At 42.9% G+C, this 42,071-nt stretch carries 37 protein-coding genes; 23 read left to right on the top strand and 14 right to left on the bottom strand.

Annotation, left to right across the window (positions count from 1 at the left end; translation table 11 throughout):
* Positions 1-108: 108 nt before the first annotated feature.
* Positions 109-1,026 (bottom strand): AraC family transcriptional regulator, encoded by a 918-nt coding sequence (locus GT508_RS11695; protein ID WP_055283915.1) that lies wholly within the window; start codon positions 1,024-1,026, stop codon positions 109-111.
* A gap of 230 nt (positions 1,027-1,256) precedes the next feature.
* Here GT508_RS11695 and GT508_RS11690 point away from each other — a divergent pair, with 230 nt between their 5' ends.
* From GT508_RS11690 to GT508_RS11675, 4 genes are all read left to right on the top strand, one after another.
* Positions 1,257-2,564 carry an ABC transporter substrate-binding protein gene (locus GT508_RS11690; protein WP_130096846.1) on the top strand — a complete coding sequence of 436 codons (1,308 nt, stop codon included), beginning with the start codon at positions 1,257-1,259 and terminating at the stop codon, positions 2,562-2,564.
* A gap of 96 nt (positions 2,565-2,660) precedes the next feature.
* On the top strand, positions 2,661-3,566 hold the full coding sequence (locus GT508_RS11685; RefSeq protein ID WP_161144297.1) for a carbohydrate ABC transporter permease: 906 nt from the start codon (positions 2,661-2,663) through the stop codon (positions 3,564-3,566).
* 15 nt (positions 3,567-3,581) lie between these two features.
* Entirely contained in the window at positions 3,582-4,460 is an 879-nt protein-coding gene (locus tag GT508_RS11680) for a carbohydrate ABC transporter permease (protein ID WP_022414982.1), read from the top strand.
* A gap of 60 nt (positions 4,461-4,520) precedes the next feature.
* A complete protein-coding gene (locus GT508_RS11675; RefSeq protein ID WP_330576926.1) occupies positions 4,521-6,506 on the top strand; it encodes a DUF5107 domain-containing protein in 1,986 nt (661 codons plus the stop codon).
* 20 nt (positions 6,507-6,526) lie between these two features.
* Here the strand turns inward: GT508_RS11675 and GT508_RS11670 are convergent, their stop codons facing one another.
* Complete coding sequence (locus GT508_RS11670) at positions 6,527-7,444, bottom strand: helix-turn-helix domain-containing protein (RefSeq protein WP_118310076.1); 918 nt, start codon at positions 7,442-7,444, stop codon at positions 6,527-6,529.
* 198 nt (positions 7,445-7,642) lie between these two features.
* On the opposite strand from GT508_RS11670, the gene GT508_RS11665 reads away from it, so the two are divergent.
* Complete coding sequence (locus tag GT508_RS11665; RefSeq protein WP_161144296.1) at positions 7,643-9,028, top strand: aminopeptidase; 1,386 nt, start codon at positions 7,643-7,645, stop codon at positions 9,026-9,028.
* 90 nt (positions 9,029-9,118) lie between these two features.
* Here GT508_RS11665 and GT508_RS14710 read toward each other — a convergent pair whose 3' ends face one another.
* On the bottom strand, positions 9,119-9,706 hold the full coding sequence (locus GT508_RS14710; protein ID WP_243018868.1) for a helix-turn-helix transcriptional regulator: 588 nt from the start codon (positions 9,704-9,706) through the stop codon (positions 9,119-9,121).
* Here GT508_RS14710 and GT508_RS14705 point away from each other — a divergent pair.
* From GT508_RS14705 to GT508_RS11635, 6 genes are all read left to right on the top strand, one after another.
* The gene (locus GT508_RS14705; protein ID WP_243144116.1) at positions 9,705-9,848 is read left to right on the top strand and encodes a hypothetical protein; all 144 of its coding nucleotides are present in this window, start codon (positions 9,705-9,707) and stop codon (positions 9,846-9,848) included. The two genes, GT508_RS14710 and GT508_RS14705, sit on opposite strands and share 2 nt — an antisense overlap.
* 349 nt (positions 9,849-10,197) lie before the next feature.
* Positions 10,198-12,087 carry a DUF5696 domain-containing protein gene (locus GT508_RS11655; protein ID WP_118310077.1) on the top strand — a complete coding sequence of 630 codons (1,890 nt, stop codon included), beginning with the start codon at positions 10,198-10,200 and terminating at the stop codon, positions 12,085-12,087.
* Between the two features lie 38 nt (positions 12,088-12,125).
* Positions 12,126-13,430: a Gfo/Idh/MocA family protein gene (locus GT508_RS11650; RefSeq protein ID WP_118310090.1), complete on the top strand. Its 1,305-nt coding sequence runs from the start codon at positions 12,126-12,128 to the stop codon at positions 13,428-13,430.
* 96 nt (positions 13,431-13,526) lie between these two features.
* A complete protein-coding gene (locus GT508_RS11645; protein WP_118310078.1) occupies positions 13,527-14,810 on the top strand; it encodes an ABC transporter substrate-binding protein in 1,284 nt (427 codons plus the stop codon).
* 23 nt (positions 14,811-14,833) lie between these two features.
* Positions 14,834-15,760, top strand: coding sequence for a carbohydrate ABC transporter permease (locus GT508_RS11640; protein WP_161144295.1), 927 nt, complete (start codon positions 14,834-14,836; stop codon positions 15,758-15,760).
* A gap of 18 nt (positions 15,761-15,778) precedes the next feature.
* The gene (locus GT508_RS11635) at positions 15,779-16,603 is read left to right on the top strand and encodes a carbohydrate ABC transporter permease (protein WP_118225245.1); all 825 of its coding nucleotides are present in this window, start codon (positions 15,779-15,781) and stop codon (positions 16,601-16,603) included.
* A 109-nt stretch (positions 16,604-16,712) separates the two neighbouring features.
* Here GT508_RS11635 and GT508_RS11630 read toward each other — a convergent pair whose 3' ends face one another.
* Positions 16,713-17,357: a YesL family protein gene (locus GT508_RS11630; RefSeq protein ID WP_118225244.1), complete on the bottom strand. Its 645-nt coding sequence runs from the start codon at positions 17,355-17,357 to the stop codon at positions 16,713-16,715.
* A 156-nt stretch (positions 17,358-17,513) separates the two neighbouring features.
* Here GT508_RS11630 and GT508_RS11625 point away from each other — a divergent pair, with 156 nt between their 5' ends.
* From GT508_RS11625 to dnaB, 7 genes are all read left to right on the top strand, one after another.
* A complete protein-coding gene (locus GT508_RS11625; RefSeq protein ID WP_138375999.1) occupies positions 17,514-18,068 on the top strand; it encodes a hypothetical protein in 555 nt (184 codons plus the stop codon).
* 87 nt (positions 18,069-18,155) lie between these two features.
* Entirely contained in the window at positions 18,156-19,082 is a 927-nt protein-coding gene (locus tag GT508_RS11620) for a nucleotidyltransferase family protein (protein WP_117598372.1), read from the top strand.
* The gene (locus GT508_RS11615; RefSeq protein ID WP_138376001.1) at positions 19,083-20,201 is read left to right on the top strand and encodes a phosphotransferase enzyme family protein; all 1,119 of its coding nucleotides are present in this window, start codon (positions 19,083-19,085) and stop codon (positions 20,199-20,201) included.
* Between the two features lie 11 nt (positions 20,202-20,212).
* Positions 20,213-21,235, top strand: coding sequence for a UDP-glucose 4-epimerase GalE (galE, locus tag GT508_RS11610; RefSeq protein WP_138376002.1), 1,023 nt, complete (start codon positions 20,213-20,215; stop codon positions 21,233-21,235).
* A 191-nt stretch (positions 21,236-21,426) separates the two neighbouring features.
* A complete protein-coding gene (locus GT508_RS11605) occupies positions 21,427-23,490 on the top strand; it encodes a DHH family phosphoesterase (RefSeq protein ID WP_173791770.1) in 2,064 nt (687 codons plus the stop codon).
* Positions 23,490-23,939 (top strand): 50S ribosomal protein L9, encoded by a 450-nt coding sequence (rplI, locus tag GT508_RS11600; protein WP_028088561.1) that lies wholly within the window; start codon positions 23,490-23,492, stop codon positions 23,937-23,939. Before GT508_RS11605 ends, rplI begins: the two co-directional genes overlap by 1 nt.
* A 13-nt stretch (positions 23,940-23,952) precedes the next feature.
* Positions 23,953-25,302, top strand: coding sequence for a replicative DNA helicase (dnaB, locus tag GT508_RS11595; RefSeq protein WP_161144294.1), 1,350 nt, complete (start codon positions 23,953-23,955; stop codon positions 25,300-25,302).
* On the opposite strand, the gene GT508_RS11590 is transcribed toward dnaB, so the two are convergent.
* A complete protein-coding gene (locus tag GT508_RS11590; protein WP_028088559.1) occupies positions 25,276-25,650 on the bottom strand; it encodes a hypothetical protein in 375 nt (124 codons plus the stop codon). The two genes, dnaB and GT508_RS11590, sit on opposite strands and share 27 nt — an antisense overlap.
* Positions 25,651-25,858: 208 nt before the next feature.
* Positions 25,859-26,029: a DUF362 domain-containing protein gene (locus tag GT508_RS11585; RefSeq protein WP_028088558.1), complete on the bottom strand. Its 171-nt coding sequence runs from the start codon at positions 26,027-26,029 to the stop codon at positions 25,859-25,861.
* A gap of 376 nt (positions 26,030-26,405) precedes the next feature.
* Here GT508_RS11585 and GT508_RS11580 point away from each other — a divergent pair, with 376 nt between their 5' ends.
* The gene (locus GT508_RS11580) at positions 26,406-27,626 is read left to right on the top strand and encodes a substrate-binding domain-containing protein (RefSeq protein ID WP_243144115.1); all 1,221 of its coding nucleotides are present in this window, start codon (positions 26,406-26,408) and stop codon (positions 27,624-27,626) included.
* A gap of 76 nt (positions 27,627-27,702) precedes the next feature.
* Here the strand turns inward: GT508_RS11580 and GT508_RS11575 are convergent, their stop codons facing one another.
* From GT508_RS11575 to GT508_RS11565, 3 genes are read right to left on the bottom strand one after another with little or no spacing between them, the layout of a single operon-like run.
* Positions 27,703-29,115, bottom strand: a complete 1,413-nt coding sequence (locus GT508_RS11575; RefSeq protein ID WP_161144292.1) for a sensor histidine kinase — start codon at positions 29,113-29,115, stop codon at positions 27,703-27,705.
* 15 nt (positions 29,116-29,130) lie between these two features.
* Positions 29,131-29,832 (bottom strand): response regulator transcription factor, encoded by a 702-nt coding sequence (locus GT508_RS11570; RefSeq protein WP_028088555.1) that lies wholly within the window; start codon positions 29,830-29,832, stop codon positions 29,131-29,133.
* Positions 29,833-29,871: 39 nt separating this feature from the next.
* On the bottom strand, positions 29,872-32,250 hold the full coding sequence (locus GT508_RS11565; RefSeq protein ID WP_161144291.1) for an endonuclease MutS2: 2,379 nt from the start codon (positions 32,248-32,250) through the stop codon (positions 29,872-29,874).
* Between the two features lie 157 nt (positions 32,251-32,407).
* Between GT508_RS11565 and GT508_RS11560 the strand changes: the two genes are divergently transcribed.
* From GT508_RS11560 to GT508_RS11545, 4 genes are all read left to right on the top strand, one after another.
* Positions 32,408-33,697, top strand: a complete 1,290-nt coding sequence (locus GT508_RS11560) for a S1C family serine protease (protein ID WP_243144114.1) — start codon at positions 32,408-32,410, stop codon at positions 33,695-33,697.
* Positions 33,698-33,770: 73 nt separating this feature from the next.
* Positions 33,771-34,712, top strand: coding sequence for a 3'-5' exoribonuclease YhaM family protein (locus GT508_RS11555; RefSeq protein WP_161144290.1), 942 nt, complete (start codon positions 33,771-33,773; stop codon positions 34,710-34,712).
* Positions 34,713-34,714: 2 nt separating this feature from the next.
* Entirely contained in the window at positions 34,715-36,394 is a 1,680-nt protein-coding gene (rlmD, locus tag GT508_RS11550) for a 23S rRNA (uracil(1939)-C(5))-methyltransferase RlmD (protein WP_192934817.1), read from the top strand.
* A 10-nt stretch (positions 36,395-36,404) separates the two neighbouring features.
* The gene (locus GT508_RS11545) at positions 36,405-36,650 is read left to right on the top strand and encodes a DUF6061 family protein (protein ID WP_015538088.1); all 246 of its coding nucleotides are present in this window, start codon (positions 36,405-36,407) and stop codon (positions 36,648-36,650) included.
* Positions 36,651-36,732: 82 nt separating this feature from the next.
* Here the strand turns inward: GT508_RS11545 and GT508_RS11540 are convergent, their stop codons facing one another.
* The 5 genes from GT508_RS11540 to GT508_RS11520 form a co-directional block, all read right to left on the bottom strand.
* Complete coding sequence (locus tag GT508_RS11540; protein ID WP_055149786.1) at positions 36,733-38,955, bottom strand: FtsX-like permease family protein; 2,223 nt, start codon at positions 38,953-38,955, stop codon at positions 36,733-36,735.
* Positions 38,945-39,712: an ABC transporter ATP-binding protein gene (locus tag GT508_RS11535; RefSeq protein ID WP_015538086.1), complete on the bottom strand. Its 768-nt coding sequence runs from the start codon at positions 39,710-39,712 to the stop codon at positions 38,945-38,947. The genes GT508_RS11540 and GT508_RS11535 overlap by 11 nt, the downstream gene beginning before the upstream one ends.
* 101 nt (positions 39,713-39,813) lie before the next feature.
* Entirely contained in the window at positions 39,814-40,827 is a 1,014-nt protein-coding gene (locus GT508_RS11530; protein ID WP_015538085.1) for a sensor histidine kinase, read from the bottom strand.
* Entirely contained in the window at positions 40,824-41,495 is a 672-nt protein-coding gene (locus GT508_RS11525) for a response regulator transcription factor (protein WP_015538084.1), read from the bottom strand. Before GT508_RS11525 ends, GT508_RS11530 begins: the two co-directional genes overlap by 4 nt.
* A gap of 26 nt (positions 41,496-41,521) precedes the next feature.
* Positions 41,522-42,071 (bottom strand): sigma-70 family RNA polymerase sigma factor (locus GT508_RS11520; protein WP_161144288.1); only part of this gene is annotated, 550 nt, incomplete at its 5' end.

The raw sequence follows: 42,071 nt of genomic DNA, 5'->3' as shown, positions 1-42,071 counted from the left end.
GAATTGACCCGCCGATGGAACCTGAGCAGGAACGCCTTTCCAAGCTTTATTCCGGTTCGGGTATCCACAGCCTTCCTAAATTAAATCCCAATTAAATCCCAAGAAAAATTATTTGAATTCCCCCTCCGCCATAGCCTTAATCGAAGATGCATACTCCGAAGGAGTCATTCCGGACACTTTTTTGAATTGTCTGGAAAAATAATGGATGGAGGTATACCCAAGGTGTTCTGCAACCTGAGTAAAATTTAATTGCTTGGTACGTATTAATTCTTTTGCAGCATTGATCTTCAGCATTGAAAAATATTCAATGATTCCGAGATCACAATGTTCTTTGAAAATCTTTTGGAGCTGTGAACGTCCGATCAGATTGTCTTTGCAGATCTGGTCAATGGTAACATGTGTGTTCAGATGGCTTTCCAGATAGTCCGTAACACGATTGAAAACTTCGGCATCGCTTTTACTTTTTGTAGCTTTGGGGGCATCTACTTTTGAAAGTTTTTTCTGAAGAACGACCGGATTGGAATAGCGGCGGATCAGGTGGATCAGAAAATGTTCCAGATAGAGTCTGATCATCTGCTGAGATCCAAATGTATTGGAATCCTTTAAAGGCATATTCTGTAGATAAGGATCATCCAGTCTGCAGTCAAAACAGCGTCTGGCTTCTATTATAATGTCGGCAAGCAGATTACGCTCTGTCTCATCAATCCGCAAGATCCTGTCATTGAAAAAGTACATGGCATCATCATGGCATTCAAAAGAAATAACAACCAGGTTGGGCGCAATATTGCCGGTCGCTTTAACATTATGAAATTCATTGGGCTTGTGAAAAACGAGATCTCCTTTTTTTAATATCGTATGCGTTTTTCCTCTGGTTACATCAACTTCGCCTTTGTCGACACAGACAAACTCCCAGAAGTTGTGAGATTCTCCTTCAAAGCTGAAATCACTCATATATTCAAAATAATGAATACTGAAGATTCGTCCTAAAGTGATAGAATTATGTAAATCCACTCCATAGTATGCCATGCTTATTCTCCTTTGCGTGTATGTTTTACAATATGTTTTGTAAATAAAAGCAAGTCTGTGAAAATAATACTTTGTAAAATCTATACAATATGATACAATAAATTTGTTCAAAAATCAAATAACTAATGCAGATAGTGCAAATTTAGAGTTCTATAAGATAAAGATTTTTGTGCAAGTTTGTATTAGAATAGATTTAACAACAAACGATACGAAATAGGAGGAAACGTGTTATGAAAAAGAAAATTGTGAGCGCACTTCTGTGCGTGGCAATGGCAGCTTCACTGGTTGTAGGATGCGGAAGCAAATCAGGTTCAGACAGTGGAAGCAGCAAAGGTGGGGACAAACTTGTATACTGGGCTATGTGGAGTGAGGATGAACCACAGGCAAAGGTTATCAAGGAAGCTATCAGTAAGTATGAAAAAGATACTGGTGTTAAGGTTGATGTACAGTTCAAGGGACGTACCGGACAGAGAGAGGGACTGGAGCCGGCTTTGAGCGCAAAACAGCAGATTGATTTGTTTGATGAAGATGTTAACCGTGTAAACGGAAGTTGGGGAAAATACTTATTAGATCTGGAAGATATGGCTAAGGATTATGAATCTGAGCACGGTAACGAGACATTGTTCAAGATTGCACGTAATGCATATGGTCAGACACATGATGGAGATGATACATTACACAGCATTCCATATCAGCCATCTATCTTTGGTTTCTTCTACAATAAGACATTATTTACAAAAGCAGGAATCGAATCCGTACCAACTACATGGGAAGAATTAGATGCAGCTTGTGCAAAATTAAAAGAAGCAGGAATTACACCAATTACAGCAGATGATGCTTATCTGACATCATTCATTGGATATCATCTTGCAAGATATATCGGACAGGATGGAGTAAAAGCTCTGGTAACAGGAGAAGAATATAATGGCGAATCTGTAACATGGGATGATGAAAAAGTTAAAGCAGCAGCAGAAAGTTTTGCTGATTTCGCTAAGAAAGGTTATTTCTCAAAAAATATCGCAACAAACAAATATCCGGCAGGACAGAATCAGGAATTTGCTCCTGGTGATGCAGCAATCGTTATCTGCGGATCATGGCTTCCAAATGAAGCAAAAGATTCTGTAGCAGAGGATCTTGAATGGGGTTACTTCAATTATCCATCAGTTCCAGACGGAAAAGATGATAATACAGCTAACAACATTGCAAACCAGGTACTTGCAATTAACAAGGATTCTAAGATGGCAGACGAAGCATTCCAGCTTATCGAGTACATTACAACAGGTGAGTACGATAAGAAGATGACAGAAGACGCTCTTTGTATCCCAACTGACAAAGCCAATTCAGATGCATGGCCGACAGAACTCGCAGGAGTAAAAGAAGCGTTCGATGCAACAACAACTTTCTATGACTGGGCAGCAGGCGTAGAAAGCAACAATGATATCACACCTGTGCTTCAGGAAAACACACAGAAACTTGCTTCAGGCAAACTGGACGCAGCAGGATTCATCAAAGCAATGAAAGACGCAGCAGGAAAGTAAAATCAGACAGTAAAGAAAAGAGACTAGATAGTGATCAATATGGTGGCAGGGCGGTTACTACGCGGCCACCATATTTTAGTAAAAGGAGGCATATACGTGAAGAAGAATAAAAAAATGATCGTTGGGTTTCTTGCCCCGGCAGTAATCATCTTCCTCATAGTATTCCTGTATCCGATTATCAGAACCATTATGATGAGTATGTATAAGATCGAGTCAGTAACGGATACAATGGAATGGTGGACATTTGTTGGATTGGGCAACTACCAGAAGTTGTTTACGACAGCGATCTTTAAAACAGCAATGATGAACATTTTGAAAATCTGGGCACTGGGTGGAATCATCGTATTATCGGTGTCCCTGTTATTCGGAGTAATCCTGACAAGTGGAATACACGGGAAGAAATTCTTCCGTGCAATCATCTATCTTCCGAATATCGTAAGTGCGGTAGCGCTTGCAACCATGTGGCTGCAGTATGTATACAGTTCTAAATTCGGACTTTTAAAGGGTGTTTTGGATTCGCTTGGATTACATAAACTTGCGAAAACTCCATGGCTGGATTCCGATCACAAGTTTTGGGCATTGCTTTTTGCATACTGCTTCGGAATGATAGGATATCATATGTTGATCTGGATGAGTGGAATCGAAAGAATCAGCCCGGATCTTTTTGAGGCGGCAACAATTGACGGTGCGAATAAACCGCAGCAGTTCCGCTATATGACAGTGCCTCTTTTAAAAGGTGTATTTAAAACAAATATTACAATGTGGACAGTAAGTACAGCAGCATTCTTTGTATGGTCGCAATTATTCTCAACGGTTACGGCAGATAAGGCAACAATCGTACCGGTACAGTATATGTATATGCATACATTTGGCGCAGGTAATGCGGTGACAGAGAGAAATGCAGGATATGGAGCTGCAATCGGTATTATTCTGTGCGTATGTGTAGTGATCGTATTCTCAATCTGTAACAAATTGATCAAAGATGATGACCTTGAATTTTAGAAAGGAGGAGCAGTTATGGAAAAAGAAAAAAAAGTAAGACAGAAAATTAACTGGAAAAAAGAAATGAAACTGGCTCCTGGATATATCGTGATCATCTTGTGGGTTATCTTTACATTTATGCTGCTTGGATGGATTCTTGCAGCGAGTCTTTCAACAACAACTGACATTTTCGCAGGAAAAGCATTAAAGTTCCCTACAGGACTGCATTTTGAAAATTATATACAGGCATGGGGATCTGGTGGTGTGGCAACGTTCTTTATGAACTCAATGTTATATTCCCTGATATCATGTTTCCTGCTGATCCTGATCTGTGCGCCGGCAGCATATGTACTGGCGAGATTCACATTTTTGGGAAATAAAATCATTCAGACAAGTTTTGTATCGGCAATGGGAATTCCGATTACCATGATTGTGCTTCCGCTGTTTAGTATCGTTGCCAATCTTGGAATCTTGAACAGTGTATTTGCTAGCAAAGTAACATTGATCTTTCTGTATATTGGAATCAACATTCCATATACAACAATTTTTCTGCTGACATTCTTCTCGAACCTGTCTCGAACATATGAAGAGGCTGCTGCAATTGATGGCTGTCCTCCAACGAAGACATTCTGGAAGATTATGTTCCCGATGGCTCAGTCGGGAATCGTCACAGTTACGATTTTCAATTTTATCAATATCTGGAATGAATATTTCCTGTCATTGATCTTTGCAAACAACGATACATTACGGCCGGTAGCGGTTGGACTGTACGGAATGCTCCAGTCTATGCAGTATACAGGCAACTGGGCAGGAATGTTTGCAGCAGTTGTTATTGTATTCCTGCCGACCTTTATTCTGTATCTCTTCTTATCAGAGAAGATTATAGGTGGAGTAACGGGAGGAATCAAGGGATAGAGAGAACCTTGTAGTAGAAAGGTGGTGAAGCTGTTATACCATGTAAGGAGGTAGTCATGGTTGACAGCTTCATTTTTATATGAAGCGAAGAAAGGAAAAATTATGTCAGAATTAAGATTTGAATGGAAAAATATGCTTGCAGCAGATTTGGGAGAAGAGTCATGTGTACCAGATCTTCTTGGAGAACGGATTCTGCAGAATTCGTTAAAGTTCTATTTGGATGAAACAGATGAAATTTATGAAGGATATGGGAAAGTAGCGGATTCTTATCCATATCGTCAGAGAAATAATTACAAAAGGCAATTGAAAGAAAAGCAAATTCGTACGGCAGTATTGGAAAATAATCAGCTCAAGGCAGTATTTCTTCCAGATTATGGTGGAAGATTATGGGAACTTTGGGATAAAAATGAAAACAGGAATCTGCTTTATACGAATGACGTATTACAGTTCAGTAACCTGGCGGTACGAAATGCCTGGTTTTCGGGAGGCGTGGAATGGAATCTTGGCATTATAGGACATCAGCCGTATACGACAGAACCATTATATGTTGCAGAGACACATACCGATGAAGGAGAACCGGTACTGAGAATGTATGAGTATGAAAGAATCAGAGGGGTAACATGGCAGATGGATTTTTGGCTGGATGATGATTGCTCATATTTGAAATGTAGAATGAGAATAGTGAATGAAAGTACGGAAGTGATTCCGATGTATTGGTGGAGCAATATGGCGGTTCCGGAGTATGAACAGGGACATATAACAGTTCCTGCATCAGAAGCATATGCAGGAACAGGTGTTGAATGTCGTAAAGTATCTTTGCCAGAAGTGGATGGTGTGGATGTTTCGGATTATCAGAAAATTCCACGGAGTATTGATTATTTCTTTAATATCCCGGAAAACGAGCCGAAATATATTGTAAATGTAGATAAAAACGGAAAAGGGCTTTTACAGTTTTCGACAGGAAGACTGAAAGGAAGAAAACTGTTTTCATGGGGAAGTAATGCAGCATCTGATCACTGGCAGGAGTTTTTGACAAAAGATGCAGGGCGCTATGTAGAAATCCAGGCGGGACTTGGAAAGACACAGTATGGATGTATTCCGATGGCACCACACACTGCGTGGGAATGGATGGAATGTTACGGACCGGCATATTCAGAAGAACTGACTGCAGAGATATATGATAAATCATTTGAAGAAAGAAAAAGATACATAACAGACTATCTGCAAAAAACTCAGCTGATCGGGAAACTGGAAGAAGAATTGAAGAAAACAAAAAAGATGGCATTAACAGAGGCAGAACTGATTACTCCGGGAAGTGGTTATGGTGCATTTCGCAAAGAGTACGAAAGAACGGGTCATTTGAAATTTGTAAAGAAAACGGAAAGTATGGAAAAGTGGGAACATTTTTTTGAGACAGGAGAGCTTCATTGTCCGAACCCAGATACAGAACCGGATGCATTCTGGAATGGAGAAGAATTTCTGGCTTATCTGAAAAAGACGACGCTGAAACCACTAGCACCGAATTATGAAAACTGGTATGCATATTATCATCTTGGAATTCTTGAATTCCGAAAAGGAAATGATAAAATTGCAAAAGAAATGTATGAGACATCGTTGAAACTTCGGGAGAACGCATGGGCACTGCATGGACTGGCATGTTTAAGTATTCATGAAGGAAATAAAAATCTTGCGGCATTGTATGCACAAAGAGGAATGGAACTTAAGAGACACTGTCTGTCATATCAGAAAGAAGGACTTAAAATTCTGAGTCAATGCGAAGCATATAGAGCAATTTTACAGCAGTATGCTGTTATGGATGAAGATATGAAATCCATCGGGCGGGTGCAATATTATTATGCACTGGGGCTTGTGAAGACAGGAAGGCTTGAAGAAGCGGATAAATTGCTGAACAGTGAAGAAGGAATTGTGGTTGATGATGTAAGAGAAGGAGAAGACAGTATCCAGGATCTCTGGGAGATCCTGAATCATGAATTGTATGGAGGAAAGCAGATACTTCCTTTCCGCTATGAATTTCATGCAAATTAAATAACAGTCATAGAAGACGATTAGTTTGTGTTTCCTTCTGCTATTGCTTTGACAGAAGAAGCGTATTCAGAAGGTGTCATTCCGACAATTTTTTTGAATTGCCTGGAAAAATAATGAATAGAGGTGTAACCAAGATGTGCAGAAATCTGTGTAAAATTCATGTGATTGGTTCGGATCAGTTCTTTGGCAACTTCGATTTTCAATATTGAAAAATATTCGATAATACCCCGATTGCATTGTTCCTTGAATAATTTCTGTAATTGGGAACGACCAATTAGATTGTCTTTGCAAATCAAGTCAATAGTTACATGTGATGTTATGTGCCGGTTGAGATAATCAATGATTTTATTGAATGTTTCAGTATCATTATTTGTTTTTGTAGCTTTCGGAAGCTTTGCTTCTGAAAGCTTTTTGTGTTGCAGGAAAGATTGAGAGTAACATCGGATTAAATGAATCAAAAAATGTTCCAAATATAATCGAATCATTTGTTGTGAACCAAAAATGTTTGTGTCTTTTAAAGGCATATTTTGAAGATAAGGATCGTCTAGACGACAGTTAAAACAACGTTTTGCTTCGATGATAATATTGGCGAGCAATGTTTGTGCAGTTTCATCAATTTTCATACGACGATTGTTGAAAAAATTCATTGCCTTGTCATTGCACTCAAAAGATATAACAATAAGATTGGGTGCAATCGTGCCTGTTGCCCGGACACTGTGAAATTCATTGGGTTTATGAAAGAAAAGTTCCCCTTTGTGTAGTACTGTATAAGATTTATTGTGAGTTATACCGGCTTCGCCTTTATCAATATATACAAATTCCCAAAAATTATGAGCTTCACCAGAGAATTTAAAGTTATTCATATATTCAAAATAATGAATACTGAATATCTTTCCGACAGTAATAGAATTATGTAACTTAACACCAGAATATTCCATGATAGAGTGCCCCCTTTTTTATCCCACATCATACAGCACAGAAAAATAAAAAGCAAAGGGAATATGGTTAAAAAGAGAATTTTTTATAGAATATTGGACGATTCTACAATTTCAATGGATAAAAGTATAATACAATTTTAAAAGACATGGTTTATAATACAGTTTAAATAAAAGGAGAAAGAGGTGAGATCAGAAGTTATGAAACGTAAAAATTTATGGCAGACATATAGCGAGGCACAGCTGGAGAAGTTGGAAAAAACCAATGCGTTATATCGTGTATGTCTAGATGAAGGAAAAACAGAACGGGAGTGCGTACAGAAGACCATTGAACTTGCCAGAGCTCAGGGATACGAAGATATGAAACAGCTAATCAAGGCAGGAAAGAAGATTCGCACCGGAGATAAAGTATATATGGATTATATGGGGAAAGCCATTGTACTTTTTCATGCAGGAACTGCGCCGGTTGAAGAGGGGATGAATATTCTTGGGGCACATATTGATTCACCGAGAATTGATGTCAAACAGAACCCGTTATACGAGAATGAAGGACTGGCTTTTCTGGATACGCATTATTACGGTGGCGTTAAAAAATACCAGTGGCTTTCGATTCCGCTTGCGCTTCATGGTGTAGTGATTAAGAAAAATGGGGAAAAAGTAGAGATCTGTGTGGGGGAAAAAGAGACAGACCCGGTGCTTGTGATCAATGATCTTCTTCCGCATCTGGGAGCAAAGCAGAGAGAAAAGCTGGCAAAAGATTTCATCGATGGGGAACAGATGGATCTTTTGATCGGCAACCGTCCGGAGGACGGAGAAGAGGATGCGGTGACACGGAGAATCAGGAATCTTCTGAAAGAAAAATATGATATCGAAGAGGAAGATTTCCTCTCGGCAGAATTAGAGATTGTGCCGGCAGGAAGAGCCAGAGAGTGTGGACTGGATAACAGTATGATTCTGGCATATGGACAGGATGACAGAGTGTGTGCATTCACTTCGTTGTTTGCAATACTGGAAGCAGAAGAGGTTACGAGAACTGCCTGCTGTCTGTTGGTTGACAAGGAAGAGATTGGAAGTACGGGTGCGAGTGGTATGACATCCAGGTTTTTCGAAAATGCAGTTGCGGAATACATTCTTTTGAATGAAGGGATTGAATATAATGACATTGTTCTCAGAAGGACGCTGGCAAATTCCAAGATGCTCTCATCTGATGTAAGTGCGGGATTTGATCCGATGTATGAGGATGTATATGAGAAAAAGAATGCGGCCTTTCTTGCATGTGGACCGGTATTTAACAAGTATACAGGTTCGGGAGGAAAGAGCGGTTCCAATGATGCCAATCCGGAATACGTGGCTCAGTTAAGAAAGATCATGGAAGATGCAAAGGTGCATTTCCAGACAGCAGAACTTGGTCGTGTTGATGTAGGCGGCGGAGGAACGATCGCTTATCTGATGAGTGTGTACGGCATGGAAGTTATCGATAGCGGTGTGGCAGTCCTTGGAATGCATGCACCGTGGGAGACGACGAGCAAGGCAGACATATATGAAGCAGTAAGATGCTATGAAGCATTTTTAAAGGCAGAGTTTTAGACAACAGACTGAAAATAAAAATGAAATAATAAAAAATGGCACAATGGGGTGTGATGAATAAGCCTTGTTGCGCCATTTTTTTATGAGTGATTATAGATCGCGGTTTCGCTCTCCTGCCTCGTAGACAGCATCGGTAATTCCTTTTATGGAAGATGCATAAGCGGAAGGTGACATGCCGGTTGCAAGACGGAACTGCTTGGAAAAATATGGCAGTGAGCTGTAAGAAAGAAAATAAGCAATCTCGGTAAGGTTCATAGAACCGTCACGGATAATGTCCTTGGCACGCTGAATCTTCATTTGGTTGAAATAGTCGATCACACCACAGTTTAGTTGTTCGTGAAACAGTAACTGAACGGCAGAACGGGACATAGAGAATTCATTGCAGATGTCTTTTACCGTCAGCTTTTCGCAGATGTGATATTCGAGGTATTTCAGAATTTCGCTGAGGCGTTCCTGCCCTGCAGATTCTTTCTCGGGAGAAGACTTATGCTGTATAGAGGCGCCGCTCTCTTCCTGATGTTCACGGATCAGGGTGATCAGAAACATCTCAAGATAAAGGAGAATCATCTGCTGGGAGCCAAAAGGTGCATGTTCCTTTAACTGTACCTGTTCGACCGAAGGAATGTGCATAGGCGTTGCAAGCGTATGCCGGCCTTCCGTGATGATTCTGGAGATCATGGCCCGTTCTTCCATACTGAGTGTAAAGCTTTTATTTACGAAGAAAGACATGGCCTGCGAACTGGAAGTGAAAGACATGACGACCAGATTGGGTGAATCTTTCCCGATGGACTTAATGGCATGGAATTCATTTGGCTGGTGAAAGATAATGTCACCGGTATAAAGAGTTGTCCAGGTATCATCGGCACGGACTGCAACGGTTCCTTTGTCGACATAAAGAAATTACCAGAAATTATGCGACTCGCCTTTGAATTCGAAATTTTTCATATATTCAAAATAGTGCAGTGTGATGATCGCATCAATGTCGATGGAATGCTGCAATGTGGTTTTTACATAAGTCATAAGCGTCCCTCCTAGCTTATATTATAACAACTTGTGGATGATATGACAATAAGCATGGACAATATGTCAAGCAATCTTGTGCAGAATACAATATAATGAACGAAAAGGAATAAGAAAATTAGCGAATTTGCCAATGAAAGGTGGTTCATATGTTGGAGGTAAAGACTAACACAATACAACTTAGAATGGATGATAATAATCTAAAGTTTTCGTTCGGGAAAGGGGATACCGAATGGAACTGGACAAGTGAGTACCGTCCGAAAATGGAATGCAAAGAAGGAACCGTTTATTTTGACGAAGCACTGGAAATCCATCACGAACTGGTACAGAACGGAATCGGAAAGGGAATCCGTAGTTCATTTGCCGGATTTGAGATAGAAGGAAAAAAAGTTCCATATGCATTTGAAACTTATGCATGGATTGAAGAATGTACAGAAGACATTTTCTTTGAATGGATTCCGATTTGTGAGGAAGGGCTTGCGGTGGAAAAATTGTTCTGGCCGGGAGAACTGGAATTGGAAGAAAAGAGAAAAGACTGGTATACGCTCCTGAATATGCAGCAGGGGGTGATGATTCCGAATGACTGGGAGACAGAACTAAAGGATATCCCGTTTGATGGATTCTTTGAGACAGCCGGAGGATATATGCCTTGGTTCGCACAGTTTAAAGGTGGAAATGGATACATTGCGATCTGTACTACACCATGGAATGCAGGATATCAGGCGGAGCATCCTCAGAACGGACCATACACACATGTCAGTGTGAGATTTGAGCCAAGTCTCGGAAGGATGGATTACAGAAGAATTGTACGATATACATTGATCGAAGATGGTGACTATAACGATGCATGTAAGATCTACCGGCAATATGTAAAAGAACAGGGCAATTTATGTACGCTGAATGAAAAGGCAGCAAGAGTTCCTTCGGTTAATGATCTGATCGGATGCAGTTTTATACATAAAGGGATTAAGACATTTGTCCAGCCGGAATCAGACTTTTTTGATCCGGAAAATCCGGAAAAGAATAATAACCTGACATCATTTGCGGTCAGAACCAGAGAAATGAAAGAACTTCACGAACTGGGAGCCGGTAAACTATATCTTCATCTGGATGGATGGGCAGAACCTGGATACGATAATAATCACCCGGATTATACACCGGCTTGTGAAGAAGCAGGTGGATGGAAGGCAATGAAAGAATTGTCGGATACTATGAAAGAACAGGGGGATCTGTTCGGGATCCATGATCAGTACCGTGATTATTACTTTTCGGCAGAAAGTTTTGACGAAGACTATGCCTGCAGACTGCCGGACGGAACAATTCCGACACATAAGAGATGGGCAGGCGGGCAGCAGTCATATCTGTGTGCAACACAGGCTCCACATTATGTACAACGTAATTTTAGTGAACTGGAAAAGAACCGGATTCATCTGGACGGAGCATATTTGGATGTGTTCACCTGTAACGAAGGAGATGAGTGCAATAATCCGAGACATCGTATGACAAGAAGGGAATGTTACGACTACCGGGCAAGATGTTTTGATTATCTGATGTCAAAAGGAATCCTTCCAAGTTCGGAGGAAGTCAGTGACTGGAGCGCAAGAAGCCTGGTGTTCTGTCATTACGCACCATATGATTTTATGCTTCGCAAACCGGGAAGTCCGAAACACGGAATACCGGTACCACTGTTCAATCTGGTATATCATGACTGCCTGATCGAACCATGGATGATGGAAAAGATAGATGATACCGAAGATTACATGCTGTATGCTTTACTGAATGGAGGTGCACCATATCTGATCCGTGATGGAGCATATCCGGATTTTGACGGTTCCTTTGAAGGAAATGTTAAGATGCATATCATGGAGGACATCAAGAGATGTAAAGTGGTGACGGAACTTCACAAAAAGGTTGCAAAATGCGAGATGGTAAGCCATGAAATGGTGGATGGCAATCCGGAGATCCAAAGAACGATGTTTTCGGATGGCACAAAGGTAACCGTTGATTTCGGGAAACAGATTTATAGCATTGAAATGTAAGACACACTAATACAAATAAAGGAAGGCGGATGAAAAAAATGAGCAGACAGATGACGGTTGCAATTGCAGGCCTCGGAAGCAGAGGAAGAGATACTTATGCAAAAGCTGCAAAAATATATCCGGATAAGATGAAAATCGTAGCCATTGCAGATATTGATCCGGAAAAAGTAAAACTGACGGCAGAAGAATATGACGTCCCGATGTCACACTGTTATGAAAGTGCCGAAGACATGTTAAAGGAGGAAAAACTTGCGGATGCGATGATCATAGCAACACAGGACAGACAACATGTGGGTCAGGCTATAAAAGCTTTAAAGAAAGGGTATCATCTGCTTCTTGAAAAACCAATTTCACCGGATCTGGGTGAATGCAGAAAAATATCCGAAGTGGCAAAAGAATGTAAAAGAGAAGTGGTTGTCTGTCATGTTCTAAGATATACACCAATCTATCAGAAGGTGAAAGAAATCCTGGATGCAGGAACGATAGGTGATGTGATCTCGATCATGGCGATTGAAAATGTCGGATGGTTTCATCAGGCACATAGCTTTGTCAGAGGAAACTGGGCGAATTCAGATGAGACAAGCCCGATGATCTTACAGAAGTGCTGCCACGATATGGATTTATATCTGTGGCTGGCGGAAAAGACCTGCAGATCATTAACATCCTATGGCGATCTGAATTATTTCACACCGGAACATGCACCGGAAGGATGTACAGGCAGATGTCTGGAAGGCTGTAAGGCAAAAGAAAAATGCATCTTTGATGCAGAAAAGATATACCTGGAACATGAAAGAATCGGTTACCGCCAAGGTAACAGAGGGTGGCCGTTAGATGTGCTTGTTCCATCCGGACCAACAGAAGAAAAGCTGATAGAAGCACTGAAGACAGGTCCATATGGAAAATGTGTATTCCATTGTAACAATAATGTAGTGGATCATCAGGTGGTTAATCTGAATATGACAGATGGAACAACGATGAGCTTTACCATGTGTGGTTTTACAGCGGAGACTTCCAGATATGCGAAGTTTATGGGAACCAGAGGTGAAGTGATCGTAGATATGCAGCCGGATGAAAAGGAAAGCAAAATCGTAATCGAGTATTTCGATCCGGGAAGGACGAAAGAAATTATCAATGTTGCAGAACTGTCAGAAGATTTTTCGGGACACGGCGGTGGAGATAACCGGATGGTGGAAGAATTTTTGGATATTATAAGTGGAGAGAAATCGGAAAGTACATATATTACTTCGCTAGACAGATCGTTGCAAAGCCATTATTGTGCACTGGCGGCGGAATACTCCAGATTGCATGACGGAAAGCCGGTAGATATTGAAACATTTCGATAGAAAGAAAACTGATATATGTGTTCAATGCCGGGAGTGGCGGAGAACTTCATATAAAACGTAACCAAAAGATAAAGAAAAAGAGAAGGAGTGAACATTATGAAAAAGAACATGAGAAAAGTAGCAGCTCTGGGACTTTGTGTAGCCCTGGGTGCAACGATGCTGACAGCATGTGGCGGAAGTAAAGGCAAAAGTGCTTCCGGAGGAAAGACAGAATTAAATTTTGGTATCTGGGATGAGAATCAGAGACCGGCTATGGAGAAAATGGTAAAGGCATATGAAAAAGAAAATTCAGATGTCAAGATCAATATCCAGTTAACACCATATAAAGGTGGGGAATATTGGACAAAACTTGAAGCTGCAGCAAGTGGCGGAAAAGCTCCGGATGTATTCTGGCTGAACGTTCTTCATCTGGACTCATATGTAGAGGGAGGAATCCTGGATGATCTGACAGATAAGATCAAAGACTCAGATATCAAGGATAGCTATTCTGAGACACTGGTTAATAACTATGTCCGTGATAAGAAGAACTATGCTGTGCCGAAAGATTTTGATACCAATGCATTGTGGTATAATAAAGAAATCTTTGACAAGTGCGGAGTTCCATACCCTACAGATGATATGAGTTATGATGACCTGGTTGCAACTGCTAAGGCATTAAAAGACAGCGGAAAACTTGGAGACGGTGTATATCCGTTTGCCTGCCCGGTTGATTTCCAGACATGGTATTATCAGACCGTCTATGCAAATGGCGGATATATCTTAAGTGATGATAAGAAGTCTACAGGATATGATGATCCTAAGACACAGGAAGGTATTCAGTGCTGGATCGATATGTACAATGAAGGATTATCTCCAAGTGCATCAGCTCTTTCAGAGACAACAGCAGATGCGATGTTCGAGGGTGGACAGCTTGCAATGAACTTTGCCGGATCATACATGGTTCCAGAGTATGCAAGCAATGACGCAATCAAAGATAAGGTTGATTGCGTAGAGATTCCGACATTCAACGGAAAAGAAGACAACTGCATCAACGGACTTGGATATGCAGTGTTTGAAGGAAGCAAGAACAAAGAAGCAGCAGAAGATTTCGCTATCTGGCTTGGAAGTAAAGAAGCTCAGGAAATCCAGGGAAAAACAGGTGTTGTAATCTCTGCAAGAACAGATGCACAGAAATGCTTTGCAGAAGCTAATTCACAGTACAATCTTGCAGCTTACACCAATCACGCTGATGAAGCATATCCGCTTCCGGTATGTGCGAAAGCAGCAGAACTGTATGATCTGGAAGCAACAGAACTTCAGAAAGCATATAATGGAGAGAAATCACTTTCAGATGTCTGCAAGGGTCTGACAAAACAGGCAGATAAGTTACTTCAGGAATAATAGTAAGAAACAGGTGAAAAGATATGGCTGAAGGTAAATCAAAAACAGGCGTAGTGAAAAAACGGGCGAGTAAGAGAGAGAAGAAGGATTGGATTGCGGCGTATATATTTATTGCGCCGGTTACCCTCGGCCTTCTGGTATTCTATATCTGGCCATTTATCCAGAATATCTGGTTTAGTTTTAACGAAGTAAGTAAATTTAATGTCGCAACTTTTTGCGGTCTGGCAAATTACCAGAAATTATTTCATGATGGCGAAGTATTGAAAACATTCGGAAATACATTGAAGTACGTTGTGGTTACGGTTCCGGTTGGATTGTTCTTATCAATACTGATCGCAGCTCTTCTGAACTCCAAGATTAAAGGTACCTCTATCTACCGTACATTGTATTTCTTACCATCCGTAACCATGGCAGCAGCTGTTGCCATGGTATGGAAATGGATCTACAACGAGAAAATGGGTATCTTAAACAGTGCGATCCGTGCACTGGGTGGAAAAGGTATCGGCTGGCTGACAGATCCGAAAATTGCATTATATAGTGTTATGATCGTAGGTCTCTGGATGTCGGTCGGATATAACATGATCATCCTGCTTGCAGGTATGCAGGGAATTTCAAAATCTTATTACGAAGCAGCACAGATTGACGGAGCAGGACCAATTCAGTTATTTTTTAAGGTAACGATTCCTCTTCTGACACCAACGATCTTCTTCGTGATGATCACATCCATCATCAGTGGATTCCAGGTATTCGATGTCATTTATATGATGATCGGAAAAACGAATCCGGCATATGCAAATACGCAGACGGTTGTTATGTTATTCTACCGTCAGGCATTTGATTATGGATACAAAGGCTATGCAGCAGCAATTTCAATTCTGATCTTTGCAATAATCATGCTGGTAACAGTGATCCAGATGATCGGTCAGAAAAAATGGGTAAATTATGATTAAGAGAGGAGGAGAAGAAAAATGAAGAGTAAAAATTCAAGAAAAATAATTGTACATATCTTACTTCTCCTTGGAATTACGATCACGGTATTTCCGTTTGTGTGGATGATCCTGACTTCTTTTAAGACAGTCGGAGAGGCCATGCAGATACCGCCGACCATTTTCCCGAAGAAGTTTCTGACAGATGCGTATTCATCTATCGTAACAGCACTTCCGTTTGGAAGAGTATATTTGAACACAATTATATCAACTGTGGTAACAACTGTTGTACAGGTGCTGTTCTGCTCTATGGCAGCTTATGCATTTGCAAGAATCGAATTCCCGTTTAAGAATGCGATCTTTGTACTGGTGTTATCTGTACTTATGGTACCGGGTCAGATATTCCTGATCCCGCAGTACCGGATTGTTCAGAGTCTTGGACTTCTGGACACGATACCGGCATTGTTCCTGCCAAACTTATTCAGTGCATTTGGAACATTTCTTCTGAGACAGTTCTTTATGTCATTGCCGAAGGAACTGGAAGAAGCGGCGTTGCTGGACGGTTGTAACCGTTTCCAGATCTTTGGAAGGATCATGCTTCCACTTACAAAAGCAGGTATCGTATCGCTGGTAATCTTTACAGCGAAATTTGCATGGAATGATTTCATGTGGCCATTGATCGTTAATACGTCTATGGATAAGATGACACTTGGTCCTGCTCTTTCGACATTACAGGGACAGTATACAACCAAGTATCCAATGCAGATGGCAGGAGCCGTAATGGCGGTTATCCCGATCATTGTATTGTTCTTCATCTTCCAGAAACAGTTTATTGAAGGTGTGGCACAGTCAGGAATCAAGGGCTAGAATATGAATAGTTATAAGAGGATGAGATAGCAGGTCTTGTCCTCTTTTTATATGAAATAGAGACCATCCGTTATGTCAATAACAGGATAGTCTCTTATAGTTTTTACAATTATTCTATATTGTCCGGGGATTCCGGCTCATATTTTTTGAATATCCGGTCAAACAGAATACTGTAGATAAATGCTACTACAGAGAATCCGCAGATCCCGCTGATCACAACGACCAGAGCGAATGTCTTAACAGAGCAGGCGCATAAGTACAGGATCAGTCCGGCAATCACCAACATTACCAGTGTATACGGCAGGTGTCCGAATGTCATAAAAACTGCATTTTTTAACGCCTGTGTTGTACTGCACACAAAATGTGAGATGATCGGAAAGACATATAAGAATACAGATAATGCAACGAGACATACACACCAGAGGAGCATGCGTATCACTGCAAACAGTGTTGTATTCTGTGAATTGATGATGTAAAAATCCATTCCAAGAAAGATAAAGACCAGAATGGAAAATATCCATATCAGTGTACCTTGTTTAAAATTCTGACGGAATGATTTCCAGAAATTCTGCCAGATGTAGGGGTCCTCACCACGAACCATCTTCAGTGTCACATAGGAAAGTGCGCTGGTGGATGCACCGATGGTGATGATCGGAACACAACTGAAGATAAAGATCAGGTTCAGTAGGATCAAATCAAATATTTTTGCGATGAACTCCATAATAGGGTTATCAGGATTAAAAAAACGACTCATAATAATTATCCCTCGTATAAAAATAAATAATAATAAAAATCTCTAACTATTGTAACATATTATATATAGGATGTGAAAGATATGTTATAATTTTACATATGACGTCAAACAGGCAGATCATTTCTAAGTCGTCATTGAAAAAAGGAGGAAATATATTTGGACAAAAATTTTGGTTCAATGCCGTTGGGAAAAAAGGTAGAATATCTGTGGATGTACTATAAGATATGGCTGGTCATACTTGCAGTGGTAATCGGTGTTATCTACCTTGGCTGTACGATGTACAAGGGCAGACATACGACAGTTCTTCTGAATGTAGCGGTCACAGGGGGCGATTCGCAGAAGGCAGAAGAATTGAACAAAGATTTCTGTAAATACGCAGGCATTGACGAAAAGGACGGGATCATCCGGATACAGGCGAATATTCCGGAAGATGGAGGGAGCCTGTCCTCAAAGACAGCGCTGACAACGCTGGTAGGCGCAGATGCAGTGGATGTACTGATCTGTAGAGAAGATGTATATCAAGAGTACAAAAAACAGGATGGTTTTCAAGAAACCATTGATTTTCCGGAAGATAATATGCTTAAAAAGAAGAAGATTATTTCTTATGATGATGCGCATGCGGCTATTATGGTGAATGCACAGAATAAGAAAATGGCAGAAAAATTCATCAGTTATCTGGAACAATTAAACCACATAAATAATGCAAATTAAGAAAATAATAGGATAAAGATTTCTGGAAATAGTTATACTACAATGAATCTAGAAACGAAAGATCCTAAAGACATGGAGGTAATTATAATGAATAAACCAGTATTAGTGATCATGGCAGCAGGAATGGGAAGCAGATACGGAGGTCTGAAGCAGTTAGATCCTGTAGACAATGACGGACATATTATCATGGATTTTTCCATGTATGATGCAAAGAGAGCCGGCTTTGAGAAGGTCGTATTCATAATCAAACACGAGATCGAAGAAGAGTTCAAAGAGCATGTGGGAAAACGTATGGAAAAATACATGGACGTAGCATATGCTTATCAGAATATCGACAACATTCCGGAAGGCTATGAAGTACCGGAAGGACGTGTAAAACCTTGGGGAACAGCACATGCTGTATACAGCTGTATGGATGAGATTGACGGACCGTTCGCAGTGATCAATGCAGATGACTATTATGGAGTAGAAGCATTCAAGCTCATCTATGATTATCTGTCTACACATGCAGATGATGATAAGTACAGATATACAATGGTCGGATATCATCTTGCCAATACGGTAACGGACAACGGATATGTATCCAGAGGTGTATGTGAGACGAATGAGAACGGAGAGCTGGTATCCGTAACAGAACGTACCAGAATTGAAAAGTACAACGGCGGCGTTGCATACACAGAAGACGACGGTAATACATGGGTACAGGTACCGGATGATACAACGGTATCTATGAACATGTGGGGATTTACAAAGAGCATCTTAGAAGAGATCAAAGCTGGATTCCCGGCATTTCTTGACAAAGGACTGCAGGAGAATCCTATGAAATGCGAGTATTTCCTGCCAACTGTAGTAAGTAATCTTCTTGCGGAAGACAAAGCAACAGTATCGGTACTGAAATCCGCAGATAAATGGTATGGAGTAACTTATAAAGAAGATAAACCGGTTGTGGTTGCAGCCATTCAGAGAATGAAAGACGAAGGACTGTACCCGCAGCATCTTTGGGAGGGAAAATAAATGAATCCTGTAACACGGGAACAAAGAGATGAAGCGATTGCACATTTTAAATATGAAGGAACATTAGTAAAGGACTGTCCATACGGAAGCGGACACATCAATGATACATTTCTTCTGATATTCGAGATTGCCGAGATGGGAAGAATCAAAGTCATTCTTCAGAGAATGAATTCTACGGCATTTCCAAAACCGGTAGAAGTCATGGAGAATATCACAGGAGTAACGTCATTTCTGAAAAAGAAGATTATAGAAAATGGCGGAGATCCGGAACGTGAGACATTGAATGTGATCCCGGCGGTTGATGGGAAACCATATTACATAGATTCTACGGGAAATTACTGGAGATCTTATAAATTTATTACCGATGCAAGTACCTATGATCTGGTAGAGAAGCCGGAGCAGTTTTATGAAAGTGCGGTGGCATTCGGGAATTTCCAGAGTCTGCTGTCTGACTATCCGGCGGAGACACTGCATGAGACGATAGAAAAGTTCCATGATACGAGAAACCGGTTTGCGCTGTTTAAGAAATCAGTGGAAGAAGATGTTATGGGAAGAGCAGCTTCTGTAGAGAAAGAGATCCGGTTCGTTCTCGAAAGAGAAGAGATTGCTAATTGTTTTGCAGAAATGCTGGACAGGCATGAGCTTCCACTTCGTGTTACACACAATGATACAAAATTGAATAATGTTATGCTGGACGATAAGACCGGGAAAGGAATCTGTGTGATCGATCTGGACACAGTTATGCCGGGGCTTGCGATGAATGATTTCGGGGATTCCATCCGTTTCGGTGCAAGTACGGCACTGGAAGATGAGACAGACCTTACGAAAGTATCCTGCAGTATGGAATTATTTGAATTGTATACGAAAGGATTTTTAAAAGGATGTGACGGAAAGCTGACAGCTAAGGAGATCGAGCTGATGCCGATGGGCGCAAAGACGATGACATTTGAATGTGGTATGCGTTTCCTTACGGATTATCTGCAGGGAGATAAATATTTCAGGATACACAGAGAAGGTCATAATCTTGACAGATGCCGTACCCAGTTCAAGCTTGTTGAAGATATGGAACAAAAGTGGTATACTATGAACGAAATCGTGAAAAAGTATAGTAACAACTAGGAGGTACTATTGTGGCCAAGAAAATATTAATTACCGGAGGAGCCGGTTATATCGGAAGTCATACGGCACTGGAACTTCTGAATGAAGGATATGAAGTGGTTGTATATGACAATCTTTGTAATTCATCTAAAGAATCTTTAAAAAGGGTAGAAGAGCTTACCGGAAAGATGATTACATTTTATGAAGGGGATGTAATGGATGAAGCTGCATTGAAGGCAATGCTGGAAAAAGAAGGCGTAGATGCGGTTATCCATTGTGCAGCACTGAAAGCAGTCGGAGAATCCGTACAGAAGCCATTAGAGTACTACCGTAATAATATAACAGGAACTCTGACACTGATGGATGTTATGAAACAGACCGGTGTTAAGAATATTGTATTCAGTTCTTCTGCAACTGTATACGGAAGTCCGGAAGAGATGCCGATCACAGAGGAGTGTCCGAAGGGACAGTGCACGAATCCTTATGGATGGACAAAGTCTATGATGGAACAGATCATGACAGATGTACAGAAGGCAAATCCGGATATGAATGTCATCCTGCTTCGTTATTTCAACCCGGTCGGAGCGCATGAAAGCGGACGTATCGGAGAAGACCCAAAGGGAATTCCGAATAATCTGATGCCATACATTTCGCAGGTGGCAGTAGGAAAACTTGAAAAACTGGGTGTGTTCGGGGACGATTATGATACACCGGATGGAACAGGAGTCCGTGATTACATTCATGTAGTGGACCTTGCAAAAGGACATGTGAAAGCAATTGATTATATCTTCAGCAATCCTGGACTTGACGTGATCAATCTTGGAACAGGTGTGGGATATTCCGTGCTTGATATGGTAAAAGCATTTGGAAAAGCATGCGGTAAGGAGATTCCTTACGAGATCAAGCCGAGAAGAGCAGGAGATATCGCAATGTGTTATGCAGATCCTGCAAAAGCAGCGAAAGTTCTTGGATGGAAAGCAGAAAAAGGTCTGGACGAGATGTGCGCAGACACATGGAGATGGCAGTCACAGAATCCTAACGGATATGAGGCATAAATGAAAAAAGAACTTAAGAAATAAAAACATAGACAGATGGGGAACACTTAACAGAACGTTAAGATTTCCCATCTTTCTTTTTATGATAAGAAATGGTATAATCATCACGTATGTAAAGTGTAGTGTGAGATGCTAGAGGCATTTTGTATTGCAAAAGTAGTGAGTAAGACTCACGAACAGAGGCGAGAATCATGGAAAAAAAGAATGAAAATGGAAAGGTGCAGCTGAAAGGCCAGTTGAAGCTTTATATTCAGTGGCCGGCAATCATGGTATTGCTCTTGATCGCAATGAATCTGTGGGTGTATAAGATGGATCACAGAGCGGGAATCCTGATGGCCGTATTCGTGCTGATATATATCATCATGGTAGGCGGACTGTATTTTTACAGTAAGAATATCATCATGAAGGATCTCGTGGAATTTGCTGCACAGTATGGCATTGTCCAGAATACGCTGCTGAGGGAACTGTCGATTCCCTATGCAATCCTGTTAGATGATGGGAAAGCAGTTTGGATGAATGACGAATTCGAAGCAATTCTGGGCGGAAAGCCAAAAGGAGAAGCTTACATCAGTAAATACATTCCGGAATTGAACCGGAGTATATTTCCAAAAGAGGATCAGCAGAAGGTCACGATGGAAGTATATTATGATGATAAGGAATACCAGGCAGAACTGCGTAGAGTATCGGTAGAGGGATTCAGCGATACGGAACAGCTTATGGAATTGCCGAAGGAGAAGGAATATTTCATTGCGGTATATCTTCAGGATGTTACAGAACTGAACCGTACGATCAGGGAAAATGAAGAACAGAGAATGGTTGCAGGCCTGGTATACATCGATAACTACGATGAAGTGATCGACACTGTGGAAGAGGTCAGGCAGTCACTTCTGATGGCTCTGGTAGACCGTAAGATCAACCAGTATATTGCAAAAGTTGACGGAATCGTCAAGAAGCTGGAGAATGATAAGTATTTCATTATCATCCGAAAGTCTTATTTTAAACAGCTGGAAGAAGATAAGTTCTCCCTGCTGGATGATGTAAAGTCCGTAAATATCGGAAATGGAATTCCGGCAACACTTAGTATCGGTCTGGGACTGAGTTCCGATTCTTATGCACAGAGTTATAACTATGCGCGTGTAGCGATCGATCTCGCACTTGCAAGAGGCGGCGACCAGGCGGTGATCAAGGACTGTCACGGTGTTACCTATTATGGTGGAAAGCGAGAACAGACAGCGAAGAATACCCGTGTAAAGGCGCGTGTAAAAGCCGAGGCACTGCGTGAATTTATCACGGTCAAAGATAAGATATTCGTTATGGGGCATAAGCTGACAGATGTGGATGCGTTCGGTGCGGCAATGGGAATCTATCGTGCGGCACTGGCACTGGAGAAACGTGCTTATATTGTGATCAATGAAGTGTCAGCATCGCTCAGGCCTTTATATGAATTATTCGAACAAGATCCGGCTTACCCGGATGATCTGTTTTTGACATCGTCACAGGCGATGAATATGGCAGACGAGAATTCAATGGTAGTCGTTGTAGATACGAACCGTCCGATGATGACAGAGTGTGAGGACCTTCTGAAGACAACGAAGACGATCGTGGTATTGGATCATCACAGACAGAGCAGTGACAATATTGATAATGCGCTGTTATCTTATATTGAGCCATATGCCTCATCGGCTTGTGAGATGGTATCAGAGGTATTGCAGTATATTGTAGATGGGATCAAGATCCCGAAGATTGAGGCGAGCAGCCTGTATGCCGGCATCATGATCGATACCAACAACTTTGTGAACAGTACCGGAGTTCGTACTTTTGAAGCGGCAGCATTCCTGAGAAGATCCGGTGCAGATATTACGCTGGTAAGAAAGTTGTTCCGTGACGATATGGAATCTTACAGGGCAAAAGCGGAGATCATCAGCAGTGCAGAAGTGTACCGTAACAAATTTGCCATTGCAAGGGGTGTGGATCTTCACATTGAAAGCCCGACGATCATCGGGGCACAGGCGGCAAATGAATTATTGGACATCAGTGCGATCAAGGCATCATTTGTATTAACAGAATATAATGGAAGAATATACGTCAGCGCACGTTCGATCGATGAAGTTAACGTACAGATCATCATGGAACGTCTGGGCGGAGGCGGTCATATGAACGCTTCCGGTGCACAGTTTAACCATACTGATATGGATGAAGCGGTAGCCTGCTTAAAACAGGTGATTGACGAAATGATAGAAGGAGGAGACTTGTAATGAAAGTTATTTTGACAGAAGACGTAAAGTCACTTGGTAAAAAGGGAGAGATCGTAAACGTCAGTGATGGATACGCTAGAAATTTTATCTTAAAGAAAAATAAAGGTGTAGAAGCTAACGGAAAGAATTTAAATGACCTGAAATTAAAGAAAGCGAACGATGACAAGATCGCTCAGCAGCAGTATGAAGATGCCCAGGAACTTGGCAGAAAGATCGAAGCAGGAAAGATTGAAGTTGCGATCAAGATGGGCGAAGGCGGCAGAGCGTTTGGCTCTGTATCTTCAAAGGAAATTGCAGAAGAAGTCAAAAAACAGATGGATCTTACGATTGACAAGAAGAAAGTTCAGTTAAAAGAAGCAATCAGAACACTGGGAACACATACGGTTCCGGTTAAGCTGCATCCAAAGGTAACGGCTGAGCTGAAAGTTGTTGTAAAAGAAGAAGCATAGGAGGAATTCAGGCGTGGAAGAAGCACTCATCAAACGAGTCATGCCACACAGCATCGAAGCAGAACAGTCTGTTGTCGGTGCCATGCTTATGGATAAAGATGCCATCACCACTGCAGGAGAAATCATCAGTGGTGATGATTTTTATCAGGCGTCATATGGAGTGATCTTTGATTCGATGATCGAACTATTCAATGAAGGAAAACCGGTCGATCTGATTACTTTGCAGGAACGACTGAAGGAAAAAGATGTACCGGCAGAGATTGCCAGTCTGGAATTTGTCAGAGACCTGGTGACAGCAGTGCCGACTTCTGCGAATGTGAAATATTATGCACAGATCGTGGCAGACAAATCTGTGATGCGTAAGATGATCAAATTGAATGAAGAGGTTGAAAATATGTGCTATGCCGGAAAAGAACCTCTGGAGTCTATCATGGAGCAGACCGAGAAATCCATGTTCCAGTTATTACAGAGACGAACGACCGGCGAATATGTTCCGATCAAGCAGGTGGTCCTGAATGCGCTGGATAAGATTGAAAAGGCATCTAAGAGTAAGGGAACCGTTACAGGAATCCCGACCGGATTCATCGATCTGGATTATAAACTGTCCGGCTTCCAGCCGTCAGATTTTATCCTGATCGCGGCGCGTCCGTCCATGGGTAAGACGGCATTTGTTCTGAACATCGCACAGTATATGGCATTCAAGAAGAATAAAGCGGTTGCCATCTTCAGTCTTGAGATGTCAAAGGAACAGCTGGTAAACCGACTGTTCTCACTGGAATCACAGGTAGATGCACAGTCACTCAGAACCGGTAATATGAAAGATTCCGACTGGGAGAAACTGATTGAAGGAGCAGGTGTGATCGGTCAGTCGAAACTGATCATTGATGATACACCGGGTATCTCCATCTCGGAATTAAGATCAAAGTGCAGGAAATATAAGCTGGAGCACGGACTGGATATCATCATCATCGACTACTTACAGTTAATGACCGGAAGTGTAGGAAAGAGTTCCGAATCCAGACAGCAGGAAGTCTCAGACATTTCCCGTCAGTTAAAGGGACTTGCCAGAGAGCTGAATGTGCCGGTTGTATCGCTGTCACAGTTAAGCCGTGCGGTAGAAAACCGGCCGGACAAGCGGCCGATGCTTTCTGATCTCCGTGAATCCGGAGCCATTGAGCAGGATGCGGATGTGGTAATGTTTATCTACAGGGATGAATACTATAACAAAGATTCAGAGTTCAAAAAACAGGCAGAAATCATTATCGCAAAACAAAGAAACGGTCCGGTAGGGACCGTTAATCTGGCCTGGTTAGGTGAGTACACAAAGTTTGCGAACCTAAGCAGACAGGAAGATTCGTTTTAGTTTTTTTACTGGACCGGCATCGGCCGAAGCTTTCCGGAAGGATTGCTGCTGGCGGATCAGCTGGTCCAGTTTTTTGAATTCCAGCTCTTCCTGGCGTTCTTTTGCATCCAGAAGAAATGTCATCTCCTGGCTGAACATGTTGAGAAGCACTTCGTTGTTATTCTGCAGCATGCGTTTTAACTGAAGCTGTTCCCTGGTCCGTCTGATATCCGGGATCAGGGCTTTGAGATCGGAAAGGGAGACACCCTGTTCGTAGAGATCCCTGATACATGCATATAGTCTGGCATCATCTTTGGTCTCGCGTTTGATCTGTTCTAAAGTATTCAAAGCATTGGTATGATTTCCCACATTAGATACCCCCTTATAATATAATACTTGTCCCTTATGGGTAAATGTATCATAGCACAGGGGAAAGCACCGATTTCGTCAGAATCCGTCGAGGGAAACAAAAATGTTGAAAAATGCGCAGTACATAAATACTGCGCATGAGTTTGCCTGAATATGAAAAGAACCTGCTGTTGGCAGGTTCTTTGTATATGCTTCTTATTTCGAATGATTAGCCTTCAGAAATAGCTCCTACTGGACACTGAGCTGCACATGCTCCACAATCTACACAAGCGTCAGCATCAATTTCATAATGCTCTGCTCCCTGAGAAATAGCTCCTACTGGACATTCAGCTTCGCAAGATCCACAGCTTACACATTCATCACCAATTACGTGTGCCATAGTATTATACCCTCCTTTGAGTTTAAATTCTAGACATAAACCAATTCGTTGTCTCTGTCCATATCATAATACAAAAAGCTGAAATAAACAAGTAAATTACATGTTTTTTTGGAAATACATAAAAGTTTAGTCATAACTAACTTGCGTTAGCAGATACTGTTGTGAAAAAGCATATTCGGTGGTGAAAAGAGACGTTCTTTTGAATTTTGGGTAAATCCCGGTTAAAATTAAGAAAAATTTCAATAAAAAATTCAACAAATTTTCACCGTTTTGGTGTATAGTATAGAATGCTGATGAAGTATAAGAAAAATAGAAGTGAAAATAGGAGTAGAATATAATACAGGTAGAAATGATACCGGATATAGGAGAGAGGAAAATGAAAAGAAATCGAATCATTGCTATGCTGCTTGGTACGGCACTGCTTGTATGCGGATGTCAGCAGACACCGAAAGCAACAGATGAAGAGAAGAAGATTGAAGCAGAGAAGAATACAACCAAGACAGAAGAGAAGGAATATCAGGGCAAATTAGACCTGATCAGTCCGGCGGCTTATAATAATACAAACGGACTGAAGCTGAAAAAGGGAGACTACATTTCTATTATAGGAAAGGCGAATGGTACGCAGTATTGGGACGAAGTAAAGAAAGGTGTGACACAGGCTGCAGAGGATCTGAATGCAAGTCTTGGATATACAGGAAAAGACAAGATAAAAGTAACGTATAATGCACCGGATAAAGCAGATAATGTGGATGATCAGGTGAACCTTCTGGATGAAGAATTGGACAGATATCCGGTTGCGGTCGGAATCTCAATTGTAGATCTGCAGGCTTGCCAGGTACAGTTTGATCTCGCAACAGACAGCGAGATCCCGGTTGTCACTTTTGATTCCGGGTCTGATTATCAGGGAGTGGCTGCGGATGTATCGACGGACAATGTAGCTGCAGGAACAGAAGCAGCACAGAGACTGGCAGAAGAGATGAGAGACAGCGGGGAAGCAGTTCTGTTCATTCAGGATTCGAAATCACAGGCTGCTCTTCAGAGAGAAAAAGCGGTGACGGATGAACTGACAGCAAACCATCCGAATATTTCTGTGGTAAATGTATATCACATGGATGAATTGAGCAATATGCAGAAGACAGTATCTGACGAGATCAATGCCGGAACTTACCGTCCAAAAGACAGTGAACTTCCGGATGGACAGCTTACCGGAGAAGATATAGTGGCTGCAGACAGTATTACAGAAGACCAGGTAGTCGATTACATCCTTGCCAAACATCCGAATATCACCGGCTGCTTTGCGGCAAACGGTGATTCTGTGAAACTGGCAGCTGATGGACTGGAAAGAAATAAAATGGAGAAAAAAGTAAAAGTGATCGGTTTTGATGCCAATGATGATGAGATCCAGGATCTGAAAGACGGTACGGTTGATGGATTGATCGTGCAGAATCCATTCGGCATGGGATACGCAACCGTGGTGGCTGCGGCAAGAGCTTCTCTTGATATGGGAAATGAAGCTGTAGTGAATACCGGATATACCTGGGTGACAAAAGAGAATCTGAAGACGGATGAAGTGCAGAAGATACTCTATACAAAATAAAAAAGAAAGTCATTTCTGTGAATATGAGCAGAAGTGACTTTCTTTTTTGGAAGATAAGGGATAATTCCCTGTTACATTAGCCTGCAGCTTTCGGAAGTGAAAATGAAAACTCTGTTCCTACTCCTTCTGTACTCACTACAGTGATGTTCTCACCATGTGCCTGCACCGCTTCTTTCACGATCGCAAGTCCAAGACCGGTGCCTTTCTTATCCTTCCCGCGGGAGAGATCACTTTTGTAAAAACGTTCCCAGATTTTTCCGAGTGCCGCCCTTGGAATTCCGATCCCATTATCTTTGACTGCTGTATATATTTTTTCACCGCGGTCTGTTGTTTCGATGGTAATAATAGAATCCGGATCGCTGAATTTAATGGCATTGTCCAGCAGATTGTATAAGACTTGCTGGATTTTACGTTTGTCGGCATTTACATTCAGATGCTTTGTTGCGAAGACCAGTTCAATAGAGATCTTCTTCTGGGTGCAGACTCCCTCGAAGGATGCCGCCACGTGTTTGATCATCTCGTGGATATCGAATACTTCCCGGTTGAGAAGCAGGTGATTGGTGTCGAATTCATTTAATGTCAGCAGATCATGTGTCAGGTCTGTCAGACGTTCCGTTTCAAATAAGATAATCTTCAGGTACTTCTCATGTAGTTCAGGCGGGATAGTTCCGTCTGTCATAGCTTCTACATACCCTTTGATGGAAGTAAGCGGAGAACGGAAATCGTGGGATACATTTGCCACAAATTTCTTCTGGTAATCTTCCATATCACGAAGCTGTGAAGACATATAGTTCAGTGATGCAGACAGATAACCCATCTCGTCTTCGGTCGTGACCGGAATCTCATACTCCAGATTGCCGGAAGCATACTGTGTTGCAGCTTCGGTGATCTTGTGAAGCGGGCGGTAGACAAGGAAATGGAATGCCAGCAGGATAATGAACGAGAGCAGGAAGATCACGATGAGTGTGATATACACACCACGCATCAATATATCCGTCATAGTATCAACGACGGTAGTGTACTGATGGATCATCAGATAACCTTTTGGAAAATACCCGTAAGTCACCGGAACGGTCACAGTGATGACGTCATTGTCGAAATATCCGTGATAATCACCGGTCTGTGAACGGTCACTTCCGGATTCGGCAGGATCAAAATCCTTGATCGTATCCGGAGCGGATGGGTATTCACCGGAATGAGCGGAGGCGATCATGTTACCGTCCCTGGAAACGAACCAGACTGCGGCATCCAGCTGGGTCTCAATCCCGGATAAGATCATCTGTGTATCAGATTCCTGCAATTCACCGGAAAAATAACCGGGAAGATAGCTGGTGGCAACCATCGTAGCCTCTCGGTACATGCTGTTACTTATACGGTTAAAGATCGGTGTACGGACCAGATTCTCTGTCAGCGTTGCGGTTGTAAAAAGGCTTAAGAATCCGAATATGATATAGATAAATATGAATTTTAAATATAATGTACTTTTCATGATATCTACCCGCTGTTATTTTACTTCAAATTTATAACCGATTCCCCATACGGTGCTGAGACTCCAGCCGTTATGATCCTTGATCTTCTCGCGGAGACGTTTGATATGAACATCTACGGTACGGGTATCGCCGATGTATTCGTAACCCCAGATCTGATCCAACAGCTGTTCTCTGGTGAAGACCTGATTTGGAGAAGACGCGAGGAAATAAAGAAGTTCCAGTTCTTTCGGAGGCATCTCAACGGTATGTCCGTCAACAATGACAGAATAATTAGTCAGATTGATCTCAATTCCCGGATATTCGACACATTTTCCCTTATCTGCCTGAGGGGTCTCAGGTTTTGAACCAACCTGATAGCGGCGTAAAACAGCTTTTACGCGGGCAACAAGCTCTTTGGCATCGAACGGTTTCATAATATAATCATCTGCGCCGAGTTCAAGACCAAGTACCTTGTCGAATACTTCGCCTTTGGCTGAGAGCATGATGATCGGGGTGTTGGATCTGGTGCGGATCTCACGACAGACCTGATATCCATCGATACCAGGCAGCATAAGATCTAAAAGGACCAGATTCGGTTTGTAAGTATCAAAGGCAATCAGTGCCCGTTCGCCGTCGTGGACCATCATGGTATCAAAGCATTCTTTGGCCAGATATAAAGAGACCAGTTCGGCAATATTTTCATCGTCATCGACGATCAGTATTTTCTGTTTATTCATAGATGTATACGCCTCCCATATGCAGATGCATTTTTTGTTTTATTTCAGTTCGGCAATGGTTACGCCTGCGTCACCCTCGCCGAAAGCCCCAAGACGGAATGATTTGACATGTTTCTGCCGCTTCAGATATTTGTGGATGCCGGCTCTTAAGGCTCCGGTACCTTTTCCGTGAACGATTCTTACGGAACTGAGATGTGCAAGCGATGCATCATCCAGATACTTATCCAGTTCGGCCACCGCCTCATCGACCGTTTTTCCAAGAAGGTTGATCTCCGGACTGATCGCAAGGGATTTGCCCATTTTAACTTTACCTTTGCCGGTCTGACGAGTTCTTCCGGTAAATGAATATGCCGGCGCTTCGTCAATGATCTCCAGATCGGAAATATTGACTGTGGAGCGCAAGATTCCCATCTGCACGGTGACATTCCCTTTGGCATCCGGAAGTGAAGTGACAGATCCGGTTAGGTTCATGCTGAGTACTTTGACAGATTCACCCAATTTGAAATCACTGGCTTTGTAAGTCTTTTTCGGTTTTTTCGCATCCGTCTTCATGGAATTCTGTGTGGCATTCATTTTCTTGCGGAGACGTTCACGTTCTTTTTCCATCTCGGCAACGGAAATATTTGCCTTGCCGAACTTGTGGAAGTTACGCATCGTCTCATCGGCGGTTTCCTTGGCATCGGCCAGAATCTCATGCGCTTTTTCATTGGCTTCACGGATGATGCGGTCGCGCTGCTCTTCTAATTTGTCACGTTTCTGACGGGTCTCTTCTTCGAGACGTTCCAGCTCACGTTTGTAGTGCTCGATTTCTTCCTGTTCTTTCCGGATAGTACGCTTACTTGTCTCGAGATCGGTCAACAAGTCTTCGAAGGATTCATCCTGTTCGGTCAGGTGTGTTCTGGCATCATCGATGATGTAATCAGGAAGGCCAAGCTTTCCTGCGATGGCAAACGCATTACTCTTTCCCGGGATACCAATCAGAAGACGGTAAGTCGGACTGAGCGTCTCGACATCAAATTCACAACAGGCATTCTCAACACCTGGTGTGGAAAGAGCGAAGACTTTCAGCTCACTGTAGTGAGTAGTTGCCATGGTGCGGATCCCTCGCTGATGGAGATAGCTTAAGATGGCGATCGCGAGAGCGGCACCTTCAGTAGGGTCGGTTCCTGCGTTCAGCTCATCGAACAGCACCAGAGAATGTTCATCTACATGTTTTAAGAACGAGACGATGTTCGTCATGTGAGAGGAGAAGGTACTGAGGCTCTGCTCAATACTTTGTTCATCTCCGATATCGGCATATACATTTTCAAAAAGAGCCAGCTCCGAACGGTCCAGTGCAGGGATATGAAGTCCCGCCTGTCCCATCAGGGTAAATAATCCGACCGTTTTTAAGGAAACAGTCTTACCGCCGGTGTTTGGTCCGGTTACGATCAGAAGGTCGAAAGTGTCACCGAGAGTGACGGTGATCGGAACGACTTTCTTTTTATCTAACAGAGGATGACGTCCTTCGCGGATATGGATTTTTCCCTTTGTATTGAAGACAGGCTTACTTGCGTTCATAAGAATTGCAAGGTTCCCTCTTGCGAAAATGAAGTCCAGTTCCGTCATGATTTTATAGTCGGTGCGGATGGACTCTGTATATTCTGCGACATCGGCACTTAAGCGTGCAAGGATTATCTGTATCTCTTCCTGCTCTTTGCCGTAAAGTTCTTTCAGGTCATTATTCAGTTTTACAACAGACATTGGTTCGATGAACAGGGTAGAGCCCGTGGCAGACTGATCGTGGATCAGACCGGATACCTGGCTCCGGTATTCGGCTTTGACCGGGATACAATAGCGGTCCCCGCGCATTGTGATGATCGAATCCTGCAGATAGGTGCGGAGTGAACCATTGACCAGAGAAGATAAGGTAGAATGTACTTTATCGTTGATCTGGTTCATGGAACGGCGGATCTGCTTCAGAGTGCTGCTGGCATCATCGCTGATCTCATCTTCGTCAATGATACATCTGCGTATCTCGGTGCTGATCAGTGTCAGCGGCTCAATCTGCTGGAAAAATATATCCAGACAATCTTCCGCATCGTCTACAGTCTCATGACGGCCGTAGGCTTTGATCTGTCCTGCATTTTCCAAAAGCTTGCAGATGCGCAGGAGTTCCCCGCTTCCAAGAGCTGCACCGACTTCCAGACGCTTTAAAGATTCCCCGACCGGGTTGCAGCTTCCGAAAGAAGGACGTCCCTTCCTGATGATACGGGTAAATGCGGCGGCAGTTTGTTCCTGTGCAGTATTGATATCCGGAAGAGATGTCATGGGTTTCAATCTCTTGCAGCGTTCTTTGCCGCCGAAAGAGGTTGCCTGTTCTATTAAGATGTCAATAATTTTATGATATTCTAATTTCGTTAATGTTTTTTTATTCATGTTTTTCACCTGGATCTATTCTATGTTACTGTATGTACAGTAATTCTGGTCAGTAACTATTCTACCTTATTTACGCTATAAAGAAAAGGATAATATTGAACATTCCCATTCCATACGGTATACTATAAAAAGGATTGTAAAGGAGACGGAAGAGCTGATGGATGAGCAGAAACATCTGAAAAATGAACAGGGCGAACCTGGAAATAAAACTGAAAAATCAGAGTATTTATTTATGCAGGAAACAATCAAAGATGAGAACAGCCGCGGGAAAAAGTACCGTAAAGATCTGCTTCGGATCGCAGGACTTGGAGTGGCGTTCGGTGTGTGTGCCTGCATTAGTTTTTCTGCGCTCAGGCCATGGCTTGATGAAAAGTTTCCCAGAGATTCACAGGAAGTTGTAATACCGGAAGAAAAAGAGGAAGAAAAGTCGGATGAAACCACTGCAGATACCGGCAATGACAGTACAGTACAGACGCTTGGCATTGACAGTTACAGAGAACTTCAGAAAGCAATGAATTCAGTAGCATCCGAAGCCGCAAAATCGGTAGTTGAGGTCATCGGTATCTCGGGAGAGCAGGACTGGACGGAAGAATCTTATGATAATAAGAACAGTGTGTCCGGACTGATCATTGCGGATAATGGACAGGAACTTCTGATATACGGAAAGACTTCTATATTAAGAGATACAAAAGAGATCCATATCAGATTCGCGGATGGGACAACGAAGCAGGCTTCTGTGAAGAAGAAGGATGAAAGTCTTGGATTTGCGATCTATGCTGTAGCCAAAAGCAGCATCGCGCAGTCAACATGGCAGCAGATCAGTATTGCAACTCTTGGCAGTTCCGGTTCGGTACAGAAAGGAGATGCTGCGGTGGTTCTCGGAAAACCGTTCGGTTATGCGGGAGCGGTTGGATTCGGAACAATTGCGAGCAGCAGAAATGAACTGGACGGTGATGACGGAAGTTATCCGCTTCTTTGTACAGACATTGGTGCGGCAGAGGACGGGACAGGTGTGATCATCAACCTGTCGGGCGAAGTGGTTGGAATTATTGACCAGGGTATATCCGGAAACAGCAGCAAAGAACTGGTGACTGGTTATGGAATCTCAGGATTGAAATCAGAGATTGAACTGTTATCCAACGGTCAGGCGGTGCCATATATCGGCATCCGTGGACTGGATGTGACGGCAGAAATCGAAGCGCAGGGAATTCCTGAAGGCGTGTATGTCCGGACCGTAGAGACGGATTCACCGGCAATGGCAGCAGGGATCCAGAGTGGAGATATCATTACGGAGGCAGCAGGGAAGAAGATAACATCACTATCAGCCTACCAGAGTGTACTGCGGGACCAGAAAAGCGGCAGTAAGATCAGACTCAAAGGACAGAGACAGGGATCCGGTGGTTATGTGGACATTTCCTTTGACGTGACAGTCGGAAGTAAGGAGTAGTTTGCCGGACTGGATGTTTTGGTGCCGGGACAGTTGTAAAATAAAGATATAGAATATAGAAAGAGGAAATAAGATGAGATATATCAATACCCTTCACGAAGGGGAAACGATCAGAAATGTATATTTGTGTAAAGGAAAGCGTTCAGCGGAGACCAGAAACGGAAGACCGTATGATAATCTGATCCTGCAGGATAAGACCGGAACACTGGACGGAAAAGTATGGGATCCGAATTCCGGTGGAATCGCAGACTATGATGAGCTGGATTTCATTGAGGTATATGGTGAGATCATCAGCTATAACAATAATCTGCAGATGAATATCAAGCAGATCAGAAAGGTGCAGGAAGGCGAATACATCGCTGCTGATTATATGCCGACAACAGAGAAAAGTACAGATGGCATGTATGAGGAACTGCTTGGATACATTAAGAAAGTAGACAACCAGTATCTGAGACAAGTACTGGATCATTATTTTATAAAAGACGAGACATTTATCCGTAATTTCAAGGGACATTCGGCCGCGAAGACGGTACATCACGGGTTTGCCGGAGGACTTCTGGAACATACACTGAGTGTTGTGAAGTTCTGCGATTACATGGTGGGGGCATATCCGATCCTGAATAAGGATCTGCTTTTCACGGCGGCAATCTGTCACGATATCGGAAAGACGAAGGAATTGTCATCTTTCCCGGAAAATGATTACACAGACGAAGGACAGCTTCTGGGACATATCGTGATCGGTGTGGAGATGATCGGAGATGCAGTCCGCAATATCCCGGATTTTCCGGAGAAACTTGCGAACGAATTAAAACACTGTATCGTTGCACATCATGGAGAACTGGAATACGGTTCCCCGAAGAAACCGGCACTTGCCGAGGCGATGGCTCTGAATCTTGCTGACAATGCAGATGCGAAGATGCAGACCCTGACAGAGTTATTCAAAGATAAAAAAGGTAATGACTGGCTGGGATATAACCGCCTGTTTGAATCAAATATCAGAAAGACAGTTATCTAATGATGCAGAAGAATGAATTAGTAAAGGTTAAAATTGAAGATATCGGAGTCGGAGGAGAAGGCATCGGAAAGGTGGACGGGTATACACTGTTCATCAAAGATGCCATTATAGGGGATGTCGTAGAGGCAAAGGTTATGAAAGCCAAGAAGAATTACGGCTATGCCCGCCTGATGAATGTCCTGACTCCGTCGAAAGACCGCGTAGAGGAAGTGGTCTGTCCGATGGCGAGAAAATGCGGTGGATGTCAGATACAGGAGATGAAGTACCCGGCACAGCTTGCATTTAAAGAATCTAAGGTACGCGGCAATCTGGAGCGGATCGGAGAAGTTCCGGGTGAACTTCTGGATCAGATCATGCATCCGGTTGTCGGCATGGACGAGGAAGGGATGCAGCCGTTCCGCTACCGTAATAAGGCACAGTTTCCGATTGGGACAGACAAAGACGGCAGAGTGACCGCCGGATTCTATGCCGGCAGAACGCACAGCATTATCGGGAATACAGACTGTGTACTTGGTGTGGAAGTGAATGAAGAGATCTTGAACTGTATCCTGGATTTTATGGAAGAATTTGAAATTCCAGCATACGATGAAGTGAAACATAAGGGACTGGTGCGCCATGTGCTGCTCCGTTACGGATTTAAAACGGATGAGATCATGGTGTGTTTGGTCATCAATGGAAAGACCATTCCGCACTGCCATGATCTGGTCGGACGTCTCCGACAGATTCCGGGCATGACAAGCATCACACTCAGCTCGAATACGGCGAAGACGAATGTGATCATGGGCGATACGATCCGCCTTCTGTGGGGGCAGGAGTTCATCACAGACTATATCGGTGAGATCAAGTATCAGATTTCCCCTCTGTCATTTTACCAGGTGAATCCGGTCCAAACAGAGAAGTTATACGGACTGGCACTGGACTATGCAGGTCTTACAGGCAATGAGACAGTGTGGGATCTGTACTGCGGAATCGGAACCATTTCCCTGTTCCTTGCGAAGAAAGCAAAGCAGGTATACGGTGTAGAGATCGTACCGCAGGCCATTGACGATGCAAGGAATAATGCGAAGATCAATGATATTACGAATGCGGAATTCTATGTAGGCAAGGCAGAAGAAGTTCTGCCGGAATATTATAAAGAATATGAAAAGACACATAACGGAGAGACGGTGCACGCTGATGTGATCGTGGTCGATCCGCCGAGAAAGGGCTGTGAGGAATCCCTGCTTCAGACGATCGTGGATATGCAGCCGGAGAAAGTCGTGTATGTAAGCTGTGACAGTGCAACGCTTGCGAGGGATGTGAAGTTCTTAAGAGCAAAGGGATATGAACTTAAGGATGTGACGCCGGTGGATCAGTTTCCGCATACGGTGCACGTGGAGACGGTATGTTTATTGTCCAAACTTAATGCAAAGCAACATATCGAGGTAGACATCCACATGGACGAACTTGATCTCACCGATGCAGAGAAGAAAGCCACCTATTCGGAAATCAAGGAATATGTGCTGGAGCATACCGGACTCAAGGTCAGCAGCTTGTATATCGCTCAGGTGAAGCAGAAATGCGGTATCATCGAGCGAGAAAATTACAACAAACCGAAGTCCGATGATGCAAAACAGCCCCAATGCCCGCCCGATAAGGAAAAAGCAATCAAGGAGGCGCTCAAGCACTTCGGCATGATCTAAGGAGGGCAAAATGAAGCGTTTACTTTCTTGTGAGTTCAATATGGATACTGCCTGTGTGGAGCTGAAATTTGCAAATGGCAGCATGATTGCCATTGATACGATTGCGGTAGAGAATGAGGTTGCCGATAATATATATCAGCGGTCAGAGCTGGACTGGCTGATTTACAACGATCCGGCAGCCTATGCAGATTTAGTTCTCAACGGCGACCCGGAAACATACCTGAAAACTGTTACAGAATATAAACCTTTGGACTGATTACCAGAGATAAAGCAAGCCGCCTGTGCGGGCATATCAAATGCTCATACAGGCGGCTTTTCCTTTTTGTACTGTGACTTTATCAGTTCTCCGAAATGGACCGCTTAAACAATATCCATGTACTTATGAAGTAGCATATCAGCAGTAAGAAAAGAATACCAATGATAATCCCTACTTGTACCATCAAGGCTCCGCAGCCAATATAAGCTGAGATTTCAGCAGAAACACTTTGAAGAAAATAGCCAATCACAATAATTGCTACAACGATTGCCGCTGTGATCGGCATCCCAAACCAAACACCAAGCTGTTTTAGAACCAAAGTATGCAGGTCCTTCTCTTCCACTCCCATTTTTCGCAGAACCGAAAATCTGTAGTTGTTTTTTTCTGCATCCAGGAGCTGCTGAAGAGCCAGCACGGTAAGACACATCACCATCAGAACAATTGCACCATAGATCAAGGACGCTTTTAGGATAAAGTTAAGGGCGATTATACGGTTCACTTCCGTAGTATGGACAGTTGTACTGTATCCTGCCAGATTGTCTTTATCAGGATCTTCTGGATAAGAACGCCCAAGAAGCTGTTCCAGCATTTCTGCCGTTTTGAAGGGAAGCGGATATTGGGTCATCACAAATCGGTTGCGCTGTACCGGAAGCAAGACTTGCGCTATTTCGTCAGGTATGATATACACCACATCTGTATAAAGATTATAGATGGATTCCCCCACAGGCTCCTGAAACACGGCGTTCTCACTGAGTTTCAGGGTGCCTGCGTCAGTTTCCAATAAGGTATGCTCAGCAATGTAGTTTTCAATATCCTTGTCCTCTGCTGCACGATGCCAGTGGGTAGCAAATTCATCCGTTTGTAAGATAATAGGTTCATATCCCAACATTTTCCGAACAGCGTTATAATCCTTCAGTGCGATCGCCAAGGGAGGAAAATTGTACTTTACTCGCTGGTGAAAGTCGCTTTGCTTGGGAAGATATTCCGAAAAAGTCAAATCGTCCTTTATCGCTATTTTGTTTTGTTCTATGAACGCAGTAATTTCTCCATAGTCTGTATCCGGAAGATTTTCCACTTCATAAACATCGTTGTAGCGGCTTGAAATTTGAATATCATAGACAGCCCGACTGTCCAAATAGCCCAGACTCCATCCCGTTAAAACCGGCGCAATGACAAACAAGCAGATAGAAAAAGTCAGGGTCACACAAATGATCGTCATCGTTTTCGTATTGGTAGCCAGCTTAGAGGAAAGCTGTCCAAACAGAAATAAACTCGTATTATGATATTTGCGGGACACTTTAGACTCCTTCCAGTATAGGAGCGCCGCATTCGATAAATACATGACTGCGGAAATGATAAACAAAATATCCGCAACCCCAAACAGCAAATATTGATTCAGAGTTGGAGCGTCAAATCCAAGGAAGTAGGCTTTTTCCAGTTCTGCGATGGAAAAAATCGGGATAGCGGTCAATACAGCACCAGCCAGAAGTCCGCAAAGATATCGGGAAAACCCTATTTTTCTGTGTAAAACAGCACCTGCGATTGCCCAAAGCAGCGTCAGTGCAGGGAAAAGGACATTCCCCCAATACATGAGCTTTACAGGAAGCGGATGTCTGGAATCGAAGTAAAAATGATATTTTACAGTACCTACCTCCAGCATCCACAGCAGCAGAATGCCATAGAAAATACAGATCATCGGCATCCATCTGCTTTTATGAAGCGGTTTTTCATTCTGACGGTTTGCCGTCATAAGCTCAATAATCCTGCTTTTGTTGAGAATTCTGACATTCCCGACTCCAACCAGAATCTGGCAAACAACAAAGAAGCCCACGGTCAACAGCACAGTATCCGGGAAAAACGACCAAGAAAAAGCGTAGGGTTCCCCAAAAGAAGCAAGCAGCATAGCCGTAATGACCTGAGAAACGACCATCCCCAGAAGGATTCCCACCGACACAGAGAATATGAGCAGGAAAAAAGTCTCTCCAAAAAAGAGCAGGCCTATGGTTTTTTGCTCCATTCCCAAGGTTGCCTCAACGGCAAACTCCTTTTGCTTTTTTCTCAGCATGAAACGATTGACATAGTGGATCAGAAACAACAAAAGCAAACTAATCCCGCAAATTGCCAGTTTCATACCTCCAGCCAGCAGGGAAATATTATATTCCGCACCAATGGTCGGATGATAATGGGTGCTGCTGATAGACAAAAACGCATAGAACAGGGTGACACAGAGTGTCATGGTCACAATATAAATCAAATAGTCCTTCACAGACCGCTTTGCATTTTTGAAAATAAGTTTAGCGTACATCGCTCATGCCCCCTCCCATCATGGTAAGGACATCCAGGATTTTTTCAAAGAAAGTCCTGCGGGAATCACCCCCCTTACGGATTTCCGTAAAGATTGCCCCGTCCCTCATAAAGAGAATACGATTGGCATAGCTTGCCGAGAAAGCATCGTGTGTCACCATCAGAATCGTGGCTCCGAGATCTTCATTGATACTCTGGATCGTCGAGAGCAGCATCTGGGACGAGTGACTGTCTAACGCACCGGTGGGTTCATCCGCCAAAATCAGCTTAGGCTGATTGATAATGGCTCTGGCACAGGCGCACCGCTGCTTCTGGCCGCCGGACACCTGATAGGGGTATTTGTCCAGAATATCCGTGATATTCAGCTTTCCGGCCATTTCCCGCACCCGCCCATCAATCTCGCCTGCTGGAACCTTGTTGATGGTCAGCGCCAGGGCTATGTTTTCCGAAATGGTCAGCGTGTCCAGCAGGTTAAAATCCTGAAATACAAATCCAAGATTCTCCCGACGAAACCGGGCAATCTGTTTTTCGTTGATTTCCGTCACATCGGTTCCGTCCAGATAGATATGTCCCGCACTGACGGTATCAATGGTGGAAATACAGTTGAGCAGGGTAGTCTTGCCGGAGCCAGATGCTCCCATGATTCCTACAAATTCTCCCTCTTGAACGGAAAAGCTGATGTCCTGAATTGCTTTTGTAACATTTCCGCCATTTCCGTAATATTTTTGGATATGATCCAGTTTCAAAATTTCTTTCATTGTTATCACCTCTGATCTCTATTGTAAAATAAGAGTGGCTTTGTTTGTATCAAGTTTTCTTACAAAGTTCTAACAAAAATGTAAGAAGTGCAGAACGCTTTTCAGTTCTGCACTTCATGAATCAGACAGTTAATGTGAAAAGAAAGGGAAATGGCTGTGCCATGTTCCGACGACTCCGCCGTAATGCCAATGCCCAGCTTTTCACAGAGCCGTTTGCACAGATACAGACCAATGCCCGTGGACTGCTGAATCAGACGACCATTCTGACCGGTAAATCCCTTTTCAAAGATACGGGGCAGATCGGACGCAGCAATCCCGATTCCATTGTCCTCCACGACAAGGACAACCTGATCCTGCCATTTATGAGTAGAAATGCGGAGAACCGGCTGCTTCGTACGATACTTGACCGCATTGACAATCAGTTGATTTAGGATAAAACGCACCCACTTTTCATCTGAATAAACCGTATCCTGCATTTCCTCCACTTCCAGGCGCATACCACTTTGGAGCAGCAGATATTTGTTATCTGCAATCGCCTGATGCACCACTTGGGACAGTGCCATTTCCCGGACAGAATAATCTTTCTCTGTATGCTCACTGCGAGCATAATAAAGAGCCTGTTCCGTAAAGCGGTTGGTCTTTTCCAGTTCCAGCAGAAGTTCTTTTGTCCAGTTCGTCCGATGGTTTTCACATAGGAGTTTCATGGCAGTAATGGGCGTTTTGATTTCGTGAATCCATTGTTCAATGTATTCCTTGTACTCCAGGCGTTCCCGCTCGACCTCCCCAATCTGCTCCAACATGGATTTTCCAGCCATTTTCAAAATCTGATAGTAAACCTGATCCTCGGCCTGTTCCGGCAGTTCCATCACTTCAGAAATAAGGTATCTCTCGGAGAGCTGCTTCGCCATATCCAGAAGTTTTTTCATCTGCCGCTTTCGTTTCCAGTAAGTGAGGACAAGTCCCATCAGCAAAATCAATGCCCATACGATCAGGATCAATACTACTGCGGAAGCCGAATTGCCGCACACCAGCAAAAATACAGTGAGCGCAGCCATGCAAACAAGGTTCGTCAGCAGAAATGGAAGCCTGTTTTTCCAATACCGTTTGCTGTTCATATCGTGTACCCCTGGCGATGCTTTGTCTTGATAAAATCCGTCAGGCCAATGCCCGCCAGTTTTTCCCGGATGCGGTTGATATTGACGCTCAAAGCATTGTCATCCACATATAGCTGATTGTCCCATAGATAATCTACAATATCATTACGGGAACAAATCTTTCCTGCGTGTTTGAAAAGATAATATAATATTTTCAATTCATTCTTTGTCAGTTCTGCTTGGTTACCGTCATATTCAATCGTGCTACTTTCTAAGTGAAGAATCGCTCCTTGCCAATTCAGACGCTCAATTTGTTCTATCGGGTAAGCTCGTTTCATCAAGGATGAAATCTTTGCCAGCAGAATTGCTGTGTTATAAGGCTTGGTGATAAAAGCATCTCCACCCAGCAAAATACTGTTCAATTCATCCATGTCCGTATTGCAGCTTGTTACAAAGATAATCGGTACATTGGAAAAACTGCGGATTTGAGAACAGATTGAGTAGCCGCTTTCTTGTGGCAGCTTTATGTCCAGCAAAATCAAATAGGGATGAGTATTTTTGACCGCTTGCATAACTGATGTAAAGTCAGTAACTGCGGATGCCTCATATCCGTTTCCGTTTAACAGAACTTGTAATTCAGTTTGAATGATTGGGTCATCTTCGATGATGAGTATTTTATATTTTTCCATGATTACATGTCCCTTTCTTTGAATATTTAGTACCACCAAGGCAGTTCCAGCCAGAAGTTATCCAGAGCCAATTTCTCCGTGGACTTTGCTCTGCTCTCTGACAGATGGAAGTGCTTCGCCGTTTCGCTCAGAGGATGGAGGACATCGTCCTCAAAGCCAAAGCGATACCAGAGATAGGCTTTCTCTCGCTCATCAATCATTTCCAGAGCCGTATGGATTTCTTCGTGGGTTTCCTTTGCAATGAAAATCTGCTCTGGGTTCTGTACTCTGGAATCTGCTATAAATTCATGTTGTCCCTTATTCTCGCCCTTTTTGACCTCATCCAGACGAATGATACAGTCCAGATTTTTGGCTTCAAAGGTAGGATTCAGCCTGCGGATGTAGTCCAGCATGGCATTATGAATAGCCGGGGCAGCATAGGTCAAAAACTTGTTCCCGTAGTCGGGTTGAAAGCTGCTTATGCAGCCCAGAAGCCCCAATGAACCCTCCTGCACCAAATCGTTCAGTTCAATGCCGAGGGCAACGTTCAGCTCCCGCTGTGCGCTCCATATCTCGTATGGAGCGCACAGCGGGAGC

The sequence above is a fragment of the Dorea sp. BIOML-A1 genome (genome assembly GCF_009875615.1).
Classification (GTDB): domain Bacteria; phylum Bacillota; class Clostridia; order Lachnospirales; family Lachnospiraceae; genus Dorea_A; species Dorea_A amylophila.
Note: the sequence above shows the minus strand (reverse complement) of the source record. Positions and strands in the feature narration are given on the sequence as shown.

Excerpts from the sequence above, each read along its gene's own strand:
- GT508_RS14705 (WP_243144116.1), top strand. The coding sequence starts at position 9,705 with ATGGCCCGTTCTTCCATACTGAGTGTAAAGCTTTTATTTACGAAGAAA.
- GT508_RS11540 (WP_055149786.1), bottom strand. The coding sequence starts at position 38,955 with ATGTACGCTAAACTTATTTTCAAAAATGCAAAGCGGTCTGTGAAGGAC.
- GT508_RS11565 (WP_161144291.1), bottom strand. The coding sequence starts at position 32,250 with ATGAATAAAAAAACATTAACGAAATTAGAATATCATAAAATTATTGAC.
- GT508_RS11620 (WP_117598372.1), top strand. The coding sequence starts at position 18,156 with ATGAATAAACCAGTATTAGTGATCATGGCAGCAGGAATGGGAAGCAGA.
- GT508_RS11630 (WP_118225244.1), bottom strand. The coding sequence starts at position 17,357 with ATGAGTCGTTTTTTTAATCCTGATAACCCTATTATGGAGTTCATCGCA.
- GT508_RS14710 (WP_243018868.1), bottom strand. The coding sequence starts at position 9,706 with ATGATCTCCAGAATCATCACGGAAGGCCGGCATACGCTTGCAACGCCT.
- GT508_RS11570 (WP_028088555.1), bottom strand. The coding sequence starts at position 29,832 with ATGAATAAACAGAAAATACTGATCGTCGATGACGATGAAAATATTGCC.
- GT508_RS11605 (WP_173791770.1), top strand. The coding sequence starts at position 21,427 with ATGGAAAAAAAGAATGAAAATGGAAAGGTGCAGCTGAAAGGCCAGTTG.
- GT508_RS11670 (WP_118310076.1), bottom strand. The coding sequence starts at position 7,444 with ATGGAATATTCTGGTGTTAAGTTACATAATTCTATTACTGTCGGAAAG.
- GT508_RS11645 (WP_118310078.1), top strand. The coding sequence starts at position 13,527 with ATGAAAAAGAACATGAGAAAAGTAGCAGCTCTGGGACTTTGTGTAGCC.
- GT508_RS11655 (WP_118310077.1), top strand. The coding sequence starts at position 10,198 with ATGTTGGAGGTAAAGACTAACACAATACAACTTAGAATGGATGATAAT.
- GT508_RS11635 (WP_118225245.1), top strand. The coding sequence starts at position 15,779 with ATGAAGAGTAAAAATTCAAGAAAAATAATTGTACATATCTTACTTCTC.
- GT508_RS11615 (WP_138376001.1), top strand. The coding sequence starts at position 19,083 with ATGAATCCTGTAACACGGGAACAAAGAGATGAAGCGATTGCACATTTT.
- GT508_RS11545 (WP_015538088.1), top strand. The coding sequence starts at position 36,405 with ATGAAGCGTTTACTTTCTTGTGAGTTCAATATGGATACTGCCTGTGTG.
- GT508_RS11560 (WP_243144114.1), top strand. The coding sequence starts at position 32,408 with ATGGATGAGCAGAAACATCTGAAAAATGAACAGGGCGAACCTGGAAAT.
- GT508_RS11580 (WP_243144115.1), top strand. The coding sequence starts at position 26,406 with ATGAAAAGAAATCGAATCATTGCTATGCTGCTTGGTACGGCACTGCTT.
- GT508_RS11680 (WP_022414982.1), top strand. The coding sequence starts at position 3,582 with ATGGAAAAAGAAAAAAAAGTAAGACAGAAAATTAACTGGAAAAAAGAA.
- GT508_RS11665 (WP_161144296.1), top strand. The coding sequence starts at position 7,643 with ATGAAACGTAAAAATTTATGGCAGACATATAGCGAGGCACAGCTGGAG.
- GT508_RS11585 (WP_028088558.1), bottom strand. The coding sequence starts at position 26,029 with ATGGCACACGTAATTGGTGATGAATGTGTAAGCTGTGGATCTTGCGAA.
- rlmD (WP_192934817.1), top strand. The coding sequence starts at position 34,715 with ATGCAGAAGAATGAATTAGTAAAGGTTAAAATTGAAGATATCGGAGTC.
- GT508_RS11555 (WP_161144290.1), top strand. The coding sequence starts at position 33,771 with ATGAGATATATCAATACCCTTCACGAAGGGGAAACGATCAGAAATGTA.
- GT508_RS11690 (WP_130096846.1), top strand. The coding sequence starts at position 1,257 with ATGAAAAAGAAAATTGTGAGCGCACTTCTGTGCGTGGCAATGGCAGCT.
- GT508_RS11525 (WP_015538084.1), bottom strand. The coding sequence starts at position 41,495 with ATGGAAAAATATAAAATACTCATCATCGAAGATGACCCAATCATTCAA.
- GT508_RS11695 (WP_055283915.1), bottom strand. The coding sequence starts at position 1,026 with ATGGCATACTATGGAGTGGATTTACATAATTCTATCACTTTAGGACGA.
- rplI (WP_028088561.1), top strand. The coding sequence starts at position 23,490 with ATGAAAGTTATTTTGACAGAAGACGTAAAGTCACTTGGTAAAAAGGGA.
- GT508_RS11575 (WP_161144292.1), bottom strand. The coding sequence starts at position 29,115 with ATGAAAAGTACATTATATTTAAAATTCATATTTATCTATATCATATTC.
- GT508_RS11640 (WP_161144295.1), top strand. The coding sequence starts at position 14,834 with ATGGCTGAAGGTAAATCAAAAACAGGCGTAGTGAAAAAACGGGCGAGT.
- GT508_RS11535 (WP_015538086.1), bottom strand. The coding sequence starts at position 39,712 with ATGAAAGAAATTTTGAAACTGGATCATATCCAAAAATATTACGGAAAT.
- GT508_RS11650 (WP_118310090.1), top strand. The coding sequence starts at position 12,126 with ATGAGCAGACAGATGACGGTTGCAATTGCAGGCCTCGGAAGCAGAGGA.
- GT508_RS11530 (WP_015538085.1), bottom strand. The coding sequence starts at position 40,827 with ATGAACAGCAAACGGTATTGGAAAAACAGGCTTCCATTTCTGCTGACG.